The sequence below is a fragment of the Rhizobium sp. 57MFTsu3.2 genome (assembly GCF_012932765.1).
In the GTDB taxonomy this organism is placed as follows: domain Bacteria; phylum Pseudomonadota; class Alphaproteobacteria; order Rhizobiales; family Rhizobiaceae; genus Rhizobium; species Rhizobium altiplani.
This window is the reverse complement of the sequence record NZ_JDWI01000014.1, coordinates 56,793-114,463: the sequence shown is the minus strand read 5'-3', so window position 1 is coordinate 114,463 and position 57,671 is coordinate 56,793. Positions and strand designations below refer to the sequence as shown.

General features: G+C 58.5%; 52 protein-coding genes and 4 pseudogenes (1 of these 56 only partly in view). 14 read left to right on the top strand and 42 right to left on the bottom strand.

The genetic code is table 11. The annotated features are described in order from the left end of the window. Positions 1-104 precede the first annotated feature (104 nt). Genes AF71_RS16570 through AF71_RS16520 form a run of 11 tightly spaced genes read right to left on the bottom strand, consistent with a single transcriptional unit; the run spans position 105 to position 10,748 of the window. Positions 105-983 carry a sugar phosphate isomerase/epimerase gene (locus AF71_RS16570; protein WP_169682189.1) on the bottom strand — a complete coding sequence of 293 codons (879 nt, stop codon included), beginning with the start codon at positions 981-983 and terminating at the stop codon, positions 105-107. A 13-nt stretch (positions 984-996) separates the two neighbouring features. Further along, entirely contained in the window at positions 997-1,782 is a 786-nt protein-coding gene (locus tag AF71_RS16565; protein ID WP_169682188.1) for an SDR family oxidoreductase, read from the bottom strand. Between the two features lie 28 nt (positions 1,783-1,810). Further along, the gene (locus tag AF71_RS16560) at positions 1,811-3,109 is read right to left on the bottom strand and encodes an MBL fold metallo-hydrolase (RefSeq protein WP_169682187.1); all 1,299 of its coding nucleotides are present in this window, start codon (positions 3,107-3,109) and stop codon (positions 1,811-1,813) included. A 2-nt stretch (positions 3,110-3,111) separates the two neighbouring features. Beyond that, complete coding sequence (locus AF71_RS16555) at positions 3,112-4,029, bottom strand: phosphoglycerate dehydrogenase (RefSeq protein WP_169682186.1); 918 nt, start codon at positions 4,027-4,029, stop codon at positions 3,112-3,114. 12 nt (positions 4,030-4,041) lie between these two features. Then, positions 4,042-4,617, bottom strand: coding sequence for a glucose-6-phosphate isomerase (locus AF71_RS16550; RefSeq protein WP_169682185.1), 576 nt, complete (start codon positions 4,615-4,617; stop codon positions 4,042-4,044). Between the two features lie 12 nt (positions 4,618-4,629). After that, positions 4,630-5,577: a shikimate dehydrogenase gene (locus tag AF71_RS16545; protein ID WP_169682184.1), complete on the bottom strand. Its 948-nt coding sequence runs from the start codon at positions 5,575-5,577 to the stop codon at positions 4,630-4,632. A 9-nt stretch (positions 5,578-5,586) separates the two neighbouring features. Then, the gene (gene glpK, locus AF71_RS16540; RefSeq protein WP_169682183.1) at positions 5,587-7,083 is read right to left on the bottom strand and encodes a glycerol kinase GlpK; all 1,497 of its coding nucleotides are present in this window, start codon (positions 7,081-7,083) and stop codon (positions 5,587-5,589) included. A gap of 21 nt (positions 7,084-7,104) precedes the next feature. Next, complete coding sequence (locus tag AF71_RS16535; RefSeq protein ID WP_169682182.1) at positions 7,105-8,154, bottom strand: galactitol-1-phosphate 5-dehydrogenase; 1,050 nt, start codon at positions 8,152-8,154, stop codon at positions 7,105-7,107. After that, positions 8,151-9,209, bottom strand: a complete 1,059-nt coding sequence (locus AF71_RS16530; RefSeq protein WP_169682181.1) for a zinc-dependent dehydrogenase — start codon at positions 9,207-9,209, stop codon at positions 8,151-8,153. Before AF71_RS16530 ends, AF71_RS16535 begins: the two co-directional genes overlap by 4 nt. Positions 9,210-9,213: 4 nt before the next feature. Then, complete coding sequence (locus AF71_RS16525) at positions 9,214-10,047, bottom strand: SDR family NAD(P)-dependent oxidoreductase (protein WP_025661340.1); 834 nt, start codon at positions 10,045-10,047, stop codon at positions 9,214-9,216. Between the two features lie 53 nt (positions 10,048-10,100). Next, positions 10,101-10,748 (bottom strand): bifunctional 4-hydroxy-2-oxoglutarate aldolase/2-dehydro-3-deoxy-phosphogluconate aldolase, encoded by a 648-nt coding sequence (locus AF71_RS16520; protein WP_169682180.1) that lies wholly within the window; start codon positions 10,746-10,748, stop codon positions 10,101-10,103. Between the two features lie 191 nt (positions 10,749-10,939). Here AF71_RS16520 and AF71_RS16515 point away from each other — a divergent pair, with 191 nt between their 5' ends. Then, positions 10,940-11,569, top strand: a complete 630-nt coding sequence (locus tag AF71_RS16515; RefSeq protein WP_025661338.1) for an HAD family phosphatase — start codon at positions 10,940-10,942, stop codon at positions 11,567-11,569. 52 nt (positions 11,570-11,621) lie between these two features. On the opposite strand, the gene AF71_RS16510 is transcribed toward AF71_RS16515, so the two are convergent. From AF71_RS16510 to AF71_RS16500, 3 genes are read right to left on the bottom strand one after another with little or no spacing between them, the layout of a single operon-like run. Further along, the gene (locus tag AF71_RS16510) at positions 11,622-12,596 is read right to left on the bottom strand and encodes a zinc-binding dehydrogenase (protein ID WP_169682179.1); all 975 of its coding nucleotides are present in this window, start codon (positions 12,594-12,596) and stop codon (positions 11,622-11,624) included. A 16-nt stretch (positions 12,597-12,612) separates the two neighbouring features. Next, positions 12,613-13,308: an SDR family oxidoreductase gene (locus AF71_RS16505; protein ID WP_169682178.1), complete on the bottom strand. Its 696-nt coding sequence runs from the start codon at positions 13,306-13,308 to the stop codon at positions 12,613-12,615. Beyond that, positions 13,305-14,411: an iron-containing alcohol dehydrogenase gene (locus AF71_RS16500; protein WP_169682177.1), complete on the bottom strand. Its 1,107-nt coding sequence runs from the start codon at positions 14,409-14,411 to the stop codon at positions 13,305-13,307. The genes AF71_RS16505 and AF71_RS16500 overlap by 4 nt, the downstream gene beginning before the upstream one ends. 103 nt (positions 14,412-14,514) lie before the next feature. Between AF71_RS16500 and AF71_RS16495 the strand changes: the two genes are divergently transcribed. Next, positions 14,515-15,324 carry a shikimate dehydrogenase gene (locus AF71_RS16495; protein ID WP_246733699.1) on the top strand — a complete coding sequence of 270 codons (810 nt, stop codon included), beginning with the start codon at positions 14,515-14,517 and terminating at the stop codon, positions 15,322-15,324. Between the two features lie 18 nt (positions 15,325-15,342). On the opposite strand, the gene AF71_RS16490 is transcribed toward AF71_RS16495, so the two are convergent. From AF71_RS16490 to AF71_RS16470, 5 genes are all read right to left on the bottom strand, one after another. After that, positions 15,343-16,329 (bottom strand): ABC transporter permease, encoded by a 987-nt coding sequence (locus tag AF71_RS16490; protein WP_169682175.1) that lies wholly within the window; start codon positions 16,327-16,329, stop codon positions 15,343-15,345. Between the two features lie 5 nt (positions 16,330-16,334). Beyond that, complete coding sequence (locus AF71_RS16485; protein WP_246733714.1) at positions 16,335-17,810, bottom strand: sugar ABC transporter ATP-binding protein; 1,476 nt, start codon at positions 17,808-17,810, stop codon at positions 16,335-16,337. 61 nt (positions 17,811-17,871) lie between these two features. Further along, entirely contained in the window at positions 17,872-19,110 is a 1,239-nt protein-coding gene (locus AF71_RS16480; protein ID WP_169682173.1) for a sugar ABC transporter substrate-binding protein, read from the bottom strand. A gap of 75 nt (positions 19,111-19,185) precedes the next feature. Next, positions 19,186-20,178, bottom strand: a complete 993-nt coding sequence (locus AF71_RS16475) for a transketolase C-terminal domain-containing protein (protein ID WP_169682172.1) — start codon at positions 20,176-20,178, stop codon at positions 19,186-19,188. Between the two features lies 1 nt (position 20,179). Then, positions 20,180-21,043, bottom strand: coding sequence for a transketolase (locus AF71_RS16470; RefSeq protein WP_169682171.1), 864 nt, complete (start codon positions 21,041-21,043; stop codon positions 20,180-20,182). Positions 21,044-21,064: 21 nt separating this feature from the next. Here AF71_RS16470 and AF71_RS16465 point away from each other — a divergent pair, with 21 nt between their 5' ends. Both AF71_RS16465 and AF71_RS16460 read left to right on the top strand, forming a co-directional pair. Beyond that, positions 21,065-22,639, top strand: a complete 1,575-nt coding sequence (locus tag AF71_RS16465) for an aldehyde dehydrogenase (protein ID WP_210258291.1) — start codon at positions 21,065-21,067, stop codon at positions 22,637-22,639. A 57-nt stretch (positions 22,640-22,696) separates the two neighbouring features. After that, a complete protein-coding gene (locus AF71_RS16460; protein ID WP_169682170.1) occupies positions 22,697-23,875 on the top strand; it encodes an iron-containing alcohol dehydrogenase in 1,179 nt (392 codons plus the stop codon). Positions 23,876-23,901: 26 nt separating this feature from the next. On the opposite strand, the gene AF71_RS16455 is transcribed toward AF71_RS16460, so the two are convergent. The 4 genes from AF71_RS16455 to AF71_RS16440 all read right to left on the bottom strand — a co-directional run bounded on the left by AF71_RS16455 (position 23,902) and on the right by AF71_RS16440 (position 28,879). After that, on the bottom strand, positions 23,902-24,579 hold the full coding sequence (locus AF71_RS16455) for a GntR family transcriptional regulator (RefSeq protein WP_169682169.1): 678 nt from the start codon (positions 24,577-24,579) through the stop codon (positions 23,902-23,904). 56 nt (positions 24,580-24,635) lie between these two features. Then, complete coding sequence (locus tag AF71_RS16450; protein ID WP_169682168.1) at positions 24,636-26,240, bottom strand: GMC family oxidoreductase N-terminal domain-containing protein; 1,605 nt, start codon at positions 26,238-26,240, stop codon at positions 24,636-24,638. A gap of 74 nt (positions 26,241-26,314) precedes the next feature. After that, a complete protein-coding gene (gabD, locus tag AF71_RS16445; protein ID WP_025661324.1) occupies positions 26,315-27,766 on the bottom strand; it encodes an NADP-dependent succinate-semialdehyde dehydrogenase in 1,452 nt (483 codons plus the stop codon). Between the two features lie 57 nt (positions 27,767-27,823). After that, positions 27,824-28,879 carry an SMP-30/gluconolactonase/LRE family protein gene (locus AF71_RS16440; protein WP_210258290.1) on the bottom strand — a complete coding sequence of 352 codons (1,056 nt, stop codon included), beginning with the start codon at positions 28,877-28,879 and terminating at the stop codon, positions 27,824-27,826. A 235-nt stretch (positions 28,880-29,114) separates the two neighbouring features. Between AF71_RS16440 and AF71_RS16435 the strand changes: the two genes are divergently transcribed. Together AF71_RS16435 and AF71_RS16430 are read left to right on the top strand one after the other, a co-directional pair. Continuing rightward, positions 29,115-30,137: a DUF4432 family protein gene (locus AF71_RS16435; protein ID WP_169682167.1), complete on the top strand. Its 1,023-nt coding sequence runs from the start codon at positions 29,115-29,117 to the stop codon at positions 30,135-30,137. Continuing rightward, complete coding sequence (locus tag AF71_RS16430) at positions 30,124-30,900, top strand: SDR family NAD(P)-dependent oxidoreductase (protein WP_025661321.1); 777 nt, start codon at positions 30,124-30,126, stop codon at positions 30,898-30,900. Before AF71_RS16435 ends, AF71_RS16430 begins: the two co-directional genes overlap by 14 nt. Before the next feature lie 139 nt (positions 30,901-31,039). On the opposite strand, the gene AF71_RS16425 is transcribed toward AF71_RS16430, so the two are convergent. Next, positions 31,040-32,452 carry an FAD-binding oxidoreductase gene (locus AF71_RS16425; RefSeq protein WP_169682166.1) on the bottom strand — a complete coding sequence of 471 codons (1,413 nt, stop codon included), beginning with the start codon at positions 32,450-32,452 and terminating at the stop codon, positions 31,040-31,042. Between the two features lie 943 nt (positions 32,453-33,395). Continuing rightward, positions 33,396-34,298 (bottom strand): LysR family transcriptional regulator, encoded by a 903-nt coding sequence (locus AF71_RS16420; RefSeq protein WP_169682165.1) that lies wholly within the window; start codon positions 34,296-34,298, stop codon positions 33,396-33,398. 247 nt (positions 34,299-34,545) lie between these two features. Between AF71_RS16420 and AF71_RS16415 the strand changes: the two genes are divergently transcribed. From AF71_RS16415 to AF71_RS16400, 4 genes and pseudogenes are all read left to right on the top strand, one after another. Next, positions 34,546-35,241, top strand: coding sequence for a type 1 glutamine amidotransferase domain-containing protein (locus AF71_RS16415; protein ID WP_169682164.1), 696 nt, complete (start codon positions 34,546-34,548; stop codon positions 35,239-35,241). A gap of 83 nt (positions 35,242-35,324) precedes the next feature. Then, a complete protein-coding gene (locus AF71_RS16410) occupies positions 35,325-36,164 on the top strand; it encodes a type 1 glutamine amidotransferase domain-containing protein (RefSeq protein WP_169682163.1) in 840 nt (279 codons plus the stop codon). Between the two features lie 122 nt (positions 36,165-36,286). Beyond that, positions 36,287-36,583: a putative quinol monooxygenase gene (locus tag AF71_RS16405; protein WP_169682162.1), complete on the top strand. Its 297-nt coding sequence runs from the start codon at positions 36,287-36,289 to the stop codon at positions 36,581-36,583. Positions 36,584-36,652: 69 nt separating this feature from the next. After that, positions 36,653-37,236 (top strand): annotated as a pseudogene (locus AF71_RS16400) (IS630 family transposase); the annotation flags it as partial. 326 nt (positions 37,237-37,562) lie between these two features. Here AF71_RS16400 and AF71_RS16395 read toward each other — a convergent pair. Both AF71_RS16395 and AF71_RS16390 read right to left on the bottom strand, forming a co-directional pair. Next, positions 37,563-38,429: a hypothetical protein gene (locus AF71_RS16395; RefSeq protein WP_169682161.1), complete on the bottom strand. Its 867-nt coding sequence runs from the start codon at positions 38,427-38,429 to the stop codon at positions 37,563-37,565. A gap of 18 nt (positions 38,430-38,447) precedes the next feature. Then, positions 38,448-39,335, bottom strand: coding sequence for a LysR family transcriptional regulator (locus AF71_RS16390; protein WP_169682160.1), 888 nt, complete (start codon positions 39,333-39,335; stop codon positions 38,448-38,450). 114 nt (positions 39,336-39,449) lie between these two features. Between AF71_RS16390 and AF71_RS16385 the strand changes: the two genes are divergently transcribed. Continuing rightward, the gene (locus AF71_RS16385; RefSeq protein ID WP_335327570.1) at positions 39,450-39,704 is read left to right on the top strand and encodes a helix-turn-helix transcriptional regulator; all 255 of its coding nucleotides are present in this window, start codon (positions 39,450-39,452) and stop codon (positions 39,702-39,704) included. A gap of 460 nt (positions 39,705-40,164) precedes the next feature. Here AF71_RS16385 and AF71_RS31760 read toward each other — a convergent pair whose 3' ends face one another. From AF71_RS31760 to AF71_RS16345, 8 genes and pseudogenes are all read right to left on the bottom strand, one after another. Further along, entirely contained in the window at positions 40,165-40,350 is a 186-nt protein-coding gene (locus AF71_RS31760; protein ID WP_018116380.1) for a hypothetical protein, read from the bottom strand. 207 nt (positions 40,351-40,557) lie between these two features. After that, positions 40,558-40,746, bottom strand: coding sequence for a hypothetical protein (locus AF71_RS16375; RefSeq protein ID WP_025662326.1), 189 nt, complete (start codon positions 40,744-40,746; stop codon positions 40,558-40,560). Between the two features lie 216 nt (positions 40,747-40,962). Then, entirely contained in the window at positions 40,963-42,033 is a 1,071-nt protein-coding gene (gene ugpC, locus AF71_RS16370) for a sn-glycerol-3-phosphate ABC transporter ATP-binding protein UgpC (RefSeq protein WP_113583040.1), read from the bottom strand. A 22-nt stretch (positions 42,034-42,055) separates the two neighbouring features. Beyond that, a complete protein-coding gene (locus AF71_RS16365) occupies positions 42,056-42,910 on the bottom strand; it encodes a sugar phosphate isomerase/epimerase family protein (protein ID WP_169682158.1) in 855 nt (284 codons plus the stop codon). A gap of 31 nt (positions 42,911-42,941) precedes the next feature. Further along, complete coding sequence (locus AF71_RS16360) at positions 42,942-44,180, bottom strand: ROK family transcriptional regulator (protein WP_169682157.1); 1,239 nt, start codon at positions 44,178-44,180, stop codon at positions 42,942-42,944. A gap of 41 nt (positions 44,181-44,221) precedes the next feature. Then, complete coding sequence (locus AF71_RS16355) at positions 44,222-45,064, bottom strand: carbohydrate ABC transporter permease (RefSeq protein ID WP_062369753.1); 843 nt, start codon at positions 45,062-45,064, stop codon at positions 44,222-44,224. Beyond that, positions 45,061-45,990, bottom strand: a complete 930-nt coding sequence (locus AF71_RS16350) for a sugar ABC transporter permease (RefSeq protein WP_169682155.1) — start codon at positions 45,988-45,990, stop codon at positions 45,061-45,063. Before AF71_RS16350 ends, AF71_RS16355 begins: the two co-directional genes overlap by 4 nt. 68 nt (positions 45,991-46,058) lie before the next feature. After that, positions 46,059-47,356, bottom strand: a pseudogene (locus tag AF71_RS16345) (extracellular solute-binding protein). A gap of 269 nt (positions 47,357-47,625) precedes the next feature. Between AF71_RS16345 and AF71_RS16340 the strand changes: the two are divergent. Beyond that, on the top strand, positions 47,626-48,672 hold the full coding sequence (locus AF71_RS16340; RefSeq protein ID WP_041912232.1) for a Gfo/Idh/MocA family oxidoreductase: 1,047 nt from the start codon (positions 47,626-47,628) through the stop codon (positions 48,670-48,672). A gap of 15 nt (positions 48,673-48,687) precedes the next feature. On the opposite strand, the gene AF71_RS16335 is transcribed toward AF71_RS16340, so the two are convergent. Further along, a complete protein-coding gene (locus tag AF71_RS16335; protein WP_169682153.1) occupies positions 48,688-49,824 on the bottom strand; it encodes an ROK family transcriptional regulator in 1,137 nt (378 codons plus the stop codon). Positions 49,825-50,036: 212 nt separating this feature from the next. On the opposite strand from AF71_RS16335, the gene AF71_RS16330 reads away from it, so the two are divergent. After that, positions 50,037-53,063, top strand: coding sequence for a glycoside hydrolase family 38 C-terminal domain-containing protein (locus tag AF71_RS16330; RefSeq protein ID WP_169682151.1), 3,027 nt, complete (start codon positions 50,037-50,039; stop codon positions 53,061-53,063). A 184-nt stretch (positions 53,064-53,247) separates the two neighbouring features. After that, a pseudogene (locus AF71_RS16325) lies at positions 53,248-53,541 on the top strand (transposase); the annotation flags it as partial. Positions 53,542-53,840: 299 nt separating this feature from the next. On the opposite strand, the gene AF71_RS16320 reads toward AF71_RS16325, so the two are convergent. From AF71_RS16320 to AF71_RS16295, 6 genes and pseudogenes are all read right to left on the bottom strand, one after another. Continuing rightward, positions 53,841-54,605 (bottom strand): SDR family NAD(P)-dependent oxidoreductase, encoded by a 765-nt coding sequence (locus AF71_RS16320; RefSeq protein ID WP_169682149.1) that lies wholly within the window; start codon positions 54,603-54,605, stop codon positions 53,841-53,843. 375 nt (positions 54,606-54,980) lie between these two features. Further along, positions 54,981-55,676, bottom strand: coding sequence for a GNAT family N-acetyltransferase (locus AF71_RS16315; protein WP_169682148.1), 696 nt, complete (start codon positions 55,674-55,676; stop codon positions 54,981-54,983). Between the two features lie 37 nt (positions 55,677-55,713). After that, complete coding sequence (locus tag AF71_RS16310) at positions 55,714-56,019, bottom strand: hypothetical protein (RefSeq protein WP_169682147.1); 306 nt, start codon at positions 56,017-56,019, stop codon at positions 55,714-55,716. 115 nt (positions 56,020-56,134) lie between these two features. Then, positions 56,135-56,557 (bottom strand): MarR family winged helix-turn-helix transcriptional regulator, encoded by a 423-nt coding sequence (locus tag AF71_RS16305; RefSeq protein WP_169682146.1) that lies wholly within the window; start codon positions 56,555-56,557, stop codon positions 56,135-56,137. A 287-nt stretch (positions 56,558-56,844) separates the two neighbouring features. Further along, positions 56,845-57,102, bottom strand: a pseudogene (locus tag AF71_RS16300) (SDR family oxidoreductase); the annotation flags it as partial. A 52-nt stretch (positions 57,103-57,154) separates the two neighbouring features. Further along, positions 57,155-57,671 carry the 3' portion of a DDE-type integrase/transposase/recombinase gene (locus tag AF71_RS16295; RefSeq protein ID WP_169682145.1) on the bottom strand. It continues 47 nt past the right edge of the window, so 517 of the gene's 564 nt are visible here — the last part of the coding sequence; its start codon lies off the right edge, out of view — the gene reads right to left on this strand; the stop codon is at positions 57,155-57,157.

Below are 57,671 nucleotides of genomic sequence, written 5' to 3'. Positions count from 1 at the left end.
AGTATGGATTGCCTGTTGTCTGTAGCGTTGTCCATCGATTATGACTCCGACTCATTTGCCGCAATTCTATAACCGTCAAATTCCAAAGAATGAAATTTCTTTTCTTACCACACTTTGCATCCAACGCGCGCTTTTTCTTGCGCTACTCGAATCACGTCGAAGGCAAGGCGTGCCGCGACGAGGGAATCATCCCAAGCTTCACGCCATAACCGAACACCTGCGACCAGCGCATCGCTCAGTACCTTGGACGAAAAAGCTTCGACGGTGAAATCCCCCTTGTAGCCGGCGCTTTCGAGGGCACCAAAATAAGACGTGAGATCGAAGTGCCCGCCGCCGAGGATTCCGCGATTGCTGTCGGCAACATGAGCGTATCCGAGCAAAGGTGCATTGCGTTGGATGGCCGCGGCAATGTCGCCCTCTTCGATGTTCATATGAAACGTATCCATGTGAATGAATAGATTAGCGCCACCCGACGCGTGGATAAGAGACGCCGCCTCGTCCAAGGTGTTGACGAGGTAGCTTTCATATCGATTGACCGGCTCCAGCCCGAGCCGAACGCCCAACTCCCCGGCTCGCCGGTCGAGACGAGAAAGCCGTTCGGCAACTCGCTGCCGCGCCTGCACCGTCGCAGGAGCTCCGTAATTTGCAAATGCCGCGTAGGTTATGCCCGATACCGCCGGCGCCCCGAGCTCCGAGGCAATTTCCAGAGCACGCTTCACAGTCTTTTCGCCTCGCTCGGCGATCGAGCTGTCGGCCGACGAAATGTCGGCCTCGGGACCTAGCGCCATGCCGAGCCGCAATTCTAGTCCGGCGTCATTGACGACTTTTCGGGTGAGTGCGACGTCGAGTGCCTCTGGGTCGAACATCAGCACCTCGATCAATTCGAAGCCGATCTCGGCCGCGGCTCGGCAGCTATGTGCTGCCTTTTCCCCCGACCAATCGTCAGTGAAAACGAGACTGTGAATGCCTAGCTTCCCCGCCATTTCTGCCTCCCTATCAACCGAATATGGAGCGGATGGTACCACCGTCAGCCCTATGGCAGACACCGTTCATCGCCGCGTTGGTCATCAGTTGCACCACGCCGCGCCCGTGCAATGCGGGATCGATAAGCTTTTGAACGAGGTTGGAGGGTTGGACGTCGCGGTAGAAGTCGGCGAGCGTTTGTTCGACCGTTTTTCCCTGCTCTGCGGCAAGATCGGCGAAATAGGTTTCGACCGACTCAGTTGCGGTCGAGCCTGGCATATAGCTGTTGACGCGCACGTTCGTGCCACGGGTCAACTCCGCCAAGGAGCGGCTCAGTCCGAGCATCGCCGTCTTCGTGGTGGAGTATGGCGTCATGTTGCCAATCGAGCGGATTGCCGCTTCGGAAGAAATGAAGACAATGCTGCCGTCGTTGCGCGACAGCATGTCCTTCATTACAAGACGCGTGATGCGGATCGCTGTCATCAGATTGTGTTGGAAATACTCCATCCAGCGCTCGTCGCTGACCTCGAAGAAATCGTTGACGTCGAAGACGCCGATATTGTTGACGAGGAACGAAACCGGGCCGAAGCCGGCCGCATAATTCGCCAGGGTCAGTGCGCCCTCTTTCGTCATCAGATCTGCAACTACGCCGTAAGCGCGTGGTCCGATTGATGAGGTCGCCTTGTGGAGCTTAGCTCTGTCGCGGCCATTGATGATAACAATCGCACCCTCTTCGTGGAAGGTTCGGGCAATCGCGTGGCCGATTCCGGTTGCTCCGCCCGTCACAATAACGATTTTTTCTTTAAGTCCGAAGTCCATGGTTCTCACTCCCTTATTCCGTGATCCATCAAGTCGTTCGCGCGAATTGCGCCAATCGCTCGCAAGCGGTCGATATCTGATCGAAGACTGCTTCGAACGCCTCTCGCGGTTCTCCCCACGGATCGATGATCGTCGCTTCCTCTCCCGGTGACGAATAGGCGCCGAGTCGGCCGATGCGCGCGTGACTGCCTTCCGGACGCACTGTCCGAATGCCCTCCATGTTCTGATCGTCCATGCCGAGGATCAAGTCGAATTGGTCGAAGTCTGTCTTCTGAATTTGGCGGGCGATGAGCTTATCGAGCGCGACACCTCGTCCGGTAGCGACGGCGACGGTTTCGGCGTGAGGCGGTTTCCCGACGTTCCAGTCCTTTATCGCGGCGCTATCGATCCGATGGCCCGGAAGAGCGGCACGCAAGATGCCGTCGGCAGTCGGAGAACGGCAGATGTTGCCGCGACAAACGATCAGGATCGAAAGCGGCTCCCGCTTGACGGGACTGATCCGATACGCAGTCGCAACTTCCGCCAACCTTGTGTCGGCAACCGGGTTAAGCGACGCGAGCCGCTGCACCCCTTCCTGGGGATCGATCGTATTGAAATCGAACAGCCCGAAGTGGTGGCCAATCATGGCCCTGGCACCGATCTCGTCGGCGAGACCGACAGCTTCCTCCAGTGTGAGGTTCCCAGGGACGCCGTTTGCGGCACGCAGGGCGTCTCGACCGTTGACGGGCAGAAGGGCCAGATCGACCCGAAAGGGCATCAGCCACTCGGCCAAACCTGGGAAGGGGATTGTGTCTCCGGAATGCCAAATCGTTACACCGCCGCCAGACAGAACAAATCCGAGAAAGAGGTAACCATCCTCGTTGCGCCGCAAATCCTCGTGAGCTGAGGGGGTCGCAGTAACTGTCACTCCGCCTAGATCAACGCTTTCACCGGCGTCGATAAGGACCAGCCGGTCTTCCGGTACGCCTCGCTCGATCGCTCGCGCTTTTTCAGCCCGCGGCGCCAGCACTCGCGCTTGCGGGTTGGCGGCAAGGAGCGCCGGGATGGTACCGGGATCCATGTGGTCGGTGTGGCCATGGGTGCAAAGCAGCCAGTCGACGCCGCGCAGTTCGTTCGCCGCGACCGGAGCGGGCATCATCCGTCGGTGCGGAAACCTGGTGTCACGATATTTTTCCGCAAGAGAGTCGGAAAGATAGGCATCGATAACGATCGTCAGACCGTTTTGGCGGATGAGAAAGCCCGCCTGGCCAAGCCAGGCGAGCGTTGCACCCTCGCCCGACTTGAGGTTTTTCGGTGTTCCAAGAGGCACGGCATCGACAACGCTCATCGTCACACCAGGTTCTTCAGCAAATTGTCAACGGCGACACTCGTCGCGCGGTCGACGCTTTCCTCGGTGAACCCTCCTGCATGCGGCGTGAGAATGACCCGCTCGTGGCTGAGCAGTGCAGAGCTTTCCGGCGGTTCCCGATGAAAAACGTCCGTCGCCAACGTCATCACCTGCCCGCTTTCGAGTGCTGCGAGCATCGCGACGTCGTCGATCAATTCGGCTCTCGCCGTGTTGACCACGATTACGCCTTTTTTCATACGTGAAAGCATCGCGCCGCCAAGCAATGGATTCTGCGCCGGTGGACAATGGAATGACACTGCGTCGGCGGTGACTAGAGCCTCTTCCAAGTTGGCGAAGCGAAAACCGGAGGGCGCAAAACGGCTGTCGGGATAGGGGTCGTAACCGACGACCTCCATGCCGAGTCCGAGCGCCATCTCCACGACGTCTCGGCCAATGGCACCGCAACCAATGACCGCAAGCTTGCGTCCCTTCACCTCCTGGCCGATCCGCCTGCACCACTCTCCCTTAGAAAGATGCTGGTGCGACCATGGAATGTGACGGAAAGACGAAAGCAGGAGCCCGACAGCAAGTTCGGCCACCCCGCGCGCATTCGCGCCCATGGCCCGTTCGACAGTGATGCCCCGAGCTTCCGCTTCCCGAAGGTCTATATTGTCGACGCCGGTACCGTTGCGACTGATGACGCGCAGACCCTTTGCCGCGTCGAGCACGCGCGTGCTGATCGGTTCGACGCCCGCGAGCCAGCCAACGCAACCGGGGACGGCACGCAAGAGGTCGTCTTCCGACGGGGTTTTACCCGGCGCCGGAAAGACAATTTCGAACCCCTGGTCCATAAGCCTCGCCAGAACCGGATGACCGGACCCTGACAGGGAGCGAGGCGTGACGGCGATCCTACCCGACATCGTTTTCCTCGCTCAGCCGTTCCATCGCGGATTGTCGATAACCGTGGGCTTGCCATCGCGCTCGACCATCAGCTTGCGGAAGCCCTTGCTTTCGATGGTGCCGTAGTCGTGGCCGGCATTACCGGGGAAGGCGAAGAACGTGACCAGCGGCTCGGTTGGATGAACGTTGATCGAGCGATGGGCCCAGCGACCGGGCACGTAGACCGCCTTGCCCGGAAGGAACTCGAGCCATTCTGTTTTGCCCTCGGGGGTTTCCATCATCATGTAACCGTGACCGCGGAGGCAATAGTACACTTCGGCGGTGTCGATAACCGTGTGAAAATGACCCTTGGTCATGTGATACTCGTCCCCGACCTTGCCGGGATACGTGATGGAAGTACCGTAGGCTACGTCCTTTTCGCTATCCGGGACGCCCATGTCGTAGAATTCGTAGAGGAGTGTGTCGCCCTTGGCGAGCTCTGCCTCGTAGGCTGCCTGATCGTGGAACATGCCCTTCATTTTGGAGAGCGTGCGGCGGATTGGCTCGCGAGTGGAACTCAGGCCATTATTGAGATTGAAGTCGTGAAGTGTGGGGAGCAAGTCAGCCATGCTGGTTTCCTTTCATTGAGAGACGTCGCGGGCAATCCGGCTTAGATCGTCGAATGCCGGTCCGGACATTGGGATATTGATGTCAAAGACTTCCGCGATGACGCGTGTCCAACCGTGTATGAAGTAGACCCAGCCGTCATGGACGGTGAGGCCCCGTGCTTCCGCGGCCGCCTTTGCCTGGTCCAGGAAGACGAGGTCGCCGCGATAGTTGAACTCCCAAACCAGTCCGTCCTTCGGGAAGCTCACCGCGTCACTCAAAGGCGAACCGGGTCCGTCCTTTCCGAGACCGGTCGCGTTGACCACCATCGAGGCGTCGGGAAGGTCGCCAACGATCCGGTCGGCTTCGGCCGGTCCGGGAGCCAGGCGATATTCGATCGGTATCGCGAAACCAATCTCCTCATGCACATGACGCATCTCGGCCAGCGAGGCTTCTCGGCGCGCGGTGACAACGATCGTGCTCGGCACGTCGCCACCGGATTTGACTTTGTTGTGAAGATAGAGCGTCAGCGCCAGCGAGGAGCCGCCCGAGCCGAGAATGCACAAGGAAGCTCCGGTCCTTGCCCAGTATCCATCCGGTACGATCGCCTCGAAGCTGGCACCGGCCGTGATCGGATCCTTGGCGTGACCGACCAGCCTGTCGCCGCGCTTGGAAATCGAACTTATCTCGTGCAAGGTCATCGCGTAAGGATCGAGTTCGTCAAAAAGCGCGCGTGACGCCTTCAGCAGATTGACCTTGTGAGTGGTCACCAACGCCCCAAGTGACAAGGGATCGGCTTTGATGAATTCCACCGCAGCGCGGTAGGCCGCAGGATCAGAGTTCGGAGCGAAATCGATCCCCTTCATCTCGGCATCGAGACCCAAATGGCGAGACCAGGCCGGGAAGACCTTCATGATAGATGACTTGCCCGTGGTAACGCCGATAAAGTACATGGTGCGCCGGGCGGCGGAAATGTATGACATTGAGTATCCTCACTCGTGTTCGGCCCAGTCCCGCGACCGGTCAACGGTGCGGCACCAGCCTCGATAGAGCATGTCGGCCGTCGCGCGGTCATTCGACGGGTTGAATTCCCGATCGAGCGCGAAAGCGGTGTGTAGGTCGGCCATGTTTTCCCAGTAGCCGACTGCAAGTCCGGCAAGAAACGCGGCGCCGCGCGCCGTCGTATCGATGACTTTTGGACGCAGAACGCGCACACCCAATTGGTCCGCTTGGAATTGCAGCACGAAATTGTTCATCGCAGCGCCGCCGTCGACCTTGAGTTCGGCAAGCGCAAGACCGGAGTCGGCCTCCATGCGGCCGATCACATCGCGGATCTGATAGGCCATGGATTCAAGCGAGGCGCGGATCAGATGGTTGCGGTTTGCCCCGCGAGTGATACCGACGATCGTTCCACGCGCGTATTGGTCCCAAAATGGGGCCGACAGCCCGTTGAAAGCCGGGACGATGTAGACGCCGTTGGTGTCGGGAACCTCGAGCGCAGCCACCTCTGTTTCTGAAGCGCTGTGGATGATCTTCAATTCGTCTCGAAGCCATTGAACGACCGAGCCGACAGAGAACAGCGTCCCTTCCAGCGCGTATTCGAGTTTACCGCCCAGTCTCCAAGCAACGGTCGTCAAAAGGCCGTTCTCTGAGGCGCGCATATGCGGTCCGGTGTTCATCAGCAAGGTGCCACCTGTACCGTAGGTGGCCTTGACCATCCCCTCGCTGAAACAGGACTGACCAAAGAGGGCTCCCTGCTGATCACCGATTGACGAGGCAACGGGAACCTCCCTGCCGAACAGGCCAGCCTGCGTCACACCGTAAATTTCGGAACTGTCGCGAACTTCCGGCAGGATCGAGCGTGGAACATTCAACTCGGCAAGGAGCCGCTCGTCCCAATCGCCGGTACCGATATTGAACAGGAGAGTGCGGGAAGCGTTCGATGCGTCCGTTACGTGAACCTTTCCGCCGGTCAAGTTCCAGATCAGCCAGCTGTCGATCGTACCCCCCGCCAGTTCACCGCGGGCTGCTCGTTCGCGCGCGCCGGGCGTATTGTCGAGGATCCATGCTAATTTTGTGCCGGAGAAGTAAGCGTCTATGACCAGGCCGGTCGCGTCCTTGACGTAGCGCTCAAGCCCCTTCGCTTTCAAGTGATCGCAGGCTCCGGCCGTACGGCGATCCTGCCAGACGATGGCGTTGCTCAGCGGGTTCCCAGTCTTGCGATCCCAGATAAGGCAGGTCTCACGCTGATTGGTGATACCGATAGCGGCGATCTGGTCAGCACCGATCCCGGCGTTATGGATGACCTCGCGGGCCACCGACAGCTGGGTCGACCAAATCTCATTGGCGTCGTGTTCCACCCAGCCCGCACGTGGATAGATCTGCCGGAATTCGCGCTGGGCCAGAGAAACGACATTACCTGCTCTGTCGAAAAGGATGGCGCGCGCACTGGACGTTCCCTCGTCCAACGACATGATGTAGCGTTCCATGATGATCTCCTCCCATACGCATCAATTGTTCGGCGTGAACAGGATCTTGTGATACTTGCCGAAGCTGCGGTCTTTAAGTGCCTTGAAGATGGACGGCGCTTCCTCCAGCGCCGCACGGTGTGTAATGAGTGGCTCGACGATCAAGCGACCATCCGCAAGCAGACCGATAATGTCGAACCACTCTTTGCCGGGGAACGGCAGGGAATAGGAATTCCACGAGCCGACGACCTGCAGCTCTTCGCGTACGATGCGTGCGAACGCTTTCTCCGCGAAAGTCACGTCGCCATAGGCCGTGCCATAGAACATGATCGTGCCCTGCTTGGCGGCGACCATGATGGATAGGTCGCGCCCTGGAGCAGATCCCGCGCATTCGAGCGAGACGGCGACGCCCTTGCCGTTTGTCGCCTCTCTTACACGGGATACCACGTCGTCGCGCGACGGGTTGAGGCACAGGTCCGCTCCAACCTGCCGTGCAAGGTCCAGCTTGTCATCATCCACGTCGATGGCGATGAGAGGCCGTGCCCCCGAAAGCTTCGCGAACTGGAGGGCGAAAAACCCGAGCGCGCCGCAACCGACGACCGCAACGGCGTCGCCGAGTTTGATGTCGAGCTTGTGGATGCCATGCAAAATGATGGCAGCGGGTTCGATTGTCGCGGCAACTTCGTAAGAGACACTATCCGGTACTTTGATGACGTTCGTGGCAGGCGCGCACAGATATTGCGCGAAGGCGCCGTCACTGCGCGAGCCCATAAAATCGTAGTCGTCGCAAAGATGGAACTTACCCGCCTCACACCACTGACATTTCCGGCAGGGCATGAGTGGCGCGACGGCGACACGATCGCCGACCTTCAGGTGCTCGACTGAAGCGCCTACCTTCTCCACCCGCCCCGAGAACTCATGGCCGGGAATTGTCGGAAAGTGGTAGGTTCCTGTCACCATGACGCGACCGATATCCGAGCCGCAAATACCTGCCGCTTTCACCAAGACCAAAACATCGTCGGGGCCGATCTCTGGAACCGGAACGTCTTCGACCCTCAGGTCGCCGGGTGCATGTAACACAGCCGCCTTCATTGCAAACTGTCCTCCTGCGGATAAATGATTGTTTTCATGCCCTTCCCAGAAAGAGCATGGTCGAAAGCGGCCACTGCATCGTTCATGCCGAACCGATGCGTCACGACCTCACTCACCTTGATCTTGCCGGTCTCGACCAGTTGCATTGCTCGCGAGTAGTCGCTGACACTCGAGCCAGTCGAGCCGAGGAGCTTCAGTCCCCAGTAATGGACCTTGTTGCTGTCGAGGTCGACGCGGGTGCCCTTGTTCAGTCCCGAAAAGAAATTCATTCTTCCCAGGCGGGCAAGGCACGCGAGACCTTGGCTCTGCAATTCCGGCGCCGGCGCACACGTTAGGGCCACGTCGACACCTCTGCCCCCGGTTAGACGCATCACTTCATCGACGACGTCGACCTTGCTGGAATCGACCAGATCGGTTGCGCCCAGAGGCGCGATCTCCGCAAGCCTTTCAGCGCGCCGCCCGACGACGATTACCTGTCTAGCTCCATAAGCTTTGGCTAATTGCAGAAACAGGCCGGCGATCGGCCCCGTCCCCAAGACGAGGACCCTGTCTTCCGGCGTGACCGCTAGATCTTTCCATGCGTTCACACAGCAAGACAACGGCTCGACGAGCGAGGCCTCTTCGAAACTCATACTCGCCGGGATCTCGATGAGATTGCCACCGTAGATCGCCTCGGCGGTGACGATCATGTATTGCTGGAAACCGCCGTCGATGCTAATTCCGAAGGCGTCATAATCAGGGCACATGTTGTTCAGCCCTTTGCGACACATTTCGCAATGACCACAACCAATATTTGGCACCACGGAGACGCGCTGGCCTGTCTTCCAGTGGGCTACGTGCTTGCCGACCTCAACAATCTCGCCCGCCAATTCGTGACCTAGGACGCGTGTTTCGTTGGGCCCGACTCTGAAATGGCCGCCGCGCAATACCTTCAGGTCCGTTCCACAAATCGAGGCCGCAAAGACCTTGACCAGCACTTCGTCGTCGCGTGGCGTGGGCCTAGGCCGTTCGTCGAGAACGACCCTACCCTGCCCCTGATATACGGCGGCTTTCATCACCCTAAACCTCCATGCCGTAGCGATGAGCCTTGTGGGTTGGGTAAAGCGAGATGGTCGGGATCGTCACATCCGGAGTGCGGGTCGCGACATAGAGTGCGAGCCACGCGACATTGTCGACGTCGATGCAGGAAGCGTGGATGCCTTCCTTAATTTCCTTTTCGTCCAACCAGCCGTCCGTGTAAGCTTCGAGATCGCCGTCGTAGAGGCCCTTGTCGATGATCTCCGTCATTGGCGTCTTGACATGGCTCGGGTTAAGGACCGTGACGCCGATCTTTTTGTCCTTGCCTTCGAGAAGGATGTTCTTGGAGAAGCCGAGCATGCCATGCTTCGAAGCGCGGTACGGGCTGTGGCCCGGACCGGAAGCAACGCGCGTGGACGAGGATCCCATATTGATAATGCGGCCGCCGTTGGCCTGCTTTTCCATATAGATGAAGGCTTCGCGGCAGCAGAGGAAGACAGCCGTCAAGTTTGGCCCGATCGTCTTGTTCCACTCTTCCAGTGTGACGCGGGTTACCGGCGGAGCAAGGCTATCACGACCAGCGGAGTTCACGACGACGTCGATGGAACCAAACTCATCGTTTACCTGCTTAAAGAAGGAACGCACCGTTTCTTCCTCGCAGACGTCTGCGAAGATTGGCAGCACAATACCGCCTGCCTGACGAATTTCGTCGGAAACGCGCGCGAGACGCTCGCGATCAAAATCGACCATCGCGACCTTGGCGCCGTTGGCCGCATAAATGCGGGAGACCGCCTCGCCGATTCCTGAAGCCGCGCCGGTGATGATGCACGACTTTCCCTTGAGAGAAAGTCCCTCGGACAGGGTATTGCTGGACATTTGAACCTCCGTGTTACCGCCTCCGTGAGGCGCTTGTTTCGTCGAATGTTTCTTCAGCGTGCCGAACCGGCAAGCGCCACGGCCTCGGCCGTCAATCGGGTTATCTCATCGAACCTGCCGTCGCGAACGAGCTTGGTGTCCACCATCCACGATCCGCCGCACGCAATTACTGCCCGCAGGGCAAGATAATTTGCGAGATTGCCTGGCCCGATACCTCCGGTCGGCACAAACCGGATCTCTGGATAAGGCCCGGAAAGCGCCTTGATGAACGGGACGCCACCGCTCGGCTCGGACGGAAAGAACTTCACTGTTTTCAGCCCCAGGGCCATCGCCTGCTCTACACCCGTCGGATTGTTGATCCCCGGAACGATCGGCAAGCCGGCCGATTGCGAGGCCTCGACGATGGCAGGATTGAAACCAGGGGTAACGATAAATTGCGCTCCCGCTTCTCTAGCCGCCAGAAGATGGCTTTGCGTTAGAACGGTGCCAGCCCCGAGCAACATGTTCGGCACCTCGTCACGAATGCGCGATAGCGCTTCGGAGGCGGCCGCCGTGCGGAACGTGATCTCAGCGACCCCTAGCCCGCCGGCGAGGAGAGCCTTGGCGAGGGGAACTGCGTCCGCTGCCTGCTCAATCACCACGACAGGCAGAATGCGAGCACGTTCGATGCGTGATTCGATGTCGGCTCCCGTGGCGCCCATTGCTATCTCCTCCGTCGAATTTCTTACCGTGCAAATTAGATAGAATGAAATTCGTTATTGCGCAATAGTCAAAAAAATGATTTTTATTTTTTGCATGAGAGACGGCCGGAGGCCGCCTGCAAAACGCCGGGACCGCCCCTTCATAGGCAGTACGTTTTCAAACGCCGGCGAGACAACCAAGCGAGAGAACGATGAAGAAGGCAGTCTTGTGGGATATGGACGGCACGTTGGTCGACAGCGAGCATATTGCAGTACGCGCACTAGGACGCGCGATGGAAGAAGCGGGACTAACGCCACCAAAGGATCTCATGGAGCGCGTCGTCGGTCGTTCGGCGGATGAGATTTACCGCTACATGTGCCGCGAGTTCGACCTCGATTCCGAGCCGTTGCATTGGGAAGGACGCAAGCACTACCATTACTTCAACGAGGCGAACCTACTGCGGGGATTCTCGGCTGCACTCGACGTCTGGCATCGCCTCGATGCGGCCGGGATCCGGCAGGCTGTCGTTTCGAATAGCGATCGCGCCATTGTCGATGTCAATTTGCGCAGCGTTGGTCTCGTGAAACCGGGCCTCGTGACGGTCGCCCGCAACGATGTGAGAGAGGGGAAACCCCACCCCGAGGGATATCTGAGAGCAGCCTACCTGCTCGGCGTAGATCCGAGGGATTGCTTGATCGTAGAAGATAGCAGCAGTGGGGCGGCGGCCGCCTTGGCCGCCGGAATGGAGACTGTTTTCGTCCCCCACAGCCACAGCGCCGCGCCGGCTGGCGTCCGGACCCTCGCCTCGATGAGTGAGCTGGAAAAGGCGGTCCTGGCTTAATTTGACTGGTGGGGCCGCCGTCGCGGTCCCACCAAAACGATTCCGAGTTGCTTCAAAGCGTCACTATTCGTTTCCCGGGATTTGGTCCCTGTTTTTGCCGTATGAGCGCCTCGCCCAACTCGGTGAATTTCACCACCTCAACGAGTTGCGGATCGAACCGCCCCGTGACAGCATCATCCGCAATACGTGCACCCGCTGACATGAGCCGACCCCACTGTGCCTTGTCACCGAAGTGGTGCAGGGCGTTGAGGCCGACCTCGTGCAGCGAGATTGTGGTAGTGAAGGCTGGCAGCGGAGCGCGCTCCTGCCGATCCTGGATGCAAACGAGATGCCCGTTGGCGGCGACGAGCGGGGCGAGGCCGGCAGCGTGGTCGCCACTGACGGTGTCAAACACGGCAAAGAGCGGCTGCTCCATATTGCGTTCGGCGAAGGACTCACGCCATCCCTCCCGCCGGTAGTCGGTCGTGGTGGCAGCGCCGAGTTCTCGCACGCGCCCAGCCTGTGATGCTGAGCAGACAGCGTGTACGATCCAGCCGCGTCCACGCGCGAGTTGCAACAAAGCCCCGCCGACGGCCCCGGAAGCGCCGATGATGAGCACGTGCGCTCCTTCAAGCGCCGGCACCTTTTCGATCGCCTGAACAGCCGTCAAGCCAGGACAGGGGATCGCGGCTCCAGCCGCGTACGAAAGACCATCCGGCAGCGGAATGAGCGCACGGACAGGCACAGCCGTATATTCGGCAAAGGAACCAGGCTTCATGAGATCGTTGTGATAGGCGACACGCGCGCCGATGCGAATATGACCTGCGCCCTCTCCTGTTTCAACGACTTCGCCGGCACCGTCGACTCCGGGAATATGGGGCCACTCCCAATCGGGGTGGCCCCATTCTACAAATTTCCAGTCGACCGGGTTGAGGCCGACCGCTCGATTTTTGATCAGCACCTCTTCCCGGCCCGGCGTCGGACGCGGGCGTTCCTCCAGTCGAAGACAATCGGGCATACCCGGTTCGTGATGGACCCATGCTTTCATGGTCAATCTCCCGTGCTCAGCAGACCGAATAGCCGCCGTCGATAGGCAGCATGACACCGGTGACGTACGCGGCATCGACGGACAAGAGGAAGTGGATCACTGAAGCGATTTCCGATGGCTGAGCCCAACGTCCCATCGGGATCCGTGAGCCGATCTTCTCGGAACGTTCGCTGTTGGTACGCGCACGCTCCGACATGCGGGTCTCGACCCAACCCGGAGCAACCGAATTCGCCCTCACGCCTCTCGGCGCCCAGGCAACAGCCATCGAACGCGTGACGGCCGCCACCGCGCCCTTGCTGGCCGTGTAGGCCGGCGCGCCGGCCGAACCGAAGATCGACCACATCGATGCCAACATGACGACCCCGCCACCGGCCTTTTCGAGCTTTGGCAGAAGAGTTGTTGCAAGCGCAAAGCCTGCTGTCACATTAATGTTCATTACAGCTTCAAAATCCTCTTTCTGCCATTCGCGTTCATGGCGAAGGATACCGGCACAGTGGACGAGGCCGTGCAATGCATCCTCCCCCGCAAGTGCGGCAACGACAGCATCCGTGTCTGCGACGTTTGCCTTGTGGAAAGCGATTTCTTTCGGCAGGTCCTCATCGTGATCGAGACCGACCGCCAGCACGCGCCAGCCTTCGGAGAGGAGACGTTCGGCCGTAGCACGGCCAATGCCAGTGCCGCCGCCAGTAATGAGCGCGAGTGGTTTTGTCATGCAGATTTCCTCCGGTTTGTTTCCCTCTCCTCGACCCGGCGAATTGCCGCCGTCAGCGCGGAAGGCTGAAGAGAAAAAGGGAGATTGTGAACATGGCGGGCCCCAACCGTTGCCTCGGCTAGTTCGGCCAGCGCTTCGTCCGTTTGTTCGGAAAGACCGAGATCGGCCAGCGAGAGCGGCAGACCGGTCAGACGATAGAGCTCAACAAGCTCGGACGGCGGCTCGACGCCGAGCACTTCGAAATGGACCATCAGTGCCCAAGCAACCTGAAGGCCATGGGCAACCACATCGGCGCCCGGCAATACGGGAATGCCGCGCGTCATGGCATGCGGAAGTGACAAACCGCCGCTTTCGAAGCCGAGACCAGCCATCAATATCATCGCTTCAACGGCGGCGTCGAAATCCTCCGTTACAGTCTTGGCGTCGAGCGACCGCCACGCTCCTGGGGCGGCACTGATGAGTGTGTCGTAGCAGTGGCTTGCAATCGCCTGCGCCAGTCGCGTTGGACGCGCCATGAACATCGTAGTGCCGCCACGCGCCATACAGGCGTCCGCTTCGAATTTCTTCGCCAATGCGTCGCCAAGACCAGCGCGAAACAGGTTCTTTGGCGCGGATATCAAGAGCTCGGTATCGACGACGACGAAATCGGGGTTTCGCAAGAGATGGCCAACTTCAACCAACCGGTGACGCTCATCGTAGAGAACGAAATTCTTCGAGGTCGGGGCATCATTGGAAGCTACCGTTGGAACGGTAATGAGGCCGCAATCCGATAGTGAAGCCAGCGCCTTGCCGGCATCGATCGCTCGTCCACCCCCGGCAGCGATGACAAGCGTTGGATCGGCAGTCAGTAGCCGGCGGAGATCCGCGCCGGTCTGGCGGGTGAGCTCCCCCTCAAATGGCAGCACGGTGATTTCCACGCTGGCAAGTTTGCAGCTTTCCCCTATCAATCCAGCGACTAGATGTCGTATCTGTGCATCGACCACCAGGACGGCCCGCGCACCGATCGTGGCCGCACAATCACCGACGAGGTGGATTGCGCCCCTTCCCTGGATATAACGACCGGGAGCCCCAAACACCGCGACCCGTGTGTCAAATAACTCCATAATGCCTTTCGGCCTCTCGGGCATACCGTGATCCTTATTTCTTCATTTACAAAATATATCATATATCATATTTTGAAGCATGCAACTCTATGGAGGACTACAGTTGACTTTCGACACGATTTCCGGCCGATCCCGCGTGATCGTTCATATAGCCTATCCCTCGCATCATCTGCGGACCCCCCAATTCTTTAACGCCTACTGCCGCGACCAGATGCTCGACGCGGTTCTTGTGCCCTGGCAGGTATCTCCCGAAAATCTGCGCATGGCCTTTGAGGGCCTTCGCCGAGTTGAAAGCCTCGCTGGCGTGATCGTGACCATTCCTCATAAGGCCAGTGTTGCAGCCCTTTGCGACAGCCTTTCGCCGACCGCCGATTTCCTCAAGGTTGCCAACGTCGCTCGCCGCGGAGCCGACGGCCGCTTCCACGGCGAAATGTTCGACGGCACCGGCTTTGTTCAGGGCCTGAAGAATCAGGGTCTTAGCGTTATGGGCCGACGGGCGCTGCTGATTGGTGCTGGTGGCGCGGCGACCGGTATCGCCGAAGCCCTGGTCCGGGCCGAAGTCGCCGAGCTTGCGATCGCCAACCGCTCCATCGACAAGGCCATGGAGTTGGCCAGCCGGCTCCGGCTTCTTTTTCCCGACCGGTCCATCCGAGCTACACAAGCCGACGCCCGAGGCTTCGACCTCGTCGTCAATGGCACTTCGCTCGGCATGAACGATGGCGATCCCTTGCCGGTACCAGCCTCGACGCTGGCCCCCGGAACACTGGTCTGCGAAGTCGTTATGCAGCCTGACACAACCCCATTGCTTGAGGCCGCTGCGGTGCGGGACTGCGTTGTTCACAAGGGCAACCATATGATCACCGGCCAGATTGAATTGCTTGCGAAATTTCTGTTGGGGACGGAAGGGGCCTGACGGCCCCTTCCAGAACGGTCAGGTCCGCTTCAGTTCGCCATTAATGTTCTGCAGCAGAACCGCAAAAACAATGATCACGCCTTTGATGATCTGCTGCGGATAGGCAGGCACCGACAACAGATTCATGATGTTTCCGATGAGGCCCAAGATCAGCACACCAACGATGGTATTGATGACAGAGCCCTTGCCGCCCGATAGCAACGCGCCGCCAATGACGCAGGCGGCAATCGCATCCAGTTCCAGGCCGATGCCCGTATTGGCAGTACCGACGGCCGTGCGCGAGGTCGCGACAATGCCCGCCAGCGCAGCGAGCGCGCCAGCAATGACGTAAACCATCAGCTTATATCGCCCAACGGCGAGACCGGCGAGGCGCACTGCGACTTCGTTGGAACCAGTCGCCGTGACAAGGCGTCCGAATTTCGTTTGCGACATGATTACGACAAATGTGGAAATCACCGCGAGTGCCAATAGCACCGGCCATGGCATACCTATTCCTGGCAAGGCGGAGCTGCCGAAGGATCGCAGCAGATCTCCTGTGACGGAGCCAGTTGGGAACCGAACAGGCTGCCCGTTCGACATCATAAAGGCGATACCACGCGCGACCGTCATCATCGCCAAAGAGGCAATGAACGGGGCCATGGAAAAGGCGGCGACGAGTGACCCGGTGACTGCCCCCAACGCGGCCCCTCCCACCATGGCAATGAGCACACCGACAAACAGGCCGATTGCGCCTCCCTCGGGCAAATATGGTAGAAGCATGGACATAATCATCGCGCCGATGGCAGCCAGTGCCCCAACGGAGAGATCAATGCCACCCGTCAAAATTACCAGCAGCATTCCTATCGATACCAGCGCCAAGGGCACGAGCTGCCGCGCAAGATTCCACAGGTTCTGCGGTGACAGAAAGACGTCTGAAAGGGAGGCCGAGACGACAATCAGAATAATCAACATCAACAGCGTGTTGTATTGGATAAGCCAGCTTGCCAGCCGGGATTTGGTGGTCATGGTATTCAAGCCTCTGTTCCCATCGCGAGATGAATGATTGCTTCCTCGCTGATTTGATTCTTTTGCAGTTCGCCCGCGATCGTACCTTGGCGCATCACGATCACCCGGTCGGACATGCCGACAACCTCCAGCATGTCCGAAGAGATCATGACGATCGCCGTGCCGGCTTCCGCCAGTTCGTTCATCACGCGGTAGATTTCGACCTTCGCACCGATATCGACGCCGCGCGTCGGCTCGTCGAAAATCAGGACGTTACAGCTTGCGGCGATCCACTTCATGAGTGCGACCTTCTGCTGGTTTCCGCCCGACAAACTACCCGCTGTGGCGTCGATACCCGCTGATTTGACCCTGAGGCTCTTGGCGATATCCTCCACAGCAGCAATCTCGGCCTTGTTGCGGATGAAACCAAAGGCCGAGATAAACGGGTTGGCGGGGGTCATCATCGCGTTGATGCGGATTGGAAGATCAAGAAGCACCCCCTGCTGCTTACGGTCCTCCGGCAGCATCCCAATGCCGTTTGCGACAGCCTGTCCTGGTGAGCTATTGACGATCGTGCGACCTTTGAGCCGCAGTATCCCGGACTGCAGCGGATCGGCACCGAACACCGCCCTCATCGTTTCGGTGCGCCCAGCACCAACCAGTCCACTAACGCCAAGCACCTCGCCCGCGCGCACATGGAAGGATATGTCTCTGACCATTGGCCCGGCATTTAGGCCTTCCGCCGCCAATAGTATCTCGCCGATCACCGCGTGACGGGGCGGAAAAAGGTCTGAAAGCTCGCGCCCAATCATCAGCTGCACGAGTTTGCGTTCGTCGAGTTCGCCGATCGGCCAAGAGCCGACCGTCTGTCCATCTTTCATGACGGTCACGCGATCGCACAGCGTGAAAATCTCTTCCAGTCGGTGTGATATATAAAGGATGCACACTCCCCGCGACTTCAACAGCTTTATGAGCCGGAACAGCCGTTCCGTCTCATGATGAGTCAACACTGCTGTCGGCTCGTCGAAGACAAGAAGACGGCTTTTGCGTGAAAGTGCTTTGCAGATCTCGACAACCTGTTGGTACGCTACTGGCAGTTCACCCGCCGGCTGCATTGGATCTATATCCTCAAAACCCATCTCCGCTAGAAGAGCACTAGCCCGGGCGCGAAGATCTCCCCAATTGATCCGCCATCCCGGCTTGCCTAACTCTTCGATCAGGATGTTCTCGGCCACGGATAGATGTCCTGCCAGCGAGAATTCCTGATAGATAACCGAGATGCCCTTTTCGAAGGCGTCATGCGGGGACGTGATTTCGGCGAGTGTTCCGTCGAGTTCGATCTCGCCGGCATCGCGGCGATAGGCTCCTGCCAAGATTTTCATGAGCGTGGACTTTCCCGCTCCGTTCTCGCCCATCAGTCCATGGACCTCGCCGCCGAACGCCTCCAGCGCGACGCCGCGCAACGCCGAGACGCCACCGAAAGATTTGGCGATGTTCTGCATTCTCAAATGCATCGTATTTCCTCCCGATGGACGCCGCCGGTGGCGGCGTCCAATTGGTTCCTCATCCGCGCAGATCAGACACCGTACGGAAAGGCGGGACCTCATACTTGAAGAACGGGTTCGACTGGTCCGGATCGTAAAACTTGTCGACGTTCTCCTTCGTAATAATCTCCGAGGGGAAGTACGACCCCAGCGGCAGATCATTGGCGTCGAAGTTCTTGTGGAACATCTCGTCGAGCAGTTTCATAACGCCCTCGCCGGTCGATCGCCCACTGTTGGCACCCGTAACAAGCAGGTCACCACTTTTGATCAGGTCCAGCGCTACGCGGAATCCATCGGCGGCGCAGGCCACGACGATTTGGCCCTTCTTCCCGACGTTCTCAATCGCCTTGATCGCCCCGATACCCATGAAGTCATTCTCAGCGAGAATGAGATTAATCTTCCCGCCATATCCGGCCAAAAGATCCTCTGCGCCCTTCAGGCCTCCCTCCTCTGTCCAACCGCCTGGTTGGATGCCGACAACTTCAAACCTGCCTTCGGTCCAGTTGAAGGAACCTTTGTTCTTCAGGTCCTGAAAGAGGTTGAAACCCTTGAGCTGGGCATCTTCACGGCTCATGCCGAGTTTGAGTTCCTCGGAACGCTCGAAGACGACCCCAGACAGGAGGCCCGTGATGCGGCTCTCCGAAGTAGAGTTCCCGAGCGTGCCAATCGTCACACCGGCCACAATCGGCGTATCCTTACCGATATGCGTTGCCGTATAGATCCCGGCTTCAAAGCCGTTGCCGAAGGGATTTGCGAGCACAGTGGTCACGAAGGGGCCGCTGGCATCCGGAACTGTACCAAGTGCGACTACCGGGATACCTGCATCGACCGCGCGCTGTGCATCGGTGGCCGCACCGACGACATCGGTTGGATCGACTACAATCACATCCACGCCCTGTGCAATGAAGGAGTCGAAGTGGGCAGATGTCTTGGACGGGTCGCCGTCCGCGACCTGGACGTCGATGGTGAAGCCGCCATATTCCTTGGCCTTGCGCTTGGCTGCTTCGACGACCTCAACGAACCAAGGGTTGCCGAGTGTAATTTCCGTCCAGCCAATCACGATCTTATTCGGATCTTTGGGCGTTTTCGGTAGTGCCTTCGCGATGCTGGCACGCGAAGCCATCTGCGAATCGATCACCCCCGAAAGAGCTGTGTTGGGCAAATGAGAATAAAGTTCATGCTTGTCTGCGGCGCTGGCAACGCCGGGCAAAATGAGCGCCATGGCGGTTGCCATTGCGATTTTTCGATAATGTCTCATGCTTTCCTCCTCCCGGTCCCGGGCCCATCCCGGGACGATGTGAAATCCAGAACCGATCGATGCCAATGGGCCTCGTCAGCCAATTGCGTTGCGGACAACCTCCTCGATGCCGTCCTCATCCAGCTTGTAGTGCCGGTAGAGATGCGTAGGAGGTGCGATGAGGGCATATTCGTCCCGTATGCCGTGACGGATGAGGCGTTTTCCTATGCCTTCATCGGTGAGGACTTCGCTGACCGCCGCGCCAAGGCCACCGAGAATGTTGTGCTCTTCAATGGTCATCAGCAGCTTCGAACGCGCAGCCGCCTCAAGCACCGCGTCGCGATCAATCGGCTTAACTGTCGCCATGTCGATTACACCGACAGAACGACCCGCCGCGTTCAGACGGCGAGCAACCTGCACGGCTGGATGGACCGGGAGACCGCAGGCAATGATCGTGAGTTCCTCACCTTGAGCATGTTCGATCGCTTTACCGAATACGAAATCGGCCTTCGGGTCGTAGAGGTCCGGCTCACGGCCACGTCCGGTGCGAAAGTAGATTGGTCGATCGTGGTCGATGCTTGCACGGATCGCAGCTTCCAGCTGCGGGCCATCTGCGGTCGAGACAACAGTGAGATCGGCGATCGATCGCATCGTGCCGATGTCTTCGGTCGCATGGTGCGAAGTCCCATAAAACCCCATCGCTATCCCTGTATGATGGCCAATGAGACGAACAGGGAGCGCACAGTAGGCAACATCCATTCGGATTTGTTCGCAGGTGAGAAGCCCGAGAAACGATGCAAAGGTTGCCACGTAAGGCATCATACCCGTTGTCGCGATACCCGCGGCCGCCGAGACCATGTTCTGCTCGGAAATGCCAAACCCGACATAGCGATCGGGATAACGCGCGGCAAAGCGGTTGAGCCCATTCGAGTATTGCAGGTCAGCCGAGCCCGCCATGATTTCGTGTCCGGCTTCCACCAATGAGATGAGCCCGTTCGAAAGATGATCCAGTCCCGGATTCTTTTGATTGAGCTCCCGATAGTGCCAGGAGTTGGGTGACTGCGGGCGCTTATTGATCGAAACATTCATATCAAATCACCTTGGAGAGAATTTCGGCACGGGCGGCATCGGCATCGACCGGGTCTAGGTAGCCGAGATGCCAGCCGGGCTCGGTTTCCATGTAAGAAACGCCCTTGCCCTTGAGTGTGCGGGCGATAATGCAGCAGGGCCGATTGCGGCTTCTGTCAGCCTTGGCGCGGCGCAACGCCGCTGTCAGCTCGGCGACGTCGTGACCGTCCACGACTTGCACTTCCCATCCGAACGCTCGCCACTTCTCGTCCAGCGGCTCAATACCGATGACGTCATCAACCGCACCGTCAAGCTGGTAGCCGTTCCGGTCCACGATGGCGATCAAGCGATCGAGTTTGTGATGGGCCGCACCTAGAGCAGCTTCCCAAACTTGGCCCTCCTGCATTTCGCCATCGCCGAGCATGACGAACGTCGTAAAATCCAATCCCTGCATTCGGCCTGCGAGCGCCATGCCAAGACCGTTCGATAGGGCGTGGCCGATAGAGCCCGAAGAAAAATCGATGCCAGGTACCTTCCGCATGTCTGGATGATCGCCGAGCGGGCTTCCGAGACGAGTATAGCCATTGAGTAGCTCGGCCGAGAGGTAGCCGAGGTCAGCGAGGATCGGGAACAAGCCCACTGCAGCGTGACCTTTGCCCATGAGGAACCGATCACGACTAGGCTCCTTCGGGTCTTGGCCGAGCTTCATGACGTCGTAATACAGCGCTGAGAAGATCTCGGCGGCCGAGAAGACGGACGTGTAATGCCCTACTTTGGCGATTTCGATTAGCCGGATCGTTTCGAGTCGAACGAACTGCGCACGATCGCGAAGCCTCGCGATCGTCGCCTCGCTGGGACGATAATCGTTTCTCAATTCATTGCTCAAGCTGTTTCCTCCAATGCCGCGATGGCGCAAATCGCGCTTGCGGCGAAGCATCTAACATCATATATCATATATGTCATCAAAATTTTTAGGGAGGTTGCAGTGGGACTGAGTTTAACGAAGTCGGAAATCGAGAGAATTCACGGAGCTCTGAAGATCAACGGTCAAGCGTTCATCGACGGCAGGTTTGTCGACGCCACCTCGGGCAAGACATTCGACAACATATCGCCGAGGAACGGCCAAATAATCGCGAGTGTCGCGGCTTGCGACGCGGCGGATGTTGATAAGGCTGTCATGGCGGCCCGCCGCGCTTTTGAAGCCGGGGTTTGGCGCGATCAATCTCCAAAGGCTCGCAAGAAGGTGCTGCAGCGCTTCGCTGCTCTTTTTGAAAAGCATATGGACGAGTTGGCTATTCTCGAAACCATCGACATGGGCAAGCCGATTTCTGAAAGCCGCGAGATAGACGTAAACGTCGTGCTGGATACTTTGCAGTGGTACGCGGAATGCCCCGACAAGCTCTATGATGAGATCGCTCCGACAGGACCAGGACAACTGGCCACGATTACCCGAGAGCCAGTCGGCGTCGTCGGGGCCGTGGTGCCATGGAACTTTCCTATGCTGATGGCAACCTGGAAGCTTGCTCCGGCGCTGGCCACCGGTAATTCTGTCGTCTTGAAGCCAGCCGAACAGTCGCCATTGACGGCAATTCGTATGGCGGAACTCGCAGCCGAGGCGGGTATCCCCGACGGCGTATTCAATGTCGTGCCGGGCTTCGGTCCAACTGCGGGCAAGGCGATCGGTCTGCATATGGACATCGACTGTGTTGCCTTTACGGGTTCGGGCGACGTCGGCAAGCTATTCCTTCAATACGCCGGGCAGTCGAACATGAAGCGTGTCTATCTAGAATGCGGTGGTAAGTCGCCTAATATCATTCTGGATGACGTGCCCGAACTGCGCGTGGCCGCCGAACGTGCAGCAACCGCGATCTGCTTCAACCAGGGCGAAGTCTGCGTTGCGCCCTCACGGTTGATCCTGTCCGAACGTATCCAGGACCAGTTCCTAGAAATTGTCGTCGAGACGGCTAAATCCATCCGCCCGGGTGACCCGCTCGACCCGCAAACAAAACTTGGAGCGCTAGTCGAGGATGGCCATCGCACGCGCGTTGAGAACTACATTGCCAAAGGCCGCGAAGAAGGCGCCCGACTTGTTCTTGGCGGCGATAGGCCTACCACGGATCTTGGTGGCTACTATGTCAACCCTACCATCTTCGCCGACGTTAAGAATTCCATGACTATCGCCCAAGAGGAAATTTTCGGACCAGTCCTGTCCACCATTACAGTCAAAGACGATGAGGAGGCCGTCCGCATCGCGAACGACACCAGCTACGGGCTGGCGGCCGCGGTCTGGACGCGCGACCTGTCTCGGGCCCACAAGATCTCTCGCAAGCTGCGGGCTGGCACGGTCTGGGTGAACTGCTACGATCATGGGGATGCTACGGTCCCATTCGGCGGGTTTAAACAATCCGGCAATGGTCGCGACAAATCGCTTCATGCGCTTGACAAGTATACCGAGCTGAAAACCACCTGGATTGAGCTTTAATTTTTGCCGGAGGCGGCCTCCGCCGCCTTCTCGTTCCCTTCTAATCACGAGACTCCTATGCAAGACCCATTGAGCTATCAGGTCGCGCTGCCAACGCGCCTTCGCTTCGGCCCCGGCGCAAGCGATATGCTGGCGCAGGAGGCGGCCCTCCTAGGCGGCAATGCCTTCGTTCTGTTGGATCCCTTCCTCAAGTCGTCCGCGCTCGAAGGCGCACTCGTCGCCAGCCTTTCTGCAGCAGGCGTGCGGACGAACTTGTGGTACGATATCGTGCCTAACCCACGTGCTGCAACTTGCAACAGTGCTGCGGCCAAGGCGCGCGACCTTGGTGTCGATCTGGTGATTGCCATCGGCGGCGGATCGACAATCGATGCCGCGAAAGCCGTTTCACTTGGTATCACTAACGGTGGTGACGTCTGGGATTTCACGAGCCGGCGAAACGCGCAGGTTCGTGTCCCGGAAAAACGCGGCCTGCCGCTCATTGCTGTGCCGACCAATGCGGGCACCGGTGCCGAAATAACCCCATTCGCCGTCTTATCTAGCCCGGAACGCAAGCTCAAGGCGACGATTATCCATCCTTTCTGCTATCCGGACTTGGCACTAGTCGATCCTACCCTGCACCTGACCAAACCGCGGCGACTGACGGCATCGACAGGCATCGATACCTTCCTTCACGCTTTCGAAGGTTTCATCGGCATCCGGCCAAACGGCTGGACGGACGTCTTCTCGATCCGAGCCATGGAATTGGTCGCGGCCCATCTACCCACAGCCTGCGACAACCCCGATGATCTTAATGCGCGCGTGAGTATGGCTGAGGCCTGTTACATGGCAGGCATTACGCTCGGAAACATCGGCGTCGGCATTCCGCATGCTCTCGGCCAGGCGATGGGTGCGCTCAAGGACACTCCGCATGGAGAGAGTTGTGCGGCGTGCTTGGTGCCGACCGTGCGCTGGACACTTCCCGTGGCTGAAGAACGCCTTGCCCGCGTATCGGCTATCTTTGATCCCAGCTGCGCCGGGAGAACGGTCGCGGATGCATCGCAATTGCTTCCAAGTATTCTGGAAACCTTTATGAACTCGATTGGATTGACCGGTGGCTTTGAGCAGCTCGGACTTTCCCGCGATGAAATCGAACCTCTAATTGCCATTGCGACAACAAACTACGGGCAGGATGTCGGCTGCTCGCGCCGAGCAGCCGACCACGAGGATCTAAGGCAGATTGTCCTTAACAGCCTCTAGTCAGGGCGGTAGCAGAGGGCGAAATGTCAGTCCGACTTCGCCCTCTGCTCTTCGAGCCAGCCAATAAGCGCATTGCCCCATGCAATATCAGCCTGTAGCGCAGCACGCGCCCCCGCCGCGTCGCCGTTCCTGAGCGCGGCCAACAAGTCGTAATGTTTATGAGAACCACTCGTCAGGTCACGCACAGGCATGGTCTTGTGGAACGTTCTGAGCAACGGCCCCATAAGAACCCACATGTTCTCAACTGTGGCATACACAAGGGGCATACGTGCGGCCGCAACGACGGCAAAATGTATCTGCCGATTAAGAAGGGCGGCTTCTTCGGGATCAACCGCTGCGGCATTACGAAACTTCTCTTGCAAGATCTCCAATTCAGCCAGCTCCTTGGGCGTGATTCGGCTGGCCGCTAGCGCGGCAGACTCACCCTCCATGAAATGCCGAATAAATTGAATTTCCCGCAATTCGTCGGGTGCAATATCGCGAACATGGATAGCCGTCGCTGCTTTCATTTCCAGCGCATGCTCGCTGACAAGCCGAAAAATCGCCTCGCGTACCGGAGTGATGGAAACCCCGAGTTCGGATGCAAGCCCGCTGATGCGTAGACGTTCACCGGGCTCGTAGCGGCCATCCATCAGGGTATCGCGAATGACTGCGTAAACCTGCTCTGAAAGATTGCCGTTCTCAAGCTTCGCCAGACTCGCCATGTACCCTTCCACGATTTCCTAAAGCCACATATCACTGCACCAAGCCTTGCTTGCCATCAAGCATTGCTCGGCTGCAGCGGCATGATTCCTCGTATCATATCTGATGCCTTCTCGCCGATCATAATCGCCGGTGCATTGGTATTTCCCGAGATCAACGTAGGCATGATGGAATTATCTACAACCCTGAGATTTCGTACTCCATGCACTCGCAGCTCGGGGTCAACCACTGCCATCTCGTCTTGACCCATGCGGCAGGTTCCGACCGGGTGGTAGACGGTTTTTCCCTTGGAGCGGATATAGGAGCGCAAGGTATCTTCATCGACGGCGTTGGATCCCGGGAATGCCTCCTGTCGCTCGACAAAATGTGAGAAGGCCGGCTGGGCAAGAATTTTTCGAGCGAACTCCAGACCCTTTATTGACAGCCGCATGTCGTCGGGGTGCGACAAATACTTGGGATCGATGACCGGATCGTCCGCCGGGTTCGTCGAGCGTAGGCGAACTTCACCACGACTCTGTGGCCGCAACACGCAGGGATTGACGGTCGCGCCCGCACGCTTGATCGGCACCTGGTCGCTGTCCATGAAAACGATCGGCACGAAATGAAGCTGGATGTTTGGTTCCTCTTCGATATCGTCCACATTCACGAATGCGCAGGCCTCCGTCACGTTCGACATCACCGGACCTGACTTGAAGAGCAGATATTGGAGTCCGTTCTTGGCGGACTTCATAAGCGTATCTTCACCGAAATAGCCGTAAGGTCCTGTGCAATACCGAATGGCGGGAAATTCGAGGTGATCCTGGAGGTTTCTTCCGACGCCTTCCAATCGGTGTTGGACGGCGATGCCGTGCCTCTTAAGCTCCCCTTCGGGCCCAACGCCGGAGAGCATCAAGAGCTTTGGCGTCTGAATGGCGCCCCCAGAGAGGATAACCTCGCGCTCAGCCATTACTGTGTACAGCTTGTTGTTTTGGCGATACTCCACACCGACCGCGCGATCTCCCTCGAATAGCACCCGCGTTGCCAGGCAACCGGTCCGAATCTCCAGATTTCCCGTCTTTAGCGCCGGACGCAGATAGGCGACCGCCGCGCTGCAACGCCGCCCATTTCGGGTCGTCGTCTGATTGTAGCCGACGCCGCGTTGCCGGGCGCCGTTGAAATCGGAGCTATAGGGGATACCAGCTTCTTGCGCACTTCGTACGAAGGCGCGTGTCAAGTCCGTAATCTGGCGAAGATCGGAGACGCCAAGCGGTCCTCCCGTGCCGTGGTAGGCATCGGCGAACCGATCGTTGTCCTCTGCGCGTCGGAAGTAAGGCAATACCTCCGCGTAGGACCAGCCAATGGCCCCAAGTTTTGCCCATGTGTCGTAGTCGCCTCGCTGGCCCCGAATGTAGATCGTGGCGTTGACGGAGCCGCCGCCTCCTAAAACGGCACCTTGAGGCATGATCGGCGTACGACCATCCAACCCGTCCTGCCTCTCGGTCTTGTAGTGATACAAAAGCTTGGAATCCAGGAGTTTCACGAAACCCGCCGGAATATGAATGAGCGGGTTTCGGTCCGGCGGGCCCGCTTCCAGTACCACCACCTTGCCAACGTCGGCCTCGGCGAGGCGGCCAGCCAACGCGCTTCCCGCAGACCCACCACCGACAATTACATAATCCGCCACCGCATTCCTCCCACGGGCTATCACGTGCCAATCGCAGCGCGGGGCCAGCCCCGCGCCCTTGAACCAAAGTCATATCAAGCGACGCCGCCGAGGCAGACGTATTTGATCTCGAGAAAATCATCGATGCCGTATTTGGATCCTTCTCGGCCGAGACCCGATGACTTCATGCCACCGAAAGGTGCTTCGGCTGTCGAGATCAGCCCGGTATTGACACCGACCATTCCGTATTCCAGCGCCTCCGCTACCCGGAACACGCGGGCGAGATCCTTTGCGTAGAAATAGGATGCTAGACCGAACTCCGTGTCGTTCGCCTGGAAGATCACATCGGCTTCATCCGTGAAGCGAAAGAGCGGCGCTACTGGACCGAAGGTCTCCTCCGTGGCCACCGCCATTTCTTTTGTCACGTCGGCGAGCACGGTCGCTTGGTAGAAGGTTCCGCCAAGAGAATGCGGCTTGCCGCCCTGGAGAACTGTAGCGCCTTTGGAAACCGCGTCGGAGACATGTTCCTCTACCTTCTCCAGTGCCGCGTCATCGATGAGCGGCCCAAGGACAACGCCTTCGTCAAAACCGTTGCCCGTCTTCAGGCCACCAACCGCTTTCGCGAGCTTGTCTGCAAAAACTTCGTAGACGGCTTCCTGCACATAGAAACGGTTGGCGCACACGCAGGTCTGGCCATTGTTGCGGAATTTGGCGATCAACGCACCCTCTACCGCAGCATCCAGATCCGCATCGTCAAAGACGATGAAGGGTGCGTTGCCACCAAGCTCAAGCCCAAGTTTCTTGATCGTTGGAGCGGATTGTCGGTAAAGCTCGGCCCCTACTTCCGTCGATCCGGTGAAGGTCAACTTGCGTACGACAGGGTTTGCGGTCATTTCGGCGCCTATTTCACGGGCGGAACCAGTGACAACCGAGAAGAGGCCAGCCGGAAAACCGGCGCGTTCGCCCAGCACAGCAAGCGCGATGGCCGAGTATGGGGTTTGCCCCGCGGGCTTCAAAACCATGGCGCAGCCAGCGGCGAAAGCTGGGGCCGCCTTGCGAGTAATCATCGCGTTGGGAAAGTTCCACGGCGTGACGGCCGCAACGACGCCGATCGGCTGCTTCATCACCAGGATACGCTTGTCTTTCTGGTGACCCGGAACAATGTCGCCATAGATGCGGCGGGCCTCCTCGGCAAACCATTCAATGAAGCTCGCGCCATACGCGATTTCGCCCTTGGCTTCAGCAAGCGGTTTGCCTTGCTCTGCGGTAAGGATGCGGCCGAGATCGTCCTGGTTGGCAATCATCAGCTCGAACCATTTGCGCAACACGCTGGCGCGTTCCTTCGCGGTACGGCCCGCCCATTCTTTCTGGACGGCTTCTGCAGCGGAAATCGCCGCCTTTGTTTCTGCGGCACCTAGCTTCGGCACATGACCGATCACCTCACCCGTGGCAGGGTTGGTAACGGCGATGCCCGCGCGATTCGCCTCAATCCATTTGCCGGCCACATACGCGGCCTGCCGAAACAATGTTGGATCTTTCAATTGCATTGGATAAATCTCCAGTAATCCTACGCTTTAGTCGTTTTCAAGCTGCCTCGAGGCGGGTCATCCCGCATAACGATGTTCGGCCCGGCCCTTTGCTCCGGTACCGTCAATCACGAGGAGGCCACCCGCCCAAGGCGATGTTTCAACTACATCGTCAGAGGTCGGACGCATCATCGTCGTGGCATACAACCTGTCCAAATTGCGCCCTCCGAACATAACGCTCGTTACGCTCAGCACGGGCATTTCGATCGTCAGTAGCCGTTCTCCAGTGGGTGAAAAGCGGTGCAGCTTTCCCTTGAAAACGCCCGCACTCCAGACGCAGCCTTCCGCATCGACCGTTGCCCCATCGGGAAGCCCGTCCTGCGGTCCGAATGTTGCGAAGGTGCGCTTGCCGCTGACACCTCCCGTGTCAAGATCGTAGTCGTAGGCAAAAATTGTGTGGGCACGACTGTCTGAAAAGTAGAATATCCTCCCATCAGGGCTCCAGCAGGGCCCGTTCGAAACCGTGATGTCGCTAGCCAGCACGCGAATTGTGCCCTCCTCGTCGAGGCTGTAGAGTGCTGCGTCGTCATGCGCTTCCGTGACGTTCAGGCTTCCAGCGATAAAGCGCCCGCGAGCGTCAACTTTGCCGTCGTTCATTCGCACCTGCGCGCTTGCATGATCAACGAGCGCCAATGGCGCGGTTTGGCCCGTCCTGAAATCTAGGGTATGGAACCCATCCGCCAGAGAGAGCACCGCGCCGCCCTCGCGGCGCAGCGCCAGCGAACCTATATTCTGCGGGACGGTCCACTCACGGAAGTCGCTCCCGTCCTCGTCGCACGAGAGAACTCGATTTCCGAGGGAATCGATCCAGTAAATACGCTCACTGCCCACATCCCAGAGCGGGCTTTCCCCGAGGATCGTTCGTCCGTCTACCAGCAACTTTATATCGATCACAATTACACTCCTCAAAGGCAGCAGAAGATGGGCTCCAGCGAACCGTCCCAGCGTCGCAGGAAGCACGCCTGCTGCCGGTTCTTTACCGATGCCGGGCAGGTTTTCAGAGGCAAGACAACTGAAGACGACGTTCACCAGTGGATGACGCCCACCTGAAGGTTGATCGAGTACCCAAATCATCGGCACTTTCCGCGAAGATTGGTAACTCTAGACTCGTGCTGCGTGACTCCATCAACCTTGAAGGTAAGGCAAGTTTCGCGGACGCTGCGGCTTCAGACATGGTCAGACCTTCATATTGTCATTAGATTATACATCATATATCATGGATTCTTACGACGTAATCAACCCAAAATCTAGGCCGTCGGACCGAGTTAAGAAAACAAAGAGCTAAGTTGATCAAAATGAGGAGGACGGGGTGAACCCAGACTACGCTGATAGAATTGCAGACATTTCTCAGGTTGCCGATATTGCCCTTTACGGGGCTGAAGATGGCGTCGCGCGAGGAGCGAGATTTTTGATCGGACGCACGCTGTCGGGTCTCAATTTCAGAATTGCCGTCGATCGCGGGTTCGATCTTGCCGATTTTGATTTCCGTGGCATCTCGCTCGGTTGGCGGGGGACACAGGGCTTCCCCGCTCCCGCCCTGCACGCGCCAGACGGCGAAGACGGGCTGGCATTCGTGCGTGCCTTTTCAGGATTTCTGATAACCTGCGGCTGGGATCATTACGGCCCGGCGCGAACGGGACCACAGGATCACTTTGCTTATGCCTTGAAGACGGAGGCGAAGTATCCCCTGCACGGCCGTGCAACCTTCATCCCGGCCTCAAATATCTCATACGGCGTAGATCTCGATGCGGCAGACGGGCCGTGCGTCTTTGCCGAAGCCATTCTACGGCAGACCGCTATGTTCGGCGAGCAGATTGAGGTGCGGCGACGTTATACCTTCGGTATCGAGCAGCCTGTCGTCCATCTCACCGACCGCGTCAGCAACATAGGCCGCAAGCGAACGCCACATCGAGTTCTCTATCATGTCAATCTCGGCTATCCCCTCGTGGACGACGGCACGATCATTAGCGGGCTTCCGGTGGATCCGCGTATGCCTGCCATCTGCCAGCCACTCGAGTTGGAAGGTACTGAGCAGTTCCGGGTGATAAACCGATCGGAATGTGACGACACCATTACCTTGCATCAACCTCGCCTGGAAGGAGGCCTCACTTTTGGGCTCGCAATGCGCTCTTCCAATTTTTCGCATGTGATTGAGTGGTACAATCGCTACCCTGGCATGAACGTCATCGGCATCGAACCTGCCTCCGCAGCAATGCCGGCCGTTTCCACGGCTCCGTTCGAGCCCGACGCGTGGCTCGAACCGGGGTCATCCGAGACCTATCGCCTGGAGTTCCGAATTGGCGCAGCAGGAGTTGTTAATGGTATCGCTTGATGGGAAGGTCTGCATCGTCACCGGGGCTGCCCAAGGAATTGGCGCGGCAATTCTTAGAACGTTTGCCAGAGCCGGAGCAACGGTTGTCGGCTGCGACATCGACGTCGCGCGAGGTCAGAGGATAGTGGACGACCTGACGACGGAAGGCGCGCGGGCGCTCTTTATCGTCTGCGACGTAGGTTCCGGCGAGGCAGTGCAAACCGTGGTACGACGAACGGTAGAGCATTTTGGCGGAATCGATGTCGTCGTCAACAATGCAGCCATCCTGCCGGATCCCGCGCTGCCGATCACGGATTTTCCCGAGGCAGACTGGATGCGAATCATCGACGTCAATCTGGGGAGCGTGTTTCGCATGTGTTCTGCCACTATTCCCCATCTCACTGCGCGCGGTGGAGGTACGGTGATTAGCCTTGCTTCCATCCATCATGAACAATCCTTTGCAGGCCTTTCCCCCTATGCGGCATCGAAGGGAGCAATCGTGTCACTCACCCGGCAGCTCGCGGCCGAATATGGAGAGAAGAATATCCGCTTCAACACGATATCCCCCGGCGCGATACTCACTCGAATGACAGACCAAGTGATGGAGAGCGATCCGAGCGGCGAACTTGCCCGAAGATTTGCGCACATGCATCTGCTCGAGCGGATCGGATCAGTCGATGAAGTCGCCGCGACGGCGCTGTTTCTGGCTTCTCAAGGAGCGGCCTTCATTACCGGTCAGGACATCCTCGTTGACGGCGGAATTTCACGCGCAACGAGATTGTAGGTTAATTCAGCAAGCCTGGCATCCGCTGGAAGCCAGGCTTCCCCCTCCAATTTCACAAAGCTTCAAACTCGTTTGCAGTAAAGCCACGGCTTCCGGCTCGTTCAGCGACGATGCGTTGCCAACGCTCGAGATCTGATCGCTACCGATCGCCGAACAAAACCCCAGGATTCATCCGCCCATCCGGGTCTATCGCGCGCTTCACGGCGTTCATTAGTTTACGTTGAACGGGTTGGACCCCCGCTAAGAAGTCATCGCGCTTTTCACGACCGATTCCATGTTCCGCGCTTATACTGCCCTGATAGGTGGCAAGAACATGATTAACGACCTTTTTTGCGGCACTTATCGACGAGGTGCGCTTCTCATCTGAGCACCCTGCTGGCGGCAGGACATTGAGGTGCACGTTGCCGTCCCCTACGTGCCCGTACGAAATGGCCATGCAATCGGGCAGCGCTTCTTTCAGCTGCTTTTCTGCTTTATCGACGAAATCCGCGAGGTCAGAAAGAGGAACCGAGACATCCGTTCGCAGATGACGCCCTCGCTTGACTTGCCCTTCGACCATTCCTTCGCGAAAACTCCAAAGGGTACGGGTCTGGATTTCCGAGGATGCAATCACGCCATCAAGAATGAGTTCCCTTTCAAGGCCAAGTTCCAGAAATTGCTGAATGAGAGCGGCGGTATCCACGAGGCCGGAGCCACTGATCTCCAACAGCACGTAAGCGTCGTATTTGGAGGACATTGGCATCACCAGATTGGGCATTGCTTCTTGGGCCAAGGTGAATGCTGTCGGCGGCATGAATTCGAAGGCCGTCATGAGATCGCAGCATTCGCGGCGTGCAAGACGGTACAAGGCAACCGCATCTGCGAGAGATTTCACCGCGAGCAGGGCTGTTTCCCGCCGCGTCGGATGCGGGGTCAGCTTGAGGGTCGCGGCTGTAATGATCCCCAAAGTACCTTCCGCGCCGATGAAAAGTTGTTTCAAATCGATTCCACGATTGTCTTTCCGGAGGCTCGACAAAGCGCTCCAAATCTGTCCGTCCGGTAGGACGACCTCAAGACCGAGCACCAGGTCGCGCGTCATTCCGTAGCGAAGCACGTTGATGCCGCCCGCGTTCGTGCTGACGTTGCCGCCAATTTGGCAACTGCCTTGAGCTCCCAATGCCAATGGGAAGAACAAGCCCTCCGCCGCCGCGCGGTCCTTCACGTCGGAAAGAATGCAACCTCCCTCCACGGTCATTGAGAAATCATCCGTGCTTACCTGCCGGATTTTGTTCAGCCGCTCGAGACTTATCACGACCTGATCGGGAGCTTGCGCTAACCCACCGAATACCAGTCCCGTGTTTCCACCGTGGGGAACGATGCTAAGACTGAGTTCACCGCACGCTATGACGGCTTTGGCAACGTCATCTGTTGATCGCGGACGTAATACGGCAAGCGCACTGCCTTCTGCGTCGCGGTGCCAGTCATGAAGATACTTTGACTTCCCCGCCTCGTCCCAAATGACAAGATCGGTACCTAGTATATTAATCAAGTGTTCAAGTGCGGTGGTTGTCATCGAACCAGTTCCAACTTTTTAAAAGGGACCATCAGAGAACTTTCGCGCGATAGCCAGACGCCAGAGCCGAACGGCGACCGACTTGCCCGACGGCCCCGGAACACTTGATCCAAGACCCCTCCGGGCAGCAAGCCAGTCTTCAGCGCGCCCGCAGGAATATCAACGAATCGCTTGCGGTCAGACTGCGTGAATTTTCCTTCACCCGCCGCCCCATCGGCCAGCGAAGTCGCCGGTAGCGCAGATTGTTTCGGATGCTTGCGGCCATGATATTTGCGCTACTCGGTTTGCCTACGGGAGGATGCAGACATACAAGACAAAAAGCTCAATGTAATCCATCCACTGAGCCTCGCGAGGCTCAAGATCGACTATGGATGTGCCATGGGCTCCAAACAATTGCAAACACCCGATAGACGTTAGCAAAAGCTTGGTTTTGAAGGGATCCGGACCCCTCCCGAGGCCGATCGGACCGTCTGCAAAGAGCCCCGGGTACGCTGGCTATCAGCGCGTGCCGTATCACGCACCGGTCGTGGTCCACCAATCTCCTTTGTTGCTCGCAACGGGCAAGCATGAGGGAGTGTAGACAGAGCAACTTTCGATCGCGTCGTCCCTGCAGGCCCATGCTCTGAGCGTCAAGCGGTTGCTCAGCCATCAGACATTCCGCGATCTATTTCAAAGATCAGGCGTCCAAACGCTTGCTCGAAACGGCGCGGTCCCAGACACCATATTATTATTCGCTTTGTTGCCGAGATAAACATCGTTGCCGTCGGAACCCTTCGATTTGTAGATAATAGGGGGTGCTTGTCGTACATCGTACACGATAGGCAGAGCAGTCGAGCCAGCAGAGCCTGTTGCGAATCTGCGCTTGGCGCAGCTCTTTGGTAGCTAGCCGAAGAAGCGGGATTTGCCGCCTCGCACTGCAGAGCGTTGCGGACGGCGACAGCCACTAACCGTCTCTGGCGAGGAAATCGATGAGCGTCCGTGTCGCTGTCGAGAGACGGCGGTGTGGCGCGAAGATCAACGAAAAAGGCCGGGACCGGCCGCGTGCGTGCTCCAGTACATCGACAAGGCGCCCCTGTTCGATACGGTCCCGCGCGATAAAGTCGTAGATCTGGCAAATGCCGAGACCGTTTTCGGCCAGCGACACCACACCCAGCACGTCGTCGAAAACCCGGATGCGGCCGGCCGGCGTCCAGTCCACATCGCGGCCGTCGACACGAAACAGCCATGGAGCGCAACGGCCTGTGCTCGGCATCACGAAAGGCAGGCACTGATGTTTCGCCAGCTCTTCCACATGCCTCGGGATGCCAGCCCGTTCGAGATAATGCGGGGCGGCGACCAGACGCAACGGCGCATCTTCCAGTTTACGCGCCACCAGCCCGCTATCGGGCAAGGGACCTAGGCGGATCGCCAGGTCGTAACCTTCTGCTACAAGATCGACATTGCGGTTGGTGATGCTCAATTCGATGTGGACTTCCGGGTAGGCCTGCGTGAAGCTGTCCAGCATCGCGGGCAGCCGGTAATGGCCGTAGGTCGTTGGCACGCTGATGCGGACATGGCCCGTCAGCGACGCGCCAGTCGGCCCCTGAATCGCTCGTTCCGCATCGTCGATCATCGAAAATGCGGCGCGTGCCTGTTCGAGGTAAGCGCGGCCTTCATCCGTCAGACTTAAACGCCGGGTAGTCCGGCGCATCAGTTGCGCGCCAAGCCGGGTTTCAAGACGGGTGATCGCCCTGCTGAGGACCGACGGCGTCGTCGAAAGCGCAACCGCCCCCTCGGTCATCGAGCCTTTTTCGGCAACGGTGACGAACGCCTCCACGTCGCCAAGATGATCAAACCTCCGCCCCATTTGGCCCCTTGCGAATAAATCCGTTTTCTCCCAAGCAGGTTTACCCCCGATTTTGGCATCAATAAAGTGTTTCAGGCACCGCTTCTAAGGCGGACTACCAGCTGTCGCACAGCGTGCTGTTCACCGCCATTCTGTCCTCTTGCGAACAAATGAATTCCTCGGCGGCCCATTTATCCGCCCTTCGAGCTTTAATACATTCACATCATCGAATGCGACCCAACGTCATCCCCGATTGCAGGAGCAGATCATGAGAAGCGCAACTCAGGAAATCAAACCGGTTCTCTTCGTCCTCACCAGCCATGGCGTCAAAGGTGATGAAACCGGCGAACCCACAGGCTTCTACCTCGGCGAAGTCACCCATCCCCTCGCTGTGCTCGATGCCGCCGGCATCCCGGTCGAGTTCGCCTCGATCGATGGCGGCGAGCCGCCCGTCGACGGTCTCGACCTCAATGACGCGACCAATGCCCGCTACTGGAACAGCGAAGGCTTCCGCCACGCCGTTCGCAACACTTCGCGCCTTTCCGACGTCGATCCGAAAAACTACGCCGCCATCTTCTTCGCCGGCGGTCACGGCGCCATGTGGGACTTCCCGATAAGTCCGGCCGTCAACAACGTCGCCCGCGATATCTACGAGGCGGGCGGTGTCGTCGCCGCCGTCTGCCACGGCCCCGCCGCACTGGTCAACATCACCCTGAGCAATGGCGCGTATCTTGTCGCCGGCAAGAATGTCGCCGCCTTCACCGATGACGAGGAGCGGGCCGTCAAGCTGGACAGGGTTGTTCCCTTCCTGCTTGCCAGCACCCTTTCTGCCCGCGGCGCGCACCACCATCCGGCCGCCGACTGGACGGCCAAGGTCGTCGTCGACGGAAGGCTCGTCACCGGTCAGAATCCGCAATCTGCCACTGGCGTCGGCGAGGCGCTCCGCGACCTGCTGACCGCATAACCGAATACCCCGCATCACTCATGACAGATCATCCGCCATCTCTGCCCGTGCGGTTTGGGATTGGCCTTCGCATGGAGAAAAACATGAAACCCGTCCGTACTCTCGCTCTCTCGCTTGCTCTTGGAACAAGCACCTTCAGCGCACAGGCCGCCAATGTCCTGGTCGTCCTTTCCGATTCCGATCATCTCGACCTAAAGGACGGCAAGGTTTTCGAGACCGGCTTCTATCTCAACGAGTTGATGCAGCCGGTAAAGGCGCTGACCGAGGCCGGCCACGACATCACGTTTGCGACCCCGAAGGGTACGGCGCCGACGCTGGACAAATCCTCCGTGGACAAGATGTACTTCGGCGGCGACGAGGCCGCGATGCAGGAAAGCATCGCTTTGCTCGACAAGCTCAAACTGACCTCGGACAAGGCCTCGCCGGTCGTCAGCCTCGCCCGCGTAGAGCAGATCGGCTACGATCATTTCGATGCCGTCTATGTGCCGGGCGGTCATGCTCCGATGCAGGATCTTCTCGTCAGCCCGGAACTGGGCAAGCTGCTCGCCGACTTCCATGCGAAGGGCAAGACGACCGCGCTTGCCTGCCACGGCCCGATCGCGCTCCTCTCGACCCTGCCCGATGTGACGGCCTTCACCACGAAGCTGGAGACAAGCGGTTCGGCCAAGGCCGGAGGCTGGATCTATGCGGGCTACAAGATGACCGTCATCAGCAATCAGGAAGAGGAAATCGCCAAGGGCCTGCTTAGTGGCGGCGAGATGAAGTTCTATCCACAGACGGCATTGCAGGCGGCAGGAGGCGATTTCGTCAGCAATGACTCGCCGTGGTCATCCAACGTGGTGACCGACCGTGAGCTCATAACCGGCCAGAATCCTGGTTCCGCCCCGGCCGTTGCCGCGGAGCTGCTCAAGCGCCTGAAATAAACCAGCCAGACAATTGGCCAGCGCCGCTCCCTGATCGGGAACGCCTCGGCTTCCTTCCCCAATTCAGCAGCTTGACCGGTGTTCCAGATTGCAAGCTGTGACCAGCCTGACAGGACAGACAAATGACTAGCAGCATCAAGGTCGTGGCACGTGTCATGATCACCCCCGGCAGGGAAGAGGCCTTCGAAAAGCATGCGGCGGAACTGTCCGTCGCGACGCGTGCCGAAGAGGGGTGCCTCTCCTATCATCTCCATCGGAACCTCAACCAGACGGGCGTGTACGTCTTTGTCGAGGAATGGGCCTCCCGCCAAATCTGGGAACGGCACATGTCCGGCGAAGCCATCCGCGTCTTCAACGCGCATCTGCCGCCGGGGACGATCGCCCACATCGAAATCCATCCCCTCGAACAAATCGCCTAGACGGCGGAAGGGTATAACAATGACCAAAATGAACATCGGAATAATCGGCACGGGTTTCATTGGACACCGGTAATGGGTCTTTACATGTCGCGTCCGGACCGGGCGGTCGTGCTTTGTGTGGATGAGAAGTCGCAAAGCTAGGCCTCGGATCGCGAGCAGGCTGAGCTGCCCATGGCACCGGGCGTCGCCGAACGGCGCACCCATACCTATGTCCGCAACGGCACGACATCGCTGTTCGCCGCGCTCGACATGGAGCGGTCATCGGTCATTGCTACAAGCGTCACCGGGCCACTGAACTCCTCGACTTCTTGAAGCGGATCGACGCCGAAATGTCCGATGGGCCGGACGTGCATTTGGTGATGCACAACTATGCGACCCGCAAGACGCCGAGAATCAAGGCCTGGCGCGCGCCGCCCACACTAGCATGTTCATTTCACGCCAACGTCGGCATCCTGGATCATCAGGTCGAGCGGTGGTTCGCAGAGCTGATGCGAAAGCAGTTGCAGCGCGGCGTACACCGTTCCACTGCAGAACTGGAAGCTGACATCGACGCCTTCATCGAAACCCACTACGAGAACCCCACCCCATACAAGTGGGTTAAATCCGCCGACCAAATCCTCGCCTCGGTCAAGGATCCTGCCAGAAGACAATGAACCGAACTTGAGATTCAGGTGACTAGCCGGAAGTGTTCCTCGGTCTCGAACGGATACGAACCCACGACCTGCTTATTAGACCCTCTAAGTAGCTGAAATCTCGATTTCTCGTCGGGGCGCAAGGCTTTGTCGCGGAAAAAAGCTCAAGCAAGAGGCGGTTGGACTGCCCCACGTTTCCGCGTCGGCTGGCGAAACGGTATCATTCGGCCGTGCCAGGTGCCTTTCTCGCAAGCATAGAAGCCGATATAGTCCTGCCTTTGGAACACCTCCGGTTGGCACCCGCAGGTTGACATGTGCCGATCGGCGGCTGATCCATCGGCGTGGGGCTAGTAATCCGTGATCTTGAGAAAGAGATCTTCACCATCGTCGTCGTCTTCGCCGTACCAGCTCGATGTGTCGATCCGGGCACTAGCGTTTTCAAATTGGCTTATGTTTCCGACAGGCGCCGTAGTCGTCATGCTGAACGGAAAGTCGGTACTGATCTCGGCCCCCATATCGTTGCGAAAATCGCTTTTGGATCCATACGAAAGATCAACATAGATCTGGCCGGAAACCGCGTAAGTGATGAAAGCGGGGCCTATAGCGACCACTTCGGACTTCTCGATCCGGACCGCATCGACGCTCGAGCGGGTCGAAAGGATGTCTATTTCATTATAGACATCCTGCGTGAAAACTTCGAGAGCGTGTTCGTCGACACTATCCTCGACAGCTCTTCGAATGCTCATGCGGCAGTCAACTAGAATCTCGAAAAACTCTAGAAAGGTGGCAACGGCTTCGCAAGCAAAAGCTTCTGCCTCGTCGGCGTCTACCTTCAGCGTATCCGGGCGAACGTGGGTATATTTGCTGAGCCCGTCGCCGACCTTGCGGATGGCAACATCAATCTCGGCGGTGTCAACCTGAAGCGCTGCGACTGCAGCATCCGTCATCCCAACTTGAATGCCAAACTTAACGCGCTGCCGGCGGGTCGGCCGTCCATCCGGTGTCTCGACCACGAACCAGCTGGAAGCCTTGACTTCATCGTCAGCTGCAAGAGTCGAGAGGGTATGACCGATCAATTCGCGAATTCCGGTCGAAAACTGCGACAGGCGAAGAGGATTGTCGAGCGCCTTGTAGGCCATCAGCGAGCCTTTGAGCACCTCCCTGGAGAACTCATCGAGAAGCATGGCGTTCAGGAACTCGCTGAGACGTTCCAATTCGGATGGTTGTGATTGTCAGCCGCGCCTTGCCAGCGACCGTGCAATGTCGACGATATCATCGCGGCCAGCGGTTGGGTCCTCTTTACTCCAGGCAATGCCAAGCCCGATCCGGAAGTCGATCCCGCTTACCTTCTTCAGCTCGAAGCCGCGATTGGGAAGATCAAGTGTCCATTCCGGGGCAAAGCCGATGCCAAGCCCGGCAGAAACCAGCGACACCAGCGCATAGGTGTCATCGCAGCTGAAGGCGATGTTGGCGGTGAGGTCGTATTCGGCAAACTTCTCATTGAAGTATCGTTCCGTAAAAGACAGGTTCTGTCGGTTGAAGGCGATGATCTTCTGAGTGCGCAGATCATCGATGCTGATCTCCTCCCTGGCGGCCAGCGGATTGGCATGGCCGACCGCCAGGTAGTAGCGCTCATGGGCAAGCGAGACGAAGCGCAAGCAGCCGATGTTTTCCACCGGGCGGATGAAGCCTAAATTGAGTTGGCCGGTCTCCAGGCCGCGGATGATCTCGCCGGTATTGCCCGACGCGATATGGATGCGGACATCGGGATACTTGCGGGCGATCTTGGCAAGGAAGGTTGGCAGCATGCCCATGGTGGCCGGGTAGATGCTGCCGATCCTGATCTGGCGGATGCGGCTGCCGCCGGCTGCCCGGGTCAATTCGGTGGTCAGATCGATGTCGCTCAAGATCCGCACACAGCGATCGTAGAACGTTTCCCCTGCCCTGGTCAGTTCCACCCGTCTCGTCGAGCGGATGAACAGCGGACAGCCAAGCTCCCTTTCCAGCGACATCACATGATTGCTCAGCGCCGGCTGGGCAATGCACATCCGAGCTGCCGCCCGGCCGAAGTGCAGTTCCTCGGCCACCGCTTTGAAATAGGAGAGTTGGCGTAATTCCATGAAGGCTGCTTCCCCCGAACATTTCTCGTCGCGATCACGAAACTGACGATACCCTATTTTGGGGTATTCGAAAATCGGTTTTATCGGAAGTGCCGGTGAAATTTCAACTGGCATTTGGCATTGTCCTCTTTCGACCGCATACTTTACCGACGATTGATTGAACTTCTTGTTGAAGCGAGGAGAAGGGCCAACATTACTCAAGTGGAACTCGGAAGACGTATCGGTCAGCGGCAGACCGTGATTTCCAAGATCGAGACTGAAGAAAGACGATTGGATACCGCAGAGTTTTTGCTTGTCAGCAAGGCGATCGGCGTGGACCCGTATGAACTAATGCACCGTGCGGAAATTGATTGCAGTTCATTGCCGTAAATGGACGTCGCCTGAAAGAAAACGGCTCTCGCCCTCTGATTTCAAAGAATTTCCCGATTGCGGCAGTTTCTTGGCCATACGCGCGACTGCCCTTCAACCGCGACAGCGGGGCATTTTTCCGCACATTAGTTCTTGCGTAAATACTAAATTAACCATGAACGCTTAACTTCCAGCACGTTGCTTTTGGAGCCAGGACCCCAGCCCCTCCGGAGCAACGGGTGTGCGGTTGGAGCTCATGGCGAATTTGCTTCGACCGCGCGCTCTCAATGCGTCTCGTTCCGAGACGCCATGAAAATCGACCATGACACCGTGATGCGACGCCACTTCCGTGGCGACCTCGAGGGCTTTTTGGACGGCGCACGGCGGTCCGTATGCCCGGCGGCGTGGACCGCTCCTGGGATCGCTTCGCGGTCAGCAAGGCCGAATGAGATTTAAGCTGAGCGGTTGTCGGCCGAATTTGTCACCTTGACCGCGATCTGCGCGTCACGTTGTGAACCAGCTCACTGGTCGTCGCGAATTGGCCAAACAAGGCAGTGAGCCTAGCTTCTTCCTTGCCGTCCAAACGGTGCTGCAAGCAAAAATCCGCGATACTCCATACCCTCGTTGTCATGATTGGCTCGGCGGCAGTCGAATCGATGTTCTGCATTTGAGTCCTCCCCACGTGGAGAGGCTATCGGAGCGCAAATTAGCTTGCAATGAAATAAGATCCCCGATCTCAAATTCTCGAAGAAAAGGCAGATTTGGAGAAGGACGACAACGCCGGAATTAACCGTGAGCCAACAGGACATGACCACCGTCCCCTGGGTCGACGACGTTCTGTCTGGGCTAAAGACGAATGGCCGCGACCGCGCGCTCAATGTTCGCGTTCCGAGACGTCATCGAAATCGACCATGATGCCGTGACGCGACGCCTCTTCCGTGGCCACCTCAATGGCTTTCTGGATGAAAAGCAGAACGAGGTCATAGTCAGGGCTTTCCCGCGATGCAATCTCTTGCGCAACACGCAAGGTGAAGATCAATTCTCGAGCAATTGTCTCGGTCACAACACCGCCCCCCGGAAGCCGGGGGCAATTCTAGACGTCGGTCGGACGTGCAACTATCCCAACAGTCCCGTGAACTGGTGCGAAAAACCACTACGGTCTTGGTACACACGTACCAAGCCTCTCACACGAAGCGCCGCAACCGAGCCGGTTGACCTACAAGCGGTGGCGAAACTGCCATCAGGCAATCTCGCACAATGTCCACAGCGGCAACCCTTTTCACGCGCACGTGGTCAACATCGGTTCGCCTGCGGTGATGCGCCGTTCACCCTCGTCAAACAGGTGGACTGCATCGTGGACCGGAGCAATCCGCAGTACCTCGTCGGGGGCTGCCCTGATCCTTTCACGAAAGACGCAACTGATCGTCTGGGTACCAAGGCGGGCTATCACCAACGTCTCCGACCCCGTCGGTTCAACGACAACGGTTTTCACTTCGATGCCATTGGGGTCGAGCCTGATGTGCTCCGGGCGAATGCCGTAGGTAACGGCGCCGGACGGGCGTCGCTCGCTTGGCAGGACGAGCCCGTCCTCTGTCCGGAAGCCCTCGTTCGTCATGCTTCCCTTGATGAAGTTCATTGCTGGGGAACCAATGAAACCGGCGACGAAGAGGTTGTTCGGGCGATCGTAGAGCTCAAGCGGCGAGCCCGACTGTTCAATCAACCCGTCCTTCATCACGACAATCTTGTCCGCCATCGTCATCGCCTCGATCTGATCGTGCGTGACATAAATAGTCGTGGTCTGCAGCCTCTGATGCAGCTCCTTGATCTCGGATCGCATCTGGACACGGAGCTTGGCGTCAAGGTTCGATAGAGGTTCGTCGAAAAGGAAGACGGCAGGATCGCGAACGATCGCGCGGCCCATCGCAACTCGCTGCCGCTGGCCGCCGGACAATTGCTTCGGATAGCGCTCGAGAAGGGCCTCAAGGCCCAGGATCTTGGCAGCGTTGCCGACACGCTGATCGATTTCCGTCTTCGGCATGCGTTTCAGCCGTAATGAGAAGCCCATGTTCCTGGCGACCGTCATATGCGGATAGAGGGCGTAATTCTGGAACACCATGGCAATGTCGCGATCTTTTGGCGCCAGCTCATTGACAATATGCTTGCCGATCTGGATCTCGCCCGAACTGATGTCTTCCAGACCGGCGATCATTCTGAGCAGGGTGGATTTGCCGCAGCCCGAGGGCCCGACGAGCACGACGAACTCACCATCGCGGATATCGACGGAAACGCCCTTGATGGCTTTGAAGGCGCCATAATCCTTGCGCGCGTTATTCACTCTGACATGGGCCATTTGCGTCCTCCCGGGGTCGCTCTCAAAGCTTGTTCAAAACGTTTCTGAGATAGGCGAGGCCAAGGCGTTCGCCCTCTTTTCGTGCTTCGAGATCCTTGCCCGGCCATCCGTAGGCGGCATCCTCGTGCTCGATCGAAAGGGTGCCGTTAAAGCCGTTGGTGCGGGCCTGCCGCAGGAACCGCGGCCAGTCGAGGAGGCCCTTGCCTGGCAGCTTGTACTGCCACCAACCCTTGCCGTGATAGCCGACGGCCTGCTGCGTGGCCGCATCGATTGCGGTATCCTTGGCGTGGAGGATGGCGATGCGATCCCTGACTGCGTCCATCGCGGCATAGGGGTCAATGCCAATGCGGATAAGGTGCGAAGGATCAAATTCGAGACCAAAGCGCCGGTCGGGTATCCGCTTGAAGAGCTCTTCCCAGCCCTTCGGCGTGGTTCCAATGAAGTTGTCCTTGGGGCCCGGCCAGTTCTCGATTGCGAAGATGAGACCGCTTGCTGCCGTCTTGCTGATCAGCCGATTGGCGAACTCGCCAAAACCGTCATAGTTGGCTTCGTCGTCAGCATTGTCGTCGCGTCCGGGAAAGATCACAAAGATCGGCACGCCCGCTTCGCCGATCGCCTCAGCAAATTCCTCCGTCCTGGCGCGAAGATCGCTACGCTTGCCGCGATCGCTGTCGAGCTGATTGCCGAAGTAGGTGATAGAGGAGACGAGGAGATTGTGGTCGCGAGCGAGTGTTACGGCGGCCCGCACCCTCTCCGGCGTCTTGATATGGCCGCCGACATCAATTTCGATTGCGTCGAAACCGGCAGAGGCAGCGAACTCCACTACTTCCTCAAGCGGCCGATCGTTGAATGTCGACGTATAAAACCCAATCCTCATCAAAATCCTCCCAGTGGCATTACCGGCTGCTTCAGTTGTTCAGGCGATCCATGAATTTGAGGGGCGAACGGGTGCGTTGAACGGCGTCGGCCGATGCCAGCATCAGGGCCGCCCCCATTGGCATCGCTGCCGCACCAAGCGCTGAGGCGTCCTCGCCGAGCGAGGCGCGATGCAGCGAAGGCAAAGTGATGTCTCCTGCCGTCAGATGTTCGTGAACATAGCGTAGCAACTCGTCGATCATGCGGATCGGGAGTCTGCCCCCTATAATGATGGCGTCAGGGTCGACGATCATGCCGATATGCTTGACCGCAACGGCAAGATGCGCACTCATTTCCTTAAGCCACTTCGAAACAAGCGCTCTGCCGTGCCCGTCAAGCGATAAGAGGTCCTGGGGTACGCTCGCACGGATGCCGTGCTCTGCCAGGAATTTGTAGAGGAAGAAGAGCGTCACCTTTTCGCCAAGCAGATCGACCTTCTGTGCGGTCTTGTCCCGGTCATTGGCAATCGGCAGCCAACCGATTTCGCCGCTCAGAGCCATGGCGCCGCGATGGCCGCTGCCATCGAGCACGAGGCCTCCGCCCAGGCAGGCATTGATGGCGATATAAAAGAAACTGCGGCTTTCCGCTCCAAGGCCGTAGTCAAGCTCGGCAAGGGCTGCGGCATTCGTCTCATTTTCGATGAAGACCGGATGCTGTGTCAGATTTTCAAGTGCCGCGCGTACGTCGAACTCCATCCAATCGGAGTAGTCGTCAGGCATGCCAAGGAACGAGATTTCGCCGAGCCAGTCCGGCATCGCAAGGCCAATTCCGGCCAGATGTGCGTCGTCGATCAGCCGGCTTCGCTGGAAATGCGATATCGCATCGGCCGTCAGCTGCATGAATTCGGCCGGGCGCACATAACGTTTCTCGTGATGGACGCGTGCGCGCACGTTGCCGACGGCATCAACAGCGACGATCGTCAGGTGATCGCGGTCGATGTTGATGCCGATCGCGAAGAAGGCGTCGGGATTGATCTCGAGCTCGATTGCCGGCTGGCCCCTCAGCCCATGCCGGCGGCGAGCCTCAATGATAAGCCCCTCGTCAAGCAGGCGATCAACGATCCGGGCGATCGCCGGCTTGGTAAAACCGGTCTGCCTGGCGATCTCGGCTCGTGAAATCGGTGCCTGCCGATGGATACAGCGCAGCACAACGGCTCTGTTGTGCTCGCCCGCATCCTCAACATTGGCCCCCGTCAGGTCGGGGGACAATCTGGTGCCGGTTATCTGGTTCATGAATCGGGATCCTTGATCAGCCACGGAAGCGCAAACCGTCCTTACCCCTTTACCGCGCCGCTGGTCATGGCACCGAGGATTAGCCGCTGGAGCGACAGGAACGCCACGATCGCGGGCACGACGGAGATCAGGCAGGCGGCCGCAAGCAGCTGGATGGACGAGTCGGTTTGCATGCCACGGAAGTTAAAGATTCCAACGCCGATCGGCATCAGATTGTTTTGTGTGAGCAGAAGAAAGGGCACGAGAAACTGCGACCAGCCTGCAATCACGGTGATGATGAAGACGGAAGCGATACCAGGCGCTGACAGCGGCAGGACGATCCGCCAGAAAACCGAAAACCGGTTGCACCCGTCGATCATGGCCGCTTCGTCAAGACTGCGGGGGATCCCGTCGACTGTACTTTTCAACAGCCACGTCGCGAGTGGCACGCCAAGAGCAATGTAGACCATCGTCACCGCAAAATGTGTGTCGAGCAGACCGAGACGGTTCATGTAGCGATAGAGCGGCACCATGATGACCAGCGGCGAGATCATCTGGAAGAGCAAAAGACCCATCATCGACAGCCCCTTGCCGCGGAACTGGAAACGCGAGAAGGCGTAAGCGGCCGGCAAGGCGACGATCAGGACGCCGAGGCCGCTCAGCGCGGCAAGCTTCAGCCCGTTCCAGAGATAAAGCGGGAAGTAGCTGTTGTTGAGCACTGTTACGAAATTGTCGATGGTGGGGTTGTGCGGGATATAGCGAGCCACGCCACGATAGATTTCGCGTTTGTCCCGCAAGGCCATCGACAGGAGATAGCTGAGGGGACCGGCGAAGAAGATGAACATCGCCAGCATGAAGAGGTAGCTCAGGAAATCGCCCGAGCGCGTGCCGGTACGCCTGCTCATTGCTGTTCCTCCTTGGGCAGGAACGATGCGTAAACGAAGGCAAGTCCGAGGCTGATGATCAGCATCAGAACTGAGAGCACACTTCCGCCGGAAAGATCGTAATTGCGGAAGACGATATTGAACACGTAAAGCGATATAACCTCGGTCGCGCGCCCGGGGCCACCGCCCGTCAGCGTGATGATCGCATCGAAAGTATTGAGCGTCATGATCGTAATGAGGATCATGTTGACGAGCATGGCTGCGCGCAGCTGGGGGATGGTGATGAAGAAGAACTGCTGCGAGCCCGTTGCGCCGTCGACATCAGCCGCTTCGTACAGCGAGGGGTCGATCGATTTGAGGGCGGCGTACATGACCACCATCGAGAAGGCAGTGCCGCGCCAGATATTGGCAATCAGCGCCGACCACGGGGCGATTGCCGGATCGGAAAGCCAGGCGACGACGGGCAGGTGCATGAGCCGCAGGATGCTGTTTAGCGCTCCGTATGGAGCCTCGGAAAACAGCATCTGCCAGATGATGCCGCCGGCAATCCCCGGAACGACCCAGGCAACGAGCGCCGTCGTGCGCAGGATGGTCGTGCCGAACAGGCCACGCTTCTCGCCGCGAACGACGACGACGGCCACGGCAAGACCCAGTATCTGCTGACCGATGACGCTGCCACCGACAAAAATTACGGTTGCCCACAGGATGTCGGGCAGCTGCGGCGAACTCAGCGTGTTTGATATCGTGCTCAGCGTATAGACGGGATTGTCGCCGATCAGAGTTGCATTGGTCAACGACAGGCGGAAAACGTCGATCACCGGGTAGAGATAGAAGATGCCGATGACGACGATCACGGGCATGATCCAGGGCAAGGGTGCCCCGGCAAAACGGCGCATGAACGGTCTGCTGTGAGGCGCGCTGGCAGCCTCGATGGCAATTGGGCTCATTGGGCTTCTCTGTCCGGGTTTGACACGAACGGCGACGCCCGTCATGGGCGCCGCCGCGATCTCATTCGCTAGAGACGCTTGTAAGCCTCCATCGTCGCGTTGAACGCGGCATCCAGAGCCTCTTCCGGCTTCTTGGTTCCAGACAGCACATCGCCCATCATGATCTGGATCTGGTTGGAGATTTCCGGATAGATCGGGGCGCCTGGACGGGCCTGACCATCGACGAGAGCCCCGGCAAAGGTCTTGTTGGCCTCGGTGGCGAAGACATCATACTTGTCGAAGAGCGCCTTGCGCGTCGGCAACTGCTGCTGCAGCGCGTTGGCTGGTCCCATATAGACTTCACGAGCAAGGTTGGCGCACATCTCCACCTTGTCCTTGTCCTTGCTGAACGAGGCGATTGTCCATCCGCCCGTTCCTGTGGATCGCTGATCGGCGGTTGGGCCGGGGATCGGCGAGAAGGTCCAGTTCTTGAACTCGTCTTCGTCGAGCGTGACCTTCAACTGGGCATATTGCCAGTTGCCACCGATGAAGAGAGCAGTGGTTCCGGCCGCCGCCGCGGCGTTGAGGTCGTCATAGTTGCCGATGGTTGTCACACGCTTCGGCGCTGCACCGGAATCAACGAGATCCTTGTAATAGGTAGGGCCTTCAGGAATTTCTCCTTGTTTTCACCCTCACCGAAGATCGGCTTACCGGAATCGTCGACGAGCTTGCCGCCGAGGGCCCAGTAGTTTGCCAGCCAGTCGAAGGTGGAACCCTCGTAGCGACCGGCGTTGAAGAGGATGCCTTCCATGCCCTGTTTTACGGAAGAAAGACCGGCCTTCTTTAGGTCATCCCAGGTCTGGGGAGCATCGGCAACGATCGACTTGTTGCGGTAGAGCACGCGAAGGTCCGTATCCCACCACCATGCTCGGATCGTCTGGTCCTTGTCGGTAATGCCGTTGCGGATGAAGGGGAAAAGATCGTTGATCTCGTCCTTCGAGAAATAGGGCGTGAAGTCGGCGAGGACATGGTTGACCATGAACTGGGAGAGCACGAAGGAGTCGACCGCAGCGCAATCCGGAGCATTTCCGGCCTTGGCCTGCTCGAGCATCTTGGCCTGTTCGGTGCCGATGTCAGCCGACATGAACTGCATCTGCAGCTTCCAGTCGGGATGCTTCTTGATGAAGTCGACGAAGAGTTTCTGATACCCCTCGGCAATAGCCGGATCGGCGTTGTTGGGACTATCGTTCGTGAGCCGTACGACGAGGGTTTTCGGTGCGTCGGCAGCGCCGATCCGGTCCTTTGTCGCGAGCTCCTGGGCAAATGCGGCAGGCACTGAAAATAACATTGTGCTCAGCGCTAGTGCGCTGATGAACGCTCTCTTCATGATGGGTCTCCTCCCCATTTAAACGGATACAGCCTGGTGGTCGGTTGACCTCTCCTCATTTCCATGCTGCATTAATTAGATTAAGTTACTTTGATTTGATGTCAAGCCGCAGCTTGGGAGGATTGAGATGCCGGCGACATTCAACACAAGTTAGCGGCTCGCAACCGCACTTCCCGATCACACAAGAATTGAGCCATTTCGGGCACCCGCAATGGCGTGGTGAGGCTTTGCCTCGGCTATGGCCAAATGTGACTTCTATGGAGGAAAAGATGCGCTTACTCATTCTCGGCACCGGTGGGATGGCAAACCAGCATGCTGTAAATTTCAAGGCGATCGACGGCGTTAGCGTCGTGGGCGGGGTGGACGTCGTGCCAGAACGGCTGGCGGTCTTTTGTTCGGAGCACAGCATCCCCAACCATTTCAGCTCGCTGGAGGAAGCCCTTGCCTGGGGCGAGTTTGATGCCGTTGCCAACGTCACGCCCGACCGTATCCATCACCCGACTACGCTTCAGGCGATTGCAGCGGGCAAACATGTCTTTTGCGAGAAACCGCTGGCGACCGATGCCATCAAGGCGATGGAAATGACCGATGCCATCGAGAAAGCGGGCAAGGTCGGCATGGTCAACTTCACCTATCGCAATTCGCCCGCCCTGCAGAAGGGCCGCCAGATGGTGCTGGCCGGTGAGATCGGCGAGGTCCGGCATGTCGAGGCATCCCACCTGCAGAGCTGGCTTGTCGGGCGTCATTGGGGCGACTGGAAAACCGAGAGCAAGTGGCTTTGGCGTCTCAGCAAGAAGCATGGGTCGAACGGCGCACTCGGCGATATCGGCATCCATATCGTCGATTTTGCCTCCTACGGCTCGGGACTGGATGTCGCCCATGTCTTCGCGCGGCTGAAAACCTTCAACAAGGCGCCGGGCGACAAGATCGGCGAATATGATCTCGATGCGAATGACAGCTTCACGATGAATGTCGACTTCACGACAGGGGCGATCGGCACCATCCAGGCGACACGAACTGCCGCCGGCCAGATGGATCAACTGCGTCTCAGGGTCTATGGCGAGACGGGGTCGATCGAGATGATCTATGACACCGGAAAGTCAACGCTGCGCGCTTGCCTCAAAGAAGACGTTCACACCGCGACATGGCGTGACATTCCCTTCGAGCCGGTGGAGACCAACTACCAGCGGTTCGTGCAGGCCGTCCGGGCAGGCAAGACACAGGAACCCTCCTTCCGCCGCGCGGCAAATATCCAAAAGGTGCTCGATAAGGCGCTTGCCTCCGACATCAGCCACGCAGACGAGGCATTGGCCTGAGACGGCACGTCGGTGTCAGACGGAAACCGGCGGCAGCAAGGTGTTGAGAAAGGGAAGCAGTGCCGCCCCCAACGCAACGCCGCCGCCACTGAAGCTTGCGGGTTTCATCGGCGAAATCCATGGCGTCAGGAAGGGCCTTTTGGATGTGTCACGGCGTTCGACGGAGAGCTGGTGAATCAGCGCCTCGATGGCGCCTCGCGGAAGGTCGCCGCCGATCATGATGGTGCTCGGCGCGATGAAGCCTGCAATCGCAATGATCGGGTCGAGCAGGTGGCTTGCGGCGTCGCGGATCCACTGGGTCAACTGAGGGGAAGACGCCTCCTCGCCCGCGATAAGGCACTTGAACTCGTCATCACTGACGAGTGCGCGCAGGGCGCCGAAGCCGACCACTGTGTTCAGCTGGACATTGTCGGGGCCGGTCAGCATCTCGCCGATGCTGCCTGCGCGTCCATGCATGCCTGAATAAGGAACGCCGCGAACGAGGAACCCGGCCTGCACATCTTCGTCGATGATGATCATCGCCAGTCCACCTTCGGGGGCAGGCGCGCCAATGGTGCGCTCGGCAAGGAGGCTTGCCGTGCACTCATTTTCCACATGGCTGCGAACAACGATCGATGCCGCGTCGAGCTCAGCGCTTTCTTGCGAAGTCCAATCATTTGACCCTATCCCCATGCCAATGATCGGCAGGCCGGCATGCCGACCCATCATGGTCTGCGTGGCTGAAAGGATCGACGGAACTCTTGCTGTCGGTACGAGCGGAAAATATTGGCGGTCACGGACCTGGCCGCTGAGATCGATAAGGACGGCTTCGCCTCTGCTTTGGCGGACCCTGACGCCGATTGAAAATGCGCCATCCGGGCGTAACGCAAATTCGGTGGCGGTTGCACCACTACCTGCGCCGCTTCGCCGGTGCGATGTCACCAGACCCTCGTCGGCGAGGCGGCGCAGAATATTGGTGATACCCGGGCCTGTGAGCCCGGAGTGCTGGCCGAGCTCCATGCGGGTCAATGGACCGTGCCGGCGGATTGCCTCAAGGATGACGCGGATATTTCTGTCTGCGATTTCTCCCGACCGCAAACCAATTGTTTTTCCCCGCGAAACGGCCGATTCATCTGGTTGGCGTCGTCGCGGCCCAGAACGAAGATACCGCATAACTGTCTTCCCCAAGCACCTGAATGCTTGTGTATCACAAGGAAAACTCTCGCAACTTATTTCTTGTGCGCTTGACGGGAAAACAAAGTTACTTAATCTAAGCGCTGCAACGCGCCTCGGTTGGAGGAGACGGGACGCGGATGCCAGCGGCCCAATCGCGCGACCACGTGTTCTCCCCGCCCACAGTTGCTTCTTTTCCGATAGGACCCGCCATGTCTCTCACGATTGCCCAACGCCTTGATCGTCTGAAGGTCCGTACAGCCGAGCTCGCCCACTGGCGCGACAGGCAAAGCGTCCTGATCGACGGCTGGACCTTTGAGGGCGAGCCGATTGCTCATCATCAGGATTGGCCACACCGCAGGGGGACGGTTCATTTCGCGACATCGGTGAGCGCGCCGCGCGACTGGCCAATCGACGAGACCCGCCTGCAGCTCGATCTCGGTGGTGAGAGCTTGATCACGTTGCATTATTCTGGCGGCCAGACCGAGACATTCGGGCTCGATCCCTATCATCAGGAGTTCCCGATCAAAGGCAGGGAGTTTTCGATTACCACGGAGAGCGTCGCGCGCTTTCCCTTTGGAGAGCCGAACCGGGCACCGCGGCTCAATAAGGCGCGGCTGATCTGGCTGGATGAACCGGTCCACAAGCTTCACCTTCTATTGCGGCAAATCGGCGAGGCCGCAGACGCACTCGAAACCCACGAGGTGGTGCCGCACATGATTGATGCGGCCGAACGGGCGCTTGGCAGCCTCGACTGGCCTTCGGACACATCATCCTATATTTCGCGCACATCCGATGCGGTCATGCAGCAGAAGATCTGGGAGCTGCCGGAGCTTCAGGTAAATCCGGCCGGTTTGAGTGAGGCGCAGAGCGCTTTGGCAGCTACGGCTTTCGATGCGCTGATTACCCGACTGAAGGAGCTTCAGACACGTTTTCCGCCGAACGGCGAATTGCTACTGACCGGCCATGCTCATATAGACCTCGCCTGGCTTTGGCCCTACGGCGAGACGCGTCGGAAGATGCGCCGCACTTTCAATACCGCGCTTTCGCTGATGGAGCGGTCGGACGACTTCCGGTTCAATCAATCGACTGCTCACTATTACGCGCAGATGGAGGAAGATGATCCCGAGCTTCTCGAGCGCATCAAGAAGAAGGTCGCCGTCGGCAAGTGGGAAACTGTTGGCGGCATGTGGGTCGAACCCGACACCAACATGCCAACCGGCGAAAGCCTTGTACGGCAGGTGCTTTATGGGCAGCGCTATTTCGAGAAGCAATTCGGCTTGCGCCACACTGTTTGCTGGCTGCCAGATTGCTTCGGCTTTTCAGGGGCATTGCCACAGATCTTGCGGCTTGGAGGTATCGACAGCTTCTTCACGATCAAGGTGAACTGGAGCGAGACCAATCATATTCCGTCTGATCTTTTCTGGTGGAAGGGGCTGGATGGAAGCAAGGTACTGACCCATACCTTCGACAACCCCATGCAGGGCTATAATGGTTTCGTGCAGCCGGACTGCTTCGTGCCGACGTGGAAGAATTTCCGCGGCAAGACGCAGCACGACACGTCACTGCTGGCGGTCGGCTACGGCGATGGCGGTGGCGGTGTTACCCCGGAGATGGTCGAACGCGAAGTGCAACTGCGTGACTTCCCTGCAATCCCCACGGCGCGCTGGGGCACGGTGAAGGGCTATTACGAAATGGCGCACCGGGTTGCGGCAGAAAAGGACCTTCCGGTCTGGGATGGGGAAATCTACCTCGAGCTCCACCGCGCCACGCTGACATCGCAAAGCGGCGTCAAGCGCAAGCACCGCCAAGCAGAACGGGCGCTGATAACAGCAGAGACACTCGCCTCACTCGCTCATCTTTTGGGCGCCGACAGACCTCAAAGCCTCGAGCCGGACTGGCGCGTCGTCCTGAAGAACGAGTTTCATGACATCCTGCCAGGCTCGAGCATACGCGAAGTCTATATCGATGCCGAACAAGAGCTCGACGGGGTTATACACAATGCCAGGCTGGAGCAGGCAAAGGCTCTCAAGTCGCTGTCGGCCAATCTTCCGGCAGGTGGAGTGTCGGACGCGTTGATTGCGGTTAACCCGTCACTTGCGCCGCGGCCACTTGCTGCAAAGCTCGCCGACGGAACGGTCCTGTCATGCGCCGATCAAGTCGCGCCTCTTTCCGTCGCAGTTTTTGATCGCAAGACGCTCAGGCCCGCCGGCATGTTGAAATCCACCGCGCACAGCCTCGAAAACGAGCATCTGTCGGTCGTCATCGGCAAGGATGGAGCCGTTTCAAGCCTCGTCCACAAGGCATCGGGAAGGGAAGCGATAGATGGCACGGCAAATCAGCTATGGGTCTATCCGGCCGACAAGCCCCGCAATTGGGATGCCTGGGACGTTGACGCCGACTATGCTGAAAAGGCTGTCCGCCTCGATAAGCCTGAGAGCATTACGCTTGTCGAACAGGGACCGCACCGTGCCGCGATCCGTGTCGCCTACCGGTACCGAAACTCAACGGTCACTCAGCTCTATGTGCTGACGGCCAATGCGCGCCGGCTTGACGTCGAGATGACGATCGACTGGCATGACCGGCGTACGCTTTTGAGAACGCTGAACCCGGTCGCTGTGGCCTCACGCACCGCCAACTTCGAGTGCGCTTACGGCGTCGTCGAGAGGCAAACGCATACGAACACGTCTTGGGAACAGGCCATGTTCGAGGCTGCCGCGCATCGTTTTGTCGATCTGAGCGAACCGGGCTTTGGCGTCGCTTTGCTCAACAACGCCAAATACGGACACAGCGCGCGCGGTAATGTCATCGGTATGAGCCTGGTGCGTTCACCGATCTATCCCGATCCACTTGCCGACGAAGGCGAGCAAAGCTTCACCTATGCACTGATGCCGCATGAGGGCGCATGGCATGAAGGAGGCGTTTTGCAAGAGGCGATCGATCTCAATCAGCCACTCGTTACCATCGAGGCAAGCGGTCTCTCGGTGGGCGCACTATCGCCTCTCGGCGTGGAGGGCATACCGGTCGCCCTCTCGGGATTGAAGCCGACCGAGGAGGGAAAGGGTCTGATCCTGCGGATTTACGAACCCGCAGGCCGCCGCGGGCGCCTGTCACTGACATTGCCATCGGGATGGCAGGCTTCAGGAGCGTTGAACATCCTCGAAGAGCCGATTGAACGTGTTGGACCTGCAGATATCATGCCCTTTGAAATCCGGACCTGGCGGTTGCAGCCACGCTAGCAGCAGCCGGGTGAGGGTCGGCAATGTCATGTCTGGCTTTGTTTATATGGGCCCCGCCTGATTGCAGCGGTCGGCTAAATGACGGTCGCTGGCTGGACCCGATGACTGGCACTCGGTCACGCTTTTCCCCACCGGGGCTAACCGTCGCCTGCAGCGCCTTTCGAGGCCCTCAATCCAGAAGGCGGTACCGTCGACCTATTCCTCCGGCGGCAAGACCTTCCACGGCAAGATCATCAAGCAGGGCAACAAGTGGCTGCGCTGGGCCTTCGTCGAAGCGGTGACACCCGCCATCGTCACCGATCCGCAGCTGCGCGCCCAATACGAACACCTGAAGTTCAGAGGAGTAAACAAGGCGCGCGTGGCCGTTGCGCGCAAGCTTTTGACGATCGCCTTCCAGATCCTGCGTGACCAGCGCGCCTACGAGCCGCGCGGTGCCAGCCCCACGGAAGGCGCGTCGACGATATCCCGGTTGTCCTGATGATCATCTAGCGAGCCCGGTAGGACTGGGCTGCGCTCCTTAGGGAGAATGGGAAACCGGGAGCCGAACATCACTCTGTGACCGAAGCCAACGCATCAGGTCACGCATTGGAGATTGGTTCGAGAACCGCAGGACGGCAACACTCTGTCCAGCGGAAGGAAAGATTGAGCCGGTCGGCTCAATGCCGATCAAAACGAAACTGAACCCAAGGAAAAGCCGCCAGTTCAAGGCGTTCTGCCCCTTGTGTTCTTTCATTGGAGACGGTCATGCCAGCCGCGTCGAGACCAGTTGTTCCGGTGTCAGAACGCGCTTTGGCCGCCGTCCACGACGAGAGCTTGGCCGTTGACGTAGGATGCGTGATCCGACAACAGGAACAGCGCAACGCGCGCCATTTCCTCGGCTTCCGCTAATCTTCCAAGCGGGATATCGACCGCCAGCGGATGCGAAAACGTGCCGTCATCTTTCGTCACCATTCGGGCCGACGTCATCGGCGTGCGCGTGATGGATGGGTTGAGGCAATTGACGCGGATGCCGACCGGGCCGAGTTCCACCGCAGCCGCCCGCGCCATAGCAACGACACCGCCCTTGCTTGCGCTGTAGATGGATGTGCCGACGGCGCCGATATTGGCGAGCACCGATGCATTGAACAGAATCGCTCCACCGCTGCCCTGCCGCTTCATCTGTTCGACCTCCGCCTTGAGACAGAAGAAGGAGGCCTTCAGGTTCGTGTCGATAACGCGATCCCATATTTGCTCATCGAGCGTTTCGATCGGCCCACCACCCGTAATTCCGGCATTGTTGAAGGCACAATCCAGCCTGCCATACTGCGCCACGACTTGCGCTATAATGGCCGGAATGCCCTCAATGACGCCGAGATCGGCCTGGACGAACATTGCCTGCCCACCAGTTGCGGAGATCCCGGAGACGACTTCTTCGCCCTCCGCCGCGCGACGGCCGGTAATCGCGACTTTGGCTCCCTCCTGTGCAAACAATATCGCGCTGGCGCGGCCAATGCCCGATGTGCCTCCAGTAACAAGCACGACCTTGTCTTGTAATAGTCCCATGTTCGTTTCCTTCCAGACCTCGAATTATTCGGATGGAAAACGGCGCCTCGGGCGCGGACCAAAGACAACATGCACGCGCGGTCACGGTCGCAGCAAAAACCACCCGAATGCCTGTCGGTTGAGAACGCGCTGTGCGCGTCGGCGGCATCGGCAAGGGGAAAACGCGATCGATGACCACTTTCAAACGCCTTTGGCAGTATCCCGCAGCAGATCATCGACCACCTTATGGACAGGTTCGCGGTCGATGGAGTTCCAGAAAAGACGCCGTGGAGGCTGTTATTCCCATTCTATAGTAATACTGGATCCAGGCGCTCGCAATGACCTCGACGAGTGTCCGCGATCTCGCGTAAAGTCGATATCGCAGGTCTGGACTTCTTAAACAACCCGCGACTGCTGCCGCGCCATGACAGTCAAATGAACCGTACGCGAGACGACAAAACCGAGAGTTTCGTAAAGCCCCTTGGCGCCGTTCTCGGTCTTCACATGGAGAAAAGCCAGCGATCCTTCCGAAAGGATTCTCGCAGTGAGGCCAGCGACCAACGTCTTCGCCAGGCCACGGCCACGAAACGCCGGATCGGTGCAGACCGCGCTTATTTCCGTGTGGCAGGTCATGCGAATGCGCTCGCCGGCCATAGCCGCTAGCCGGCCGTCTTCGGAGCGTACGCCGAAATAACGCCCCATCCTGATGGTGCCAGGAAAGAACGGTCCAGGCTCTGTAGCTGCGGCGAGCGCCAGCATGTCCGGTACGTCGTCGGTCCCAAGCTGAAGCTCCAGACCTGGGTCGTCAATGAGTAGTCGCTCGCATACCATCTGCTCGAGCGGACGAGCTCGCAGGACCTGCCATCCGCTCGACACCTCGAGCGGCGCGGCCGTGAAAAAGGCGACGCGCTCGTCGGGAGCGAGGACTGACCCAAGCTGGTCGAACGCTTCGGGTGACGTTACGGCAAGTCCGGCAAAACGTGACACGTCGGGGTGATAGCAGGCAGCCAGATCCCCGCCACGACGGAAGCCTTTCTGCTCGGTGTTAAGTGCATGCCAGATCGGATTCTCGAGCATGGAAATTTCGGTCATCGGTTCTCCAATGCGACGGCTTTCATATTGCCCCGATCTACCTTGGGCCGGCCGCCAGCAGCGAAGCGATCGGACGAAGAGGCCCGATGGGTATCAGCTCGAAAGTCAAAAGCCCTGCGATGCCGAGGGGAAGCTGCTTCAAAAGGCTGTCGGCCTCTTCGATCGTCTGGGTCGTCATTACGAAGATGACACCTTTTCCATCGTAGCGATGCCAGAACTGATCGATCTTGCCATCGAGGTAGAGCTGGAGCGTCGCGCCGACCTCGCTCAACATATATTGGTTTCGTTGCTCCGGCGTCATCGACGAAGTGCCGATGGCAAGGAATTTCGTTGTACCCGACACGGTCGTTCCTCAGATCTTATTTTGCCGAAGTTCGGCGGCATTCAATAATATGGGCATATGCCCATATTTCAAGTATGGTGTACGAACGTCGATGGCATTTGCCGGTGATGGCGTGTCACCGCGCGGTGAAATCTGTATCTGCGACCTTCTTCAAAATCGTTCGCAGATCGGTCGCCTCGCCTTCGCCGATGGCTGACTCGAACCCAGCCTGAGCGCGTTCCCAAAGCGGTCTTGCACTTTCCAGCGCATCGCCACCTGCTTTAGTCAGGGCGATCTCGCGGCTCCGGCGATCCTGGCCGACCGACAGCGAGACATAGCCCTGGGCTTCCAGCGGCCGGAGATTGTGACCGAGGGTGGCGCGGTCCATGATCATGACGGACGCGAGCGGCCGGAGGGCGATCGGCCCGAGGCGTCCGATTTCGAGCAGCAGCATGTACTGCGTCGCCCTGAGTCCCGAAGGCGCCAGCGTCTGGTCGTAGAACTGGGTGACGCGACGCGTGGCCTGTCGCAGCACATAGCAGTTGCAGGGGGTGGACAATGGCGGATCTCGTTCGGTTCGTCAGAGTGCGGAACATTACGGTTTTTTCCTGAAATTGCCACGACAGGGGACGGCGCCAGGCTCCGTCGGCCGCCCGCGCAGCTCGCTCAGCCGCTTCGTGTATCGGCCGGTTTCCACGGATAGAGCACCACTCTTCCCATCGATCAGCACGCCTTCCGGCATCAACATCACACACCTCATATCCACTGGCCCGCAGAGCCGCTATCAAACAATGTAGCCGCAGCCGAAGATACGGCCCGTTCGCAAAAGTCGCTGTTAAGCGTCTATCATCCAACGAGGTAGCCGCCATCGACCGGCAGAGTCGCGCCGGTGATGAAAGCCGCTGCGGGTGAGCAAAGGTAGAGGATCGGACCGACGAGATCGTCTGTCGTGCCCCAGCGTTTCAGCGCCGACCGTTCGGCGATCTTCTTCTCGCTCTCGGGGTTGGACCAGAGCGGTTTGGTCATGTCGGTCCTGTGGTAGCCCGGCGCCACCGCGTTCACCCGCACGCCGTCGCGGCCGTAGTTTTGCGCGAGTGCCCGCGTGGGCGCTGTGACATTGTTTGAACTCGTGAGACGGCAGGGCGTGGTTTCGGTTCTAGGCGATTTGAAGCGATACGGCGTTCCATTCCCCCATGGCCCGACGGCGGTGGGTTCGGCTCTGTGGCGCGGATCGGATTGCCTGGTGTGGAACGAAGAGGTTACGGACGGTGGAGAAGATCGACACGAATTGCTGCAGTGATCCGATCGACCGGAAACCTTGCCTCGTTCGTTCTCGTTTTCGGAAGGGCAGATGAGAATTCTCCGCGCGGTTGTTCAACCCTTTATGAGAACGGTGCTCGACGCCCGGCATGACTTGGCGTGCGGCGGCTTTGTAGGATCGCAGCTTGTCCGTGATCATCCGCTTCCATAACCAACATTTCTGGCCATTGGCCTTCACGACAAGCTCGTCGAGATGCCAGACGTCGTTATGTGAGGGCGGTTTGCGGCCCAGACGGCGCCAGCGGCGGATCGTCTCGCAAGAAACGACCACGCCGCGCTCGAGCATCAACTCTTCGACTTCACGCAGGCTGACATTGAAGCGGAAATAGAGCCAGATCGCACGCGCGACAATC

Excerpts from the sequence above, each read along its gene's own strand:
- AF71_RS16570 (WP_169682189.1), bottom strand. The coding sequence starts at position 983 with ATGGCGGGGAAGCTAGGCATTCACAGTCTCGTTTTCACTGACGATTGG.
- AF71_RS16565 (WP_169682188.1), bottom strand. The coding sequence starts at position 1,782 with ATGGACTTCGGACTTAAAGAAAAAATCGTTATTGTGACGGGCGGAGCA.
- AF71_RS16560 (WP_169682187.1), bottom strand. The coding sequence starts at position 3,109 with ATGAGCGTTGTCGATGCCGTGCCTCTTGGAACACCGAAAAACCTCAAG.
- AF71_RS16555 (WP_169682186.1), bottom strand. The coding sequence starts at position 4,029 with ATGTCGGGTAGGATCGCCGTCACGCCTCGCTCCCTGTCAGGGTCCGGT.
- AF71_RS16550 (WP_169682185.1), bottom strand. The coding sequence starts at position 4,617 with ATGGCTGACTTGCTCCCCACACTTCACGACTTCAATCTCAATAATGGC.
- AF71_RS16545 (WP_169682184.1), bottom strand. The coding sequence starts at position 5,577 with ATGTCATACATTTCCGCCGCCCGGCGCACCATGTACTTTATCGGCGTT.
- glpK (WP_169682183.1), bottom strand. The coding sequence starts at position 7,083 with ATGGAACGCTACATCATGTCGTTGGACGAGGGAACGTCCAGTGCGCGC.
- AF71_RS16535 (WP_169682182.1), bottom strand. The coding sequence starts at position 8,154 with ATGAAGGCGGCTGTGTTACATGCACCCGGCGACCTGAGGGTCGAAGAC.
- AF71_RS16530 (WP_169682181.1), bottom strand. The coding sequence starts at position 9,209 with ATGAAAGCCGCCGTATATCAGGGGCAGGGTAGGGTCGTTCTCGACGAA.
- AF71_RS16525 (WP_025661340.1), bottom strand. The coding sequence starts at position 10,047 with ATGTCCAGCAATACCCTGTCCGAGGGACTTTCTCTCAAGGGAAAGTCG.
- AF71_RS16520 (WP_169682180.1), bottom strand. The coding sequence starts at position 10,748 with ATGGGCGCCACGGGAGCCGACATCGAATCACGCATCGAACGTGCTCGC.
- AF71_RS16515 (WP_025661338.1), top strand. The coding sequence starts at position 10,940 with ATGAAGAAGGCAGTCTTGTGGGATATGGACGGCACGTTGGTCGACAGC.
- AF71_RS16510 (WP_169682179.1), bottom strand. The coding sequence starts at position 12,596 with ATGAAAGCATGGGTCCATCACGAACCGGGTATGCCCGATTGTCTTCGA.
- AF71_RS16505 (WP_169682178.1), bottom strand. The coding sequence starts at position 13,308 with ATGACAAAACCACTCGCGCTCATTACTGGCGGCGGCACTGGCATTGGC.
- AF71_RS16500 (WP_169682177.1), bottom strand. The coding sequence starts at position 14,411 with ATGGAGTTATTTGACACACGGGTCGCGGTGTTTGGGGCTCCCGGTCGT.
- AF71_RS16490 (WP_169682175.1), bottom strand. The coding sequence starts at position 16,329 with ATGACCACCAAATCCCGGCTGGCAAGCTGGCTTATCCAATACAACACG.
- AF71_RS16485 (WP_246733714.1), bottom strand. The coding sequence starts at position 17,810 with ATGCAGAACATCGCCAAATCTTTCGGTGGCGTCTCGGCGTTGCGCGGC.
- AF71_RS16480 (WP_169682173.1), bottom strand. The coding sequence starts at position 19,110 with ATGAGACATTATCGAAAAATCGCAATGGCAACCGCCATGGCGCTCATT.
- AF71_RS16475 (WP_169682172.1), bottom strand. The coding sequence starts at position 20,178 with ATGAATGTTTCGATCAATAAGCGCCCGCAGTCACCCAACTCCTGGCAC.
- AF71_RS16465 (WP_210258291.1), top strand. The coding sequence starts at position 21,065 with ATGGCGCAAATCGCGCTTGCGGCGAAGCATCTAACATCATATATCATA.
- AF71_RS16460 (WP_169682170.1), top strand. The coding sequence starts at position 22,697 with ATGCAAGACCCATTGAGCTATCAGGTCGCGCTGCCAACGCGCCTTCGC.
- AF71_RS16455 (WP_169682169.1), bottom strand. The coding sequence starts at position 24,579 with ATGGCGAGTCTGGCGAAGCTTGAGAACGGCAATCTTTCAGAGCAGGTT.
- gabD (WP_025661324.1), bottom strand. The coding sequence starts at position 27,766 with ATGCAATTGAAAGATCCAACATTGTTTCGGCAGGCCGCGTATGTGGCC.
- AF71_RS16440 (WP_210258290.1), bottom strand. The coding sequence starts at position 28,879 with ATGATTTGGGTACTCGATCAACCTTCAGGTGGGCGTCATCCACTGGTG.
- AF71_RS16430 (WP_025661321.1), top strand. The coding sequence starts at position 30,124 with ATGGTATCGCTTGATGGGAAGGTCTGCATCGTCACCGGGGCTGCCCAA.
- AF71_RS16425 (WP_169682166.1), bottom strand. The coding sequence starts at position 32,452 with ATGACAACCACCGCACTTGAACACTTGATTAATATACTAGGTACCGAT.
- AF71_RS16420 (WP_169682165.1), bottom strand. The coding sequence starts at position 34,298 with ATGGGGCGGAGGTTTGATCATCTTGGCGACGTGGAGGCGTTCGTCACC.
- AF71_RS16415 (WP_169682164.1), top strand. The coding sequence starts at position 34,546 with ATGAGAAGCGCAACTCAGGAAATCAAACCGGTTCTCTTCGTCCTCACC.
- AF71_RS16410 (WP_169682163.1), top strand. The coding sequence starts at position 35,325 with ATGAAACCCGTCCGTACTCTCGCTCTCTCGCTTGCTCTTGGAACAAGC.
- AF71_RS16405 (WP_169682162.1), top strand. The coding sequence starts at position 36,287 with ATGACTAGCAGCATCAAGGTCGTGGCACGTGTCATGATCACCCCCGGC.
- AF71_RS16390 (WP_169682160.1), bottom strand. The coding sequence starts at position 39,335 with ATGGAATTACGCCAACTCTCCTATTTCAAAGCGGTGGCCGAGGAACTG.
- AF71_RS31760 (WP_018116380.1), bottom strand. The coding sequence starts at position 40,350 with ATGCAGAACATCGATTCGACTGCCGCCGAGCCAATCATGACAACGAGG.
- ugpC (WP_113583040.1), bottom strand. The coding sequence starts at position 42,033 with ATGGCCCATGTCAGAGTGAATAACGCGCGCAAGGATTATGGCGCCTTC.
- AF71_RS16365 (WP_169682158.1), bottom strand. The coding sequence starts at position 42,910 with ATGAGGATTGGGTTTTATACGTCGACATTCAACGATCGGCCGCTTGAG.
- AF71_RS16360 (WP_169682157.1), bottom strand. The coding sequence starts at position 44,180 with ATGAACCAGATAACCGGCACCAGATTGTCCCCCGACCTGACGGGGGCC.
- AF71_RS16355 (WP_062369753.1), bottom strand. The coding sequence starts at position 45,064 with ATGAGCAGGCGTACCGGCACGCGCTCGGGCGATTTCCTGAGCTACCTC.
- AF71_RS16350 (WP_169682155.1), bottom strand. The coding sequence starts at position 45,990 with ATGAGCCCAATTGCCATCGAGGCTGCCAGCGCGCCTCACAGCAGACCG.
- AF71_RS16340 (WP_041912232.1), top strand. The coding sequence starts at position 47,626 with ATGCGCTTACTCATTCTCGGCACCGGTGGGATGGCAAACCAGCATGCT.
- AF71_RS16335 (WP_169682153.1), bottom strand. The coding sequence starts at position 49,824 with ATGCGGTATCTTCGTTCTGGGCCGCGACGACGCCAACCAGATGAATCG.
- AF71_RS16330 (WP_169682151.1), top strand. The coding sequence starts at position 50,037 with ATGTCTCTCACGATTGCCCAACGCCTTGATCGTCTGAAGGTCCGTACA.
- AF71_RS16320 (WP_169682149.1), bottom strand. The coding sequence starts at position 54,605 with ATGGGACTATTACAAGACAAGGTCGTGCTTGTTACTGGAGGCACATCG.
- AF71_RS16315 (WP_169682148.1), bottom strand. The coding sequence starts at position 55,676 with ATGACCGAAATTTCCATGCTCGAGAATCCGATCTGGCATGCACTTAAC.